The organism is Bacillus sp. MRMR6, from assembly GCF_001940785.1.
GTDB lineage: Bacteria > Bacillota > Bacilli > Bacillales > Cytobacillaceae > Neobacillus.
In genome coordinates this window covers 1-57671 of record NZ_MSLS01000025.1, presented here as the reverse complement: position 1 = coordinate 57671, position 57671 = coordinate 1, and the positions used below count along the sequence as shown (strand labels likewise).

Sequence of the window (57671 nt, the reverse complement as noted above, 5' to 3'; positions counted from 1 at the left end):
GAAAATGCATAAATATGTCCCGGATGATTGAACTACTATGCATTCTCCGTAACAGAAAAATGCTGATGGATGCTATAAGCAGTCTGCTTTCCTTGCTGAGCAGCGGTTACAACCATGGCATCCCCTTTTCCTTTTCCGAACACAATATCCCCGCATGCATAGATTTGTGGATTAGAAGTTTGATAGGTTTCATGATTTATTTTTACAACTCCGCGCTCATGAGCCAGACCAAAGGCTTCAATTAACTTTTGATGTCTGCTCTGACCAATCGCCTTAATAACAGCATCCACTGGAATTACATGTTCTGTACCTTTAATTTCGATCGGTCTCCTTCTCCCATCCCGCTCAGGTTCACCAAGCTTCATTCTCACACACTCTATTCCGGTTACTTCGCCTTCTTCATTTCCGATAATCTTTATTGGCGCTGTTAACCAACGGAATTCTACACCATCTTGTTTCGCAAATTCATACTCAAAATCATAGGCAGTCATTTCTTCTTCCGTTCGTCGGTATAGAATTTTCACATTTTCGGCTCCCAATCTTACCGAACAGGTTGCTCCATCAATAGCCGTATTTCCCGCACCTATAACGACAGCACGTTTTCCAATAAATTCTCCTGATAATAGACCGCTTTTTGTTGCTTTTACAAATTCTATCGCATCGTAGACGCCGTTGAGATTTTCTCCTTCAATTCCTAAATTTGGAACATTTGACATGCCAACTGCAAGCACAATGCGATCAAAACTTTCTAGTAACTCTTCAACCTTAACATCCCTTCCAACCTTGGTATTCGTATTGATGGTTACATTGAGTTTTTCAACCTGCTCAACTTCCCAATAGGAAATTCTTTGTGGCAGACGGAAGGAAACAATGCCAAAGGTATTCAATCCTCCTGCCTTACCTGCAGCTTCAAAGATGGTTACTGCGTATCCTAACCTAGCTAGTTCCCTAGCAGCCGATAACCCTGCTGGGCCTCCTCCAATTATGGCTACTCTTTTTCCATTTGCCGGACCTGGTTGGAAAAGTGTTTGTTGATTTTTTATCGCCCAATCTGTGGAATATCGCTGCAAGTTTCCAATCATTATCGGCTTTGTTGAATTATTTAGGACACATGCACCCTCACATAGCTCTTCTGTTGGACATACTCTAGCACAGCTCGCACCCACTGGGTTAGAGGACATAATCGTTTTTGCCGATCCTAGTAAGTTACCAGACGCTATTTTTTTAATAAAGGCAGGGATATCAATTCCTGTAGGGCATGCCTTAATACAAGGTGCATCATAGCAATAAAGGCAGCGATTTGATTCCTCTATTGCTTCTTGATCTGTGAGAGCACGTTCCACCTCTTGAAAATTCGCTTCGAGATTGGTAGAAGAAATACGCTGAACTTTTCCCAAGTAGAAACCTCCTTGCATTCAATTTGTACATCCTTAAGATTAAAGTTTATTCATCCAAGCAGACTTTCATTCTTTTAGACTAGTAACAAATTGAAAGGAAAAGAGAAGACAAAATTAAAAAGTGCACCAAGCTATGGGTGCACTTTAACTGACTTAAATATTTGAACGGTACCAACTTGCTGCTGCTTCAACTTCCTTAAGGGTCAATTGATGTCCTTGGTTCTCCCAATGGAGTTTGACATTCGCGTTCGAACCTAGCAAAAGTGACGTTAATTCCTCTGATTCAGCAGCAGGACAAATGGGGTCATTCGTTCCAGCCGCGATAAAAATTGGAGTCCCCGTAAGGTCTGGAAGCCCAATTCCTCTTATTGGGACCATTGGATGATGTAAAATAGCCCCCTTTAGTGCGTCTTTATAATGAAATAGTAAACTGGCAGCAATATTAGCCCCATTAGAATAACCGACCGCAACAATGTTCTTTCGATCAAACTGATAATTTTTTGATGCCTCATCTAGAAAATCAGAAAGCTCCTTCGTACGAAGGATGAGATCTTCAGTGTCAAAAATCCCTTCTGCTAACCTTCGAAAAAATCGTGGCATGCCATTTTCAAGAACGTTTCCACGAACACTCAATACAGCAGCATCCTTGTCAATTAATTCTGCAAGAGGCAATAAGTCGTTCTCAGTTCCTCCAGTCCCATGCAGCAATAGCAAGGTTGGTTTTTTGGCATCTTTTCCTTTTTGAAATAAATGTTTCATTATTGTCCCCTTTCTTAATAAAAAACTCACGAAGTTTATACTTATTATCTCTATTTTACTAATACATACTCTTACTTAGATAGAAACTATCTTGAATTCGAGATAATAATAGTATAGATAATCGTAATTGTCAAACTAACGTAATTTTCAGGCTCTAAGTAAACCTATTGCTTGTACAAAATCAAATCAATTGCATATGTATATAGAAGTTAAGCAAGAATAACATTATTAAGCAAAACACATAAAAGGAATTCCCAAAAAGGGGTTGATTTAATTTGAATGTACAAGAGATGCTCTTCGAGTTTATCGGGGGTTTAGGTATTTTTCTATTTGGATTAAAGTATATGGGGGATGGGCTCCAAAATGCTGCAGGAGATCGTTTAAGAGGTATCTTAGATCGTTTTACGACCAATCCCTTCATGGGTGTTCTTGCTGGTATTTTTATTACCGTTTTAATTCAATCAAGTTCAGGTACAACCGCTTTAACGGTAACCTTAGTTAGTGCAGGTTTCATGACACTTAGACAAGCAATTGGTGTCATTATGGGGGCAAACATCGGGACCACCGTAACTGCTTTCATTATCGGTATCGATATCGGTGAATATGCATTGCCTATTATTGCTTTCGGTGCAATCCTTTTATTCTTCTTCAAAAGAAGAGTGGTTAATTCTCTAGGTCAAGTAGTCTTCGGTTTTGGGGCTTTATTTCTAGGTCTAGAGTTAATGAGTGGCGGAATGAAGCCGCTTCGAACATTAGAAGCATTTCAAGATCTAACGGTTTCAATGAGTAATAATCCTATTTTAGGTGTTATTGTAGGAACTGTTTTTACCGTAATCGTCCAGAGTTCTAGTGCGACGATTGGGATTCTTCAGGAATTGTTTTCAACAGGCGCGATTAATCTTAAAGCATCGTTGCCTGTATTATTTGGGGACAATATTGGTACAACCATTACTGCAATTCTGGCTGCTATCGGTGCCTCGATTTCAGCAAGAAGGGCAGCGGCCGTTCATGTTATGTTTAATATTATTGGAACACTAATATTTCTAATCATCCTTATCCCTTACACCAACTTCATTATCTATTTGCAAACCGTTATGAAGTTAAATCCTGAAATGACCATCGCATTTGCTCATGGGATATTTAACGTTTCAAATACCATTATCCAGTTTCCATTTATTGCAGCATTAGCTTGGATTGTGACGAGAATAATTCCAGGAGAAGAAAAATATGTTGATTCAACGGTTAAGCATTTAAATCTCAAGCTGATTGAACATTCTCCTTCGGTTGCGTTAGGACAGGCAAAAGAGGAAATCCTAAGAATGGGGGAATTTTCTAGAGACGGATTAACAGAAGCCATACATTATTTGAATACGCAAAACAAAGAACATGCCGCACTTGCCTTTCAATATGAAGAGGCAATTAACAAACTTGATCATGCGATCACGGAATACCTTGTCCAAGTCTCACATAGTTCTCTCTCGGACCAGCACTCCGAAGAACATATGAACTATATGAATATTATCAGAGATATTGAACGGGTTGGAGATCATACCGAGAACATTATTGAATTATTAGAGCTGCGCATTAGCCGGAAGGCTCCACTATCAGAACAGGCCTTAGGTGAATTAAACGAAATGTTTCAGCTTACTCTTGAAACATTGAAAAGTGCGCTTGAATCACTCTCTCAAAATGACAGTAAATTGGCTACGGATGTACTTGCGAAAGAAGTTAGAATCGATCAAATGGAGAAGGATTTTAGAAGGACTCATATCATGCGTCTAAATGAACGCAGTTGTACAGGTGATGCAGGCATCCTCTTCGTTGACATCATTAGTAACCTAGAACGGATCGGTGATCATGCCGTTAATATTGCTCAAGCAGTACTTGGTGAAGCAAAAGCACCTCCAGAAAATATTTAAAGAAATCTGGCCATTCTTTAAAGAATGGCCGTTTTTTACTTTTCTACTGGTCCCCAAGAGGAAAATCCCACCATTCGGTCAATCTCATTTGAAAGATATACATGATTACCCGTTTTAGTACTTTCTGCTACGACAGCCATAGCAGCTGCAACCTTCTTCGCATGAATCCCCCGATAGGGACGTAAAGGTCCCACCAGCAAAGGGTTTAGAACACCACTAGCTTTTTCAGCTGCCTTTTCAGCAAAACGGAATTCCTCTCTATTACCTAATAATAAAGAGGGACGAAAAATATGGAGCGAGGATAAATCTAAATGTATAAGTGCCTCTTCCACCTCTCCCTTTACTTGGTTATAGAAGAAACGAGATTTAGAATTTGCTCCCATGGCTGTCACAATCAAATACTTTTCAGCTCCCATTTCCTTTGAAAACCCGGCTGCCTCGACAGGGTATAAATAATCCACCTTGCGGAAGGCCATTTTCGTCTTAGCCTTCTTAATAGTGGTACCTAAACAGCAAAATATATGGGAAGCTTTAAATAATTCTTTGTACTGACTCAGCCTCTCAAAGTCAACAACATATTGTTCAACACTATCGTGTTCAAGCGATATCTTATTTCGAATCAACAGGAGGATTTTTTCATAGTTATGTTGTTCGATTAGTAATTTGACTAGTTCACTGCCAACTAAACCTGTAGCACCCAATACGAGAGCTGTTTTATGATGGTTTTTCAAATCCTCGCTCCTCTATCCTTCTTATAGTAATTCATATTATAAAGGTAAAACCCGTTCAAGAAAGAATGAACGGGTAAGACTTCGGTATTAATTGGATTTTCCAGCATCGTGCCCATTATTATCTTTCACTTTTCTTCTAACCAAGAAAAACAAGCCGATTATCACAACCTCTAATAGCATGCCAATTGTGCTCCATGAATAAAAGGAATAATGGATATGGTCCATATTATTTTTAAAAAGCAGTAAGGATATATAGCCCATTATAAAAGCAACAGGAAACATAAACTTGTTTGTTTCCTTCTTTCGCAGGAAACTAATGCAATGATTTAAGGCATAAAGAAGGTAGGTAACTTTAATAAAGATTGTCGGAAGCCAAACTACGACAATGATTGGATCTAGTCTGTCGAGAAAATCAGTCAAATTAATTTGTTGGATCATGATGTATGTTGGATAGGTGGCCTCTCTTACAATCTTTGTCCCAAGGACCGCTACTTCTAATATGATAATAATAAAAAAGAGAATGGAACCTAAACCAGCTCCAATAATCACAGCTTTCTTTGCTTCTTTTACTGGATTAATATTTGCGATAATAATTAAGAACAACAACATCTCACCAACCCATGCAAAGGTAAGGATGATTGCTTTCATTAAATCATTAATCGTGCTCAAGCTTGGTAAAGGCTGAATATTGCCAATTTCAAGCTCATTTAGAAGGAAAAAAGGTAATCCTAGTACAACTAGAACTAGTAAGCCAAATGCAATTGTGTTCACTCTTGATAATACCTCTAACCCTGACATCATCATGTAAGAAATGACCAAAACCGACAGGACCATTAAGACATCAATTGGTGTGGTTGGTAATAAAACCGTTGCCACAAAATCGATTAATCCTCGTAAATCTCTCACTAAAATGAGAAAGGTAAATAGGATAAAGCAGAAAATGAAAATTTTCTCTAAAAGGCTGCTTTTATTTCCGATGATGAAAAGTTTGCTTAACTTATCTGCATTCTTTTTTTTCCCAAAGATTACGATGATGACTAAAAAGGAAATGGGAAACATCAGCAAAGGGACAATCCAACCATTTTGCCCTGCTACCTGAACGATAATTTGAGGTAAGCTAATAACGGCTGCAGAAAAGATGAAATTTGTAACCAATAATATGAGTTGAAGATTGGATATTTTTTGGCTCATACATTAACAACCATTCTGGCTAGTGCACCAAAGGTATCATTTAAAACAGTGATGAAAAAATTCATTGGAATATGAAGCATAAATATAAAGGATAGACTCATCACCATTAACACTAACACATAGACCCATCTTCGTTCTTTTTTCGTCACCTTTTTATCTCGAATGAGAACAATGACATATATTAAAAGAAATACGAAAGTAATAATAATCCCTACATCCATGTTTTCAATCCTTTTCTATTAAACCAGAATTGGTTGTTCTTTGAATATCAGCATCCACTGTTATATCTACCTTTAGTTCAGGCAGATATGATTCCCACCCATTTTTCCAGTTATTTTGCCATGCCTTTTGATTGTGTTTATATAGATACCAGCCGAAACCAAAGATGTCCGCACCTACTGAGTGTGCATGGTCTAAGATTAAATTTACCTGTGATTTTATTTCATTTTCCATTTTATGAATAATATGATGGTATGTATCAGGGTCCTCAATTCTTAGATTCGGTTCATTTTCCAGCAGGATTCCTGTCACCCGTAATCTCAAACTAAATGTTGGTTTACCATTTACTATTTTCATATTCGGATTCAAATGATTATCAATAATTTGTACAGTCATCTCTTGATCCTTTGAAACTGAAAACGTTAATGTTTTCTTTGTCATTTTTTCTAATAACCACATAATACCGATCGCTTCTTGTCTATTAGTAATAAAGTTGAGTTTATCTCCTTTAAAGACCGCGAAATTGGACATTAAAATTTCCTTGCCATTCTTCTCTTTTTCAATCGTTCCGGTTGGTTCAATAACGGGGATAATTGTATCCTTACCAGGTCTATTAGAATCCATCAGGACATCCTTAACGGTTTGTCCGATGCTGGATTTCGCCATTTCTCGAATCGCTTCACCCGAGAATTGTTCCATCCTTGGCTGGGTGTTTAATAGTTTAACCGCATCACCCTTTGCGATTAATACAAATGTTGATACTCTCGATTGCGGCTGGATTAAAATCGCATTCATTGCCGGGATAATCCCTTCTTTGGCTAAATCTTCCCCTACAATCGTTACCCTCCTATGTGCAAAATATAGTTTCCTTGATAAGCGTGTTTGTATATCCTCCATCCCTTGCCTAACATTGCCTCCTGTACCTTGCAGAACTAAAATAGGCCCTTCCCCGCTTGTGCCGCCGCCGCCTCCACTTGAACCTGAACCGCCCATCGAACTTGGCAAAGGGATTTGGACAGAAAATTGATATTTATTTTTTTCAGCTTTATCAATTCCTGTTGCCAATACAAAAGCCAAATCATTTATTTCCGTACGGTCCCAACATCCTGTAAGAACCATCATCTGACAAAAGACTAATACAAAAAGGATTCCTCTCTTCATGACGAGCTCCCTTCGTTGTTGACTTTATGTGGAGATGGTTTTAAATCTCCGGCTTGCCTTTTGATATCCTCTTTTACCAATTGATTAGGTCTTTCGTCCATAGCCCACCAGGGCACTCTAATAAAGACATCTTTAAGTGACTTAAAGGAGAGCGGTGCCACAGGCCAAAAGTAAGGAACGCCAAAGGATCTTAACTTACATAGATGCGTTAATATTAAAAGTAAGCCTAAAACAATTCCGAATAACCCAAACAAACCTGCAAGTAACATTAATGGGAATCTTAGCAGCCGTACAGAAATAGCCATATTAAATCTAGGTATCGTAAAGGAGGCGATACCCGTAATCGAGACGATAATCACCATCGGTGCAGATACAATACCTGCTTCCACTGCCGCTTGACCAATAACAAGTGCACCAAGGATACTTACGGCCTGACCAACAATCTTTGGAAGCCGGATCCCTGCCTCTCTTAACGCTTCAAACGATACTTCCATAATTAAAGCTTCTACAAATGCAGGAAAAGGAATAGCTTCTCTGCTTGCCGCAACACTTAGAAGCAGATTTGTCGGAATCATTTCTTGGTGATAGGTAGTTACAGCAACATATAAGCTTGGTAAAGCAAGTGCTAAAAAAACAAATAATATACGAAGCAATCTTAGAAAAATAGAAATATGGAAGCGATTATAAAAATCTTCACTTGCTTGTAGAAACTGCCAAAAGGTTGCAGGCATGATAAGAGCAAATGGAGTTCCATCGACAATAATAGATACCCTGCCCTCTAAAAGATTAGCCGCAACGGTATCAGGCCTTTCCGTATTTTGAATTTGTGGAAAGAAACTCCATGGGCTGTCCTCGATAAATTCCTCGATATAACCACTTTCTAGGATTGCATCTGTTTTGATCCGATCTAGGCGGGATAGAACCTCTTCTACAAGTTCAGGAGCTGCGATGCCCTCAATATAAGCGATGGCAATACCCGTAGTAGTTTCCTCCCCAATTTCTTTTGAAAGGATTTTCAACCGATTTGACCGAATTTTATGCCGGATTAAGGCTGTATTCACACGTAGACTTTCCGTAAATCCCTCACGCGGTCCACGGACTGCTGATTCTGATTCTGGCTCGGCAACCGATCTTCTTTGACCACCCTTTGCATCGAATACAAAGGCGCTCGATACCCCATCTATTAATAAAATAGTATTTCCTTTTAAAACACCTGTCACAACATCATCTAATTTGGTTGTTTCCTTCACAGAACTAAGCGAAATGACTTTCCCCATAACATGTTCAGCATTAAGGTCATATGTGTCACTTTCATCAAGCATTTGTTTTATGGCATGTAGCTGAATGGAACCTGAGTCCACTAAACCGTCAAGAAATAGTAAATAAGCTTTTTTCTCCCCAGCGAAAATAGACCGATATATAATATCAGAGCAATCTCTAAATAATTCCTTTAGCAGTTCAATGTTACGTTCAACATTTTCGTCGATTATTTTTTCTGTGATATCACTAGTAAGCGCTGTTTTTTTTGATAGACTTGGTTTGATTAATTTCTTCATTTTTAACACCGCATCTTAATAAAATTTTAATAAATCATTATGTCATTTTTCTTAATATAACCCAGAATTGGAAACCTATCCCTTAAAACCCATAAACCATATTACTTCAAAAAAACTTGTCCTTCATTGATGTAATGCTTCATATACATTTTAAGTAAGATATTTTAGGGAGGATGGCTATGTTTGCAATTATTGAAAAAGCAGTATTAGGAATGGTTATTTTACGGTTAATTTCAGGCTGTATTGAAATAAGTGCTGCCTTACTTATGTTGAAATTTAATTCAATTGATAAAGCATTAGTGATAAATAGTTCATTAGCACTCATTGGACCTATTATTTTAATACTCACTACCACTATTGGATTATGGGGAATTGTCGAAAAAATTTCTTTTGCTAAGTTATTTTTTATTACGATGGGAATTGGTTTCATATTCATCGGGATAAAATCCTCATGAAGAATTGATTAACACATAAAAAACATCCAAATCAGGTTTGATTTTACCCATGTTCGTTTCGCGTATTCCTGGTAGGCATTTGGCTGTGGCGGAAGATTCTCTGTCACAGTTCTTATATCGATTGTAAAGAGTACACCTACCCAGTCCTCCGCTTTTTCCGCCAAGTCCGGACGACCAAACAAATCAATAAATAAGATATCACCTGTTAAAAAATACTGATCATCAATTAAAAACGAGGTACTTCCAATTGTATGACCAGGTGAGTAGATTGCTTTATATAGTAGTTTCACCAACATTATACTCATCAGCATCATTAATTGGAGTAAAATGAAAGGTTACCTCTTCAGCATCTTTAGGTGGAAGGTAGTAAGTTGCACCATGTTTTCCGCAAACAATCTCCCTCCAAAAATATGGTCGACATGTAGGTGGGTATCCAATATATATGTATTCAACTTTCAACAACAAAATATTTTTTCCTTCTTGCTCCTCGTTAGTGAAACAAGAAAAAGACCGCCGTAGCGATCACCGTCTTATACTCTTGCACCCGATCGTCAATAAGGGAAGGGCGACAACTAGTACTTTAGATGTCGCCCTTTTTATCAGCAATTACATGTTCGACTTTAACTTTTAATTTCATCTGCAATCGTGGGTTCTACAAGATCTTTTCTTCGATAAACATTTAAAATGAGTCCTAAAACAGCAGCGTAAAAGAGTATCGCACTGCCTCCATAACTAATAAAAGGCAGAGAAACACCCATTATAGGCACGACTCCAAAGCACATCAAGATGTTCCAGGTAGTAGGAACCGCAAACAATGTAGCACCACCTATTACGATTAATCTCCCATAGAGGTCCTTTGTTTTAAACGCATTTTTTGAGATCCTTGAAATAAATATCAGTAGGATCAAACATAGAACAAATCCGAAAGCCCAACCAAGAGAATAGACGAGGAAGGGAAAAGCAAAATCTGTATGTGCTTCTGGTAACAATTGAAAATTCAACTCGTTGGAAAGTCCGTTACCGAACCATCCCGCTTCTGACAGGACATTCCTAACCGCCTTATACATATATCCTGCTCCATTTGAATCGGCAGTAGGGTTTATAAAAGCAGATAATCTAGTTAACAAATAACTTTGACCTGAGGTCATGAACATAATAATGAAAATAATACCAGCCAATAGATTTGTTAAGGTCAGATTTACAGCTAATTTCTTATGGATTCGAGCGAAAGCAAACATCCCAAGTATGCAGAAGAAGTAAATAATACTAACCATAAAGTCTGGCACCATCATGTAGAGCGATATGGGAATCCAAAATAAAACAAAAAGTAAACCTTGTTTTTCCCAACTACGAAACTCATTTATTTTGTTTAAAATACCAGCCCAAGCAAGAAAAAAGAAAAATAAGCTCATCATGGTTCCATCGACCGTCAGGCCTGCGAGGGAAACCCACTTCTTTGCTCCGTTGGTCATAATTCCAAAAAGATGAAGATATATATGGATCAATAGGCCTATCGCATAAAAGTATATCCATCCGTTCTTTAATTTTTGGTAATCAAAGAAAAGGAATCCAATGATTAAAAGAATAGCCAGGGTGTACCAAATAGCCTGTCTCCCCATAAAATAGGTACCTGATAGCGAAAATTCTGGAATTCCATCAACTAACGGGAGAAAACTAATACCAGCAAAAAGAACAAATAAAACTATTAGAACCCAATCCATTTTCGGCTTATGAAGGGGATTTAATCTCTCCCCAATGGTAAATGGATTTCCCATTTCTTGAATCGCCTTTTCCTCTGCATCCTCTTTAGAAAACCCTCTCTTTTTGTAAGATTGACTTAACTCTTGCAGATGATGAATAAGCTCTTCTTTTATCATATTGTGGGCTTCCTTAGATTTCACTTTGGACGTTACTTTACTTAAAAATTCTTCAAATTTGGGAGAACTCATAAGGACACCTCCTCTAGTAAGTGTTTAAGGGATAACTCTTGTTTTGATTTATCTTGTTTATAGGTAGCTAAGTATCTTTTTCCTTTGGAATTTAAGGAGTAATATTTCTTTTTGTTTATCCATTTTGAAGTAAGAATTTCTTTATTTTCTAGTAGATGTAGAAGTGAATAAAGCTGCCCTTCATTTTTTTGGAAAGTACGTTCATTTTTTTGAAAAAGTTGGGTAGAAATATTGTAGCCATCCTTTGATTCATGCTGAACCGATTCTAATATAGCTATGATGGTTTCTATCTTCCAAGAATGAAATTGTGTTTGAGATTGTCTCGTACGAATGGATTCTTTCACCGCATTTTTTCTTTCATTGGAAAAAGAAAAATCCTTGAAAATTGATTTTTTCATTGAACTCTTCAGGTTAGTAAATGGATCATTCATCTCCTAAACCTCCTCGATCATCTTGTCTTTTAATAATTCTTTCGCACGCTTTAATCTAGTTTTTATTGTATTTATATTTACTGTCGTAATCTTACTTATTTCGGCTAAAGATAGTTCTTCATAATAATGCAGAAATACTACTTCTCYGTACTTTAGAGGTAAATTCATGACAGCATTTGTTAAGATGTTTTCTTCACTATTCGCGATAATCTCTTCTTCAACCTGTTTTGATTTCGAAGGTATATAATCCAAAATTTTATCGCTAAGCGTTATTTTGCGATAATGCCAGCTTCTTAAGTAGTCCTTACAATGATTACTAGCAATACGATATACCCATGTTTTTAGTGTTGCCTGCTGATTAAACTGATTTAACTTTTCATAACATTTTAAAAATATCTCCTGCGTTAAATCTTCTGCTGTCGTTCGATTTTTAACATATGTATATACGAGATGCAGGATATCATCGCTATATTCTTGCATTAATTGATCAATTATTTCCTCTCTCTCAAGAAACATACTTTCATCTGTCACCGCCAGTTGTTTTAGTCCATTCACCTTATTATCACCCTCTCATCTGTTTTAGACGTAGCTAACCTTCATCCGGTTTGAAAAAAATAATGATTTTTTATCAGAGAAAAAAATGGAAAAGGAACAACCTCTTATCGGATTGTTCCTGAATGATGTAATTAGGTTAGAAGGCTTATAATACTACTTATTMGATTAATAATACCTTACTCCTCAGAAGGAACTGCAAGTACAACAGCTCCTAAATTCAGAATTACTTATTGGCGTAAATCTGCGTTTACCTGACGCTACCCCTTTTTTAACTTTCCTGCTCCGTTAATTGATATGGTGCAGCCTATATGAACGCAATTTAACTGAAATTATTTATATAAAAATGAAACCAGTCTAATCCAACAATAGATGTTCTTGAACCATAACCCGAAGATTCCACTTGTTCATTTTCATATAATAGGGGACCGATAATTTCTATATCGTGTCCTATTTGATTAACCATAACAAGAACTTCGAATACTGCTTTTTCAGGTTCACACACCTGAAACGAAGAATCACAATAAACTTCAAAAAGCGAATTGTCTTTCCAATATTGTTCTTTTGATCTAACTTTTAATTTGCCCGTGTATTTTTCAATACTTTTTATGACATTTTAAGCTTTTTCTTTTGTTTTTGCAGTTATGTAAAACCGCCAACCAATAGTCTCAAACATAATTGTTATCCCCCAGCTTTGTTCAATAAATTAAAGAATTCGCTGTTTTTCCTTACTTCCCTTCTTGCACTCCTGCTCCGTTAAAGAACGACTACTATTGTTAAGCATCACACCCATAAACTCCTACGTTTTTTCTCCTCCCGTCCTAAGGAAATCTTTTATTGAACGATTTTTCACTAAAAGAAGAAGTTGGCAAAAATTCACTCTTGGCGTACACTAAACAACAAAGTAGGTACTTTGAGGTGATAATGTGAAAAAGGTAGTTAAGTTTGTTATGCTTTTCTTTATCTTGTTACTTGGTGTCTTCATGCTTCTCAAAACTATAGCCTCGTTTCAAATGACTCGATATTTAGAGGATAAATATCATCAGGAATTTGTTGTTGATAAGAAAAGATATGATTTTATTAATGGTAAGTTCTACATAAAGGTTCATCCCAAAAATGACCCAGCCTTATCATTTATAACAGAGGAAGGGTATGGAGATTTCAAATTTGTAGACTACTATCTAGAGGAGCTTTGGGTTAAACAATTAGAGAGAGATTACAGTCCGTTAATAGCAAAGTATTTTCCTGATTTTGATAGTTTTCATGCTAGTCCTGTTTATGGGACGGGGATGGAGCAGGTTTCTAGCGGAGATATTCCAAATTATAAGGACGCACGCCCCCCACTTAGCTTGGTGAACCGCTTTAATAAAAAGGTGGAAGAAGAAATGAACGAAGAATTTTTTCAAAAGGTATTTCTGCTTGTCCAAAAGATCCAAAAAGACCAGACTCMAATTGAATTATCATTTCTTTTCAAAAGTGAAGAAGAAAAGGATGGCAAAAAGCCAGACCTCCCATTCTTTTCGATTTCTTTGGAACAAATGAGGAGCATTACAAGTATGGAGGACTTAATGCCCCTCTTTAACTCAATTAGGTAATTCATCTATCCCCATTTTTTTCAAACAATGATTAATGACGTCTTTATTAATGTTATTAACAACTAAATATTTTTCTCTATAAATGGCTTGTATTGCATTTTGTATCTCTTGTTTCATTAACTCATCCTTTTGTAAGTTCTTAATAAAAAGGTTTAAAGGAACTTCATCCATTCCATTATGTAACGGTGGTTGTAGATAGGTAATCTCATCATATTTTTCATAAGAATTCTTATCAAAAAATCGATTCCTTCTTTCACAGTCTGCTTTTTCTTGTTCTGAATGTACCAAATCTTGTGTCTCTGTTTCTAGGAAAATCGCTCTTAGCGATGAATGACCTGCTGAATGTGCATCCTTGTTTAATAATTCCTCTATTTTCACTAATGTCTTGGAACCTAAACCACTGTTCCTTGCTAATGGATTGGCTACGATATAAACAATAAAACCAGCATTCACATCAGCTAAATAATGTCCAGTTGCAAAAGAAACAAGTTGGTCATCTTCTTTTCCAATCAAAAAGCGAAAATTATTTGGATATCTTTCTCGAGAGTACTTTATACTTCGATGAAAGATTTCATGTGGTTCTCTCACTTCTATAGGAAATGACTGATCATACAACTTCATAACCGTACTGAGCTCAGCTGAACTTTCTTCTTCCTTGATTTCTGACCATATTATTGTCATCATTACCTCCATAAATTTAAATGAACTAACCCCGCCCAATAATTCACCAAAAAAAGGCCCCGGCATCGTTCAATACCTTCATTTTCGACTAGCATGACTTTAGTACAATTTCTCCAAATAAGAGCGTTAATCCTTCTTGGATCCACGCCCTATACTTAAAGTACATGGTTAAAAACAGTTGAATATGTAAACTGTATCTTATGCTATTTCAAGTATTGGGGTTATTGCTTCTTCATTTCCTATATCGCTAAGTGCAAGTGCAATAGCATTTCTTAACCTATGATTATCTGTGCTTTTTAGATATTCAATGAGAAGAGCTTCTGACATATTGAAACAAAAAGCGATTGCATTGTTCAGCAATCGCTCTGTAAGTTAAAACAAGAATAACCCTTCAATTTTTCCATTTACGTGTTATCAGCCATTCCAGTATATACTCAATCCTGTTGTAAGACAGACTGTGACTAAAAGTAGCACATAAGGAATTTGCGGAAACAAAGTAATAATTGTTAAAAAAACAACAACGACGATTATCGTTACTATTAATGAATACAATAAACCTTTCCATAAAGAATCTGTTTCAATGTACGAAGAAAGGTATGCCAATAGAAATATAATTAAGACATATGCAATATCTGTCAAGACATATGGTTGAGGAAGGAAGTATACTAAACCAACTAAAAAAATAATGATTATGTTTCGTAAACCTTTTCGTATTCTGAGTTCATCAAGCCATTTTATCATGTAATTTTTCTTTCAACCTAGTGGTTCTTCACCAAATCTTTCCCATAGAATAGGAAATATATCTTCCAAATCATCTTCTTCCCAATCAAATTCAATTTCAGGAACTGACTTTAAGCCCTTTTTGTCAAGAGCCACTAACAGCTCATCATATGCTTTGTCATCCCATTCAGTATCGCCTGTCTTTATCAGGGTATAGGCATCTGAACCAACCGAAAGCAATTCTTCATTCTGAGGGAACCCTTCGTCATCAAGGTTATCCTCATTTATATATTCTGCTAAAAACTCGGGGTCTTTCATTACCTTGTTAAATATTTCTTGTCCCTGCCCAATCAGCCAGCCTCGGAAATAATCAAAAGCATCGTCAGAACAACCACCCATCAGAACATATGCAGCACCCCATAATCGAGATGTAAAGCTATCGCTCATTAAAGTTTGAAAAATAAATTCAAAATCTAAAACTTCCTCTACTCCTTTTTCAGCTAGTGCCGCTGTTAACCATTCCGCTTGGTTATCAAATTCGCTGGACTTCTCAATTAAATTCCAAAATTCTTTCTGTTCCACCACATAACCCCCCCATATTATTTAACTTTATTTATCATACTAAATTCGACAATATATAAGCCGGTTCCTTCTTAAGGAAACCTTCCCCAAAAATACAGTATGGTTTTTGATTGTATTTCTTGTAAATTACAAAAACAGCCTCTTCTTTTCTAACTTTGTATACTATCTAATAAGTAATTATAGTCTTTAACGTATACAAAATATTTAAAAGTGGGTGCTATAATGGATAACTTCAGGTTGTTTTCAAATTGGTTAAATCAAGTCTTAGAGGAAGACATCCCAAAAGGAATAAAAGCATTCAATTTTAACTTATACGAGGGAGAGGAAGACACCTACGACGACCCTTACAACTGGAGAATCGCAACCGTTGAATTACACTAACATATAAGCCCCCAACTAAAAACACTATGATATAACATCTACGATAACAAAAATCATTATCAAATTAGTTTTGGGAATAATACTACTGATTATAATCTTATGTTTATATAGGAGGATACTATGAAATTTATCTTAAGCAGCATTTGTTTATGTTTTTTACTCTTTATTGGTAATTCAGTTGAGGCTGAGGTAGTAAATAATGATAAGGAAGAAGTAATTCATTTCCCTGCTAACAATGATAAAGAAATTAAGCAAAGTGCAGACCAATTTTATAAAGAGTTAGAAAAAGAATGGCACTACAGAGAGTATGCTGATGCAAAAATGAGTATTAGAAAAAAAGTCTTATTTAAAGACATAGATAAGTTTGATTACAAGTATAAAGATGGTCAGGTAGAGCATTCTTATCCTAATTCCAAGACAAACATAAAAGATTTTACCCCTGCTCCAAATGCTAATAGACAGGTTTACTATTTAATGTCAGTAAAAGAAACAGAAAAGGATTTTAAAGGTCAATATGCTGTTTATGATGTAGAAACGCACAATTTTATTTCTGGAGGGAGTCATTATCATTTAAAAAAGGAATATGAACTAAAGCATAAGAAAGATAAGAATTAACCATTGGGGTACTGACTTGGTTGATTTAGCAATTTTAAAAAGTAATTAGTAAAAGGAAGGGAAGCCTTTAATTTATTTCGGGCTCCCTTCTCCTTGATGCACTAATCTGCAACGTTAGTGGTACATGAAAAAAGCCGCCGAAGCAGCTGCACACCCTTTACTTTAGGAAGATTGACGCAATTATAACTCCAATTATGAGTACAAGAATAAGTATCCCCGTACCTTTCCAACCTAAGCTGCCTACTAAATCCACAAGACCGCCACTTTGAGCTCTATTAAAAGCATCGTTCAGAGTACCTGTCGGATTTCTTTTTAATTCTTCTTGTCTTAATCTCTCTCTTTTTCGTTCAGGAGTTTCTTTGTTTTCTTGCACTTAGACACCCCCTATAAATTAAACAAACATCTTTTATATATTTTACCACAAATAACCATTACCCTGTTTGAACAATCCTCTCCCGTTACTTCAATAAGAAAAGCCGCCGAAAATGACAGCTTGATCTTGAGCTCTTTACCTTTCCTTTAAGTGAAAACCATCACAATATTTTGGTTGAATTATAAAAAGTGATACCAGTTAACGGCATCACTATCGAATTCGAGAAAGAACTTCCTTTTTATTTAATACCATAGGAAATCTAGAATAAAGATGAGGATGATTTAATAGATACAGTCACATCTTTTAACCACAGAAGCAAACTGCACCAACAATGATTAATAAGATGAACAACACTATTATGAGTATGAAATCACTGCCCCTATGAGTAGGAAAACAACCTGCATAAACAGGAGCTGCATAGGAGTAAGACAATGGAGGTTGGGGAAGAACATTTGCGGGTAAGGCATTAGAAATCGGTAAGGCATTATCCATTTTTTACACTTCCTTTCGAATGTATGGAGAGCTAATGTGACATTTCACTATATATTACACACAGAGAGGAAATTGGAGCCCGTCTATATTATATATGGGCATGACTTAGTGACGAATCACTTTTAATAATGAAAAAACCATAGAGTGGCAGGCTATTGATTYAAAAGACAAAACGAAATAATTAGATGCAGGCATCCTTTGTATATAGGGTGATTTTTTCTTCGGAATTCTTCAACTACATTCCCCTTTACTTCAATTGCAATGGCCACTAATCCTGCTTGGTCAATGGCCGCCTTTAGTATTTAGACTTGACCCCGTTAGTTGAATTTACTTTACTATGTATCAATGTCAGTAGTATCATGTATTATTTATCCACCAAGAGACCATCGCTTTTGTTTGAGAAATTCTTTAAATTCATCTAAAAAATATCAATATGAATTGACTTCTTAAACCGACTATCATTAATGTTGCCTTCTATTAGAATTTGTACAAGTTTATTTACATTTGGCTTTTTCTCATTTTCCCCTACCGGTTTCCATAAAGAGTCTTTTTCATATTCACCTTGAACGACACTATCTGCATGTATTTTTTCACTAGCACCAAATTTAACAAAGTTTCTCTGTGCTTGTCTTAAACAGACAGCCTTAGCACCACCCCAATAATCAGATCATGTTAAAAATATAATGTCTTTTTTACTTTTAATTTTGGCAACGAAATTAATTTTGCTTTAGCAGTCCCTTTTTTGAATTTCACATTATTTAGCCAATCTATAATGGCATCTGTATCATAGCTTGGACAATACTTTTCTCCTTCTTCATATAACCAATACTTCTTATTTTTTTTCTCATCAAAGATCCAATTTTCAAAGTCTCTTCTTATCCTATTAATCTTTCTCCCTACTTTAGTTGCACAAGAAATGTATTGAATATGCTCTTCACCAAAATCAAATCTAATGATCAATCAGTTCACCCCCAGTCATTAACCCATTTTCCATTGCACGTTGAATCTCATAAATTGTTAATTCTTCTCTAAAAAACTCATTAAATTTAATCGTCATCATCCTACTCCTTGGCAAAATCTGAATATACGTATATTCATTGGCGATATTTAGGTGTTGGGTGCTAAAAGGCGATTCTTTTAATAGAATCTCCGTATTTAAATTTTCTAAAAAAACAATTCTATCAAGATATATCTTTCATTCTTCTCATCATCTATATAAAGTCCATTTTATTTAGATTCTTTTAGGGAACTAAAATATCCTTTTTTAGCAGCTGATTTTACAGGAATGCCCGCTATAATCTTTAAAATTTTGTGTTATTTTGTTATTGAATGATTCATAGCATTGTGTATAATGTAAATGAATTGCATATGAGAAATGTTTTCTAGGGTTCCGCAACGTTAACGTTGGTCTGGTCCGAGAGAAAACTCACAGCTTTGCTGTGTCACGGAAGGATAAAAGCCTGGGAGATTACTGTTTAAAACAGTTTCTTCCAGGCTTTTTTGTGTCTATGTATAAATAAAATTGGAGGTGGAATTTAGATGAACGCAGTTTGGATTCAAGTATTTGTTGCGGCTCTATTTGAAGTATTTTGGGTGATTGGATTAAAACATGCAGATGACTTTTGGACCTGGGCTGGAACCATTGTATCCATCATCATCAGCTTCTATGTGATAATCATTGCGAGCCGAAAACTTCCCGTAGGAACTGTATATGCAGTTTTTGTGGGATTGGGTACAGCAGGCACTGTTATTTCCGAAATACTACTCTTTGGAGAACCATTCAAAATGAGTAAAATACTTTTGATTTTACTGTTATTAGCGGGTGTAATGGGCTTGAAATTAGTGACAAAGGAAAAGGTACAGGAAGGGGCTGATTTCTAATGGCTTGGATTTCTTTAATCTTAGCAGGGATATTTGAAATGTTTGGTGTTGTGATGATCAATAAACTTCATAAGGACCGTAATTGGAAGTCCCTAGTTCTATTATTTCTTGGATTTGGAGCAAGCTTCCTCTGTCTATCCTTTGCCATGAAAACACTCCCCATGGGGACAGCCTATGCAATATGGACAGGAATCGGAGCATCTGGTGGAGCAATACTAGGAATGCTCCTATATGGAGAATCAAATGACTGGAAAAGGCTCATCTTCATCGCAATGGTATTAAGTGCTGCGGTAGGACTAAAACTTGTTTCATAGTGAAGTAAGCATGGGGACGGTTCTTGCGCTTCCTTCGATTACCGAAGGAAGCGCAAGAACCGTCCCCATGCACTATTTGCTCCTCAATGTGTTTATATAATTTTGTAGTTTTGTTATATATGGTGCGGATAGGAAATCTTTTGCTCCGCGTAGGATTTCTTGTTCATAGTGTGGTGGAGGTGTAGTTTCTTTGTCTTTTTTTGTAACCACAAAGGTTAATGCTAGGATGTTTTCTCCGTTTAGTTCGAGTTCCACAAAGGTTGGGCGGTATGCTTTTGGAGCACCTTCGCGATGATACAGATATTCCGTTAACGCTTTTACAGGAATGTTATAAACTTTTCCTTCTACTCTGCCGCCCTCTTCAACGATATCTGCACGCCCCCAACCATCCTGTGTTGATTTACGCGTGAACCGAAGAGTATAGTTTGGCAACACACCCACTCCCACCATCTCTTGAAAATAGTGAGCAAAGCCATCCGATTCAAACCGAACGGTATCCATACAGCTGCCATAAGCGAAATAAAGAACAGAACCAGAGGGGTCAGCTAGAAGTCTGTATTCCTTCCAATCTCCGTTAGGGATTTTCTTTTTTAATAAGTCTTCTTTATTTGTCACGTACAGGTATGCCTGAAGAGGCCCATGATCCGTGTATACAGTTTGTTGTATTCGTTCATACAGATTGTCTTTTCCGCCTTCGGTATAATCTTCTAAAATATCTAATCTTGCTAATTCCTTTTCAGCAACCTCATATAACTCCCCATAGACGTTGGAGTTTGCTTCCCCCTTCATCGCCGGATAACCATAACCTGTATCATACAATGTTCCTAGGGCCCAGGCCTGTTCTGCCATGCATGCTGCCTGTCTTAGTAGATGATGGTTTACTTCGCCTTTCCGTAACGTTCCGTAAACAAATACTTTTATCAACTTGACCACCTCTGGTATGCAAACTTTTTGCGGCTCATAATTACGATGTTTTCTTCTTGCTTAATTTGTCGTAACAACCTTTTTAAGTCTCTTCCTTTTGTAAAAACAGCTTTTAATAGTTTTGCAGTGTTGTAACATGCTTCCACGTCAAGAATCTCCTGGCTTGTATGTTCGTTATTGTATCCCGCCGATAAATTCACGCTCTGAATTCCATGACTCGCCCAAATTCTGGTGTCACTGCTTCCGCCTTTTGTCACAGCCCATCCTTTTAGATCCGCTGAAGCTGCCACTTCCTCGAAAAACAAACCATATCGTGAATCGCAGAATGGGATATGTCCCCCACATGAGGTAACAATATCGCCATCACCTCGACGGTCTACTACAATGGCAGCATCCGTACCCCAAAGGAAATGTTTATCCACCTGACTGGCTCCAATCAATCCCTGTTCTTCCTCAACAGTGAAGATAAACTTCACCTTTCCGCTAAACGCTCGATTGTGAGAAAGATGTTCTGCTAGATGTAGTAAAACCGTAACGCCAGCTCGGTCATCCGCTCCTAAAATTCCTGTGCTGCTGTACCAAAGGTTCTCTTCTTTGATGATTTCTCGATCAGCTTCGATTTCATAAACCGTATCAAGATGGGCATTCAAAAGAATAGTCGGACCGTTTCCATGGTTATATGTTTTTTCAGCTAGGATATTACCTGCATGGTCCACTGTTATGTGATCTACAAAAGGTGTTAGTTTTTCGATCACACAATCTCTTACTAACTCCTCCTCTCCGCTGACACCAGGAATCATCAGCAGTTCATACAGTGTTTCGCGAAAGTTTTGCTCATTAATAAAATCTGAGCCTTTCTTAACCCATGCTTCATCTATTAAACTTAGCCTTTCTGCTAGGTCTAAAAGTTGAAGGCGTTCTAACCGGAATGAAAGGTGAGCATGGTTCCGTCGCTCCTGCCACTGGACATTGCGGCCTACAAGAGAATGCAACAGCTCTTTCAAACTTTGTTGGTCGCAATCCATTGTTACCATCACATGGGCCAATCTTTTATCATGTCCGTCACAGGAACCCATTGTATAAAACCCTAGTCGATTCAGCTGACGGACAATTCCGCTAATATACGTATCTAGTTCCGCGACCTTTGGTTGTTCCGCACCGGGACGGAACCATAATCCCTCTCCTCTTCCTCGGTACTCAAAGTCTAGTACTTTGATCCAGTCTTCCTCTACCATTGGCTTAGTGCACAGGCTGAGTTTGCCCAAATCGTATTTGTAATGGATATTTGCCTTTTCAAGAGATTGAAATAGAAATTCTACATTTTCGCTTGTTTCCTTAGTACAGTCAAATACACCATTTGCTTTTTGTACAAGCAGCCAGCCATGACGAATAAATAATTGATTCCAATTTCTCATCGTATCATCTCCCTTTTGTTTATATACCTGTTATATCAAAAGGGCGATGACACACCTGTCATCGGCTTAAATTATATCGCTTCATCTATTCGAAGCATAATCAAGTAAGGAAGTTTATGGTTGTAGTAATAAGCCGTCTCACGATATCCCATTTTATTTTCAATAATGTTATCATTAATACCAGATTGAACAAGCTTTGCCTTAAGTCTGGTTACTTTTTGCGTATATGTATTTCTCGGGATCTCTGCATTTTCATTCTCTCTCGCAAACAAATCAAAAACATCATGGATGGTGGCCGGATGTTCCTCATCGGTATTGGTCAGCAGGTATTGCAGCAGTTCACTTTGATTTTTTGTTATACGAGTCTCTCTGCCATTAAAAATGAGCAAATCTTGCCGACCCGTAAAATCAAGAATGACGGTGTTCTCTACCTCAAGCTGACGATCACACTCTTCTATGCTAGCATAACGACTACCACTGATTGAAAGGATTTGATATGCATGTCTATCTAAGTATCCTTCATTTTCTTTTATTAATTGAAGATAAGGAGACATTTGATAATTTGAAACAGCGTTCATGTCTACTTGAAGATCTAACTTTTCTAAGTCTTCCTGAGCCTGTTGGGCAATAAAAAGCCCACAATTAGCTAGGAACAAATGACAATTGTACAGTTGCTGATCATTCATTCGATATTCAGTGCTTGTCGCTTTCTTCTGGTAGTTTATAGCATTTTTAAAGTTTAAAAGTGCTGAATAATAGTTTTCCTTTTTATAATCAAGAAATCCTAACCGGTAGTGGACGATGGGAAGATCGCGTTCGTATTGAATTGCTTTCTTTAAACAATGGCCGGCAGCCATATCGTCTTTCTGGTATACGTTTTTTAAATAGGTGCCATACTGAACCAAATACGAAATCAAGTGACTTTTAATCTTCTCTAAACTAAAACGATATTCATTAATCTCATCTCTTGAAATTCTTTTGTAAAGCGTTTCATACAAGTCGATTAACATATGAACCGCCCCATCCCTCTCTTCCACATGTGCCATACGATACTCTTCCTCTAAATCGAGTAACTCTTCTATTGATTTATGTCTCAGTGACATGTGGGACACCACCTTTTCTAATTCATATTACATCCATTATAAAAAGAACAGGCGTACAAATATACACCTATCTAAATATATTCCTATTGGGGGGAGCACAGGGACGGTTCTCCTGATTCCTTCGTATATTGAAATGAAAATGCAATGTTTGAATTCCATCCTTTTCCTTTCCTATTTATGAATACATCCTGCTTTTTTCTTCCTGCTTGATTTCTCGTAACCCTTTATGAAATCGTTTTGTTTTGTAAAAAAGGGATTTTAATAGTTTTGCAGTGCCCACTATTTCCCTAAGGGTTTATCTGTGATATCTTAATTTTCTGTTCTATTACGATAAACAATTAGAGTAAGTACATTTAGTAGGATGGTAACGAAGAGAAGTAATGCTGCAATGTTTACCAGAGCACCTGTTGTGTCCTTAAGGGCAGACCAATCTTCCATCTTTACTAAATAATTGTTATAGAAAATCTGGAAACATAGTGAAATCGCACAACTACTAGTGCTTATTACCGCAAGAAGAACCCAATTCCTATCCTCATACTTATTATTTCTCGTAAGATTAACAACAGGAAGGATCCAAGCTATTAGACCAAACACAAGGCTTCCAAGATTAATCAAACCCATCATATCTTATCACTCCTTTTTCTCATGTTTCTTTATTCTTATTCAACAATCATCCAGGTAATTTCCAGTACATTCTTTTACAATTTTGTTTTAATTTTAACATATGAAAAACAAAGGAGAGGTTTTTCTTCAATTAGCTAATCAAGCATGAGAACCATCCCTATGTTGCACACATTTTCCGCCCAATCATATAGTAAATAAAAATGTCAGGTGGTCGTTTTATGGAGAAGGAACAAACATCGGTTTCAAAATCCTCAAGATCTAAATGGCAGCCTTTTGAAGTGATTGGCATATTGTTAGTTTTCGGTTCATTGATTTTGCTTTTATTCGCTCCAAACTCACTTTCTACCTTGTTTGATACAATCATTAAAGAAGTAAAACCGATTGTTGTCGATATTTTTCTGACAAGTGAAGTTGGAATCGCCATTATAGTAAGCGTTATCGTTGGGCGTCTCTTGGAGCGTTTAGGTTTTACGGATGGGTTAATTCGACTCTTTGTTCCCATCATGAAGTGGTTCAAGATCAATCCAGCGGTCATCATTCCAAGTGTCTATAATATCCTTGGCGACATTAATGCTGCGGGGAAGATTTCTGGACCGATTCTTGTTAAAGCAAATGCTACCAAAGCAGAACAAAAAATTGCTGTAGCAACTATGATCCAATCCCCACAATCATTTGCAACATTTGTGTTAGGAATCATTGCACTATCCGCATTCAGCATTCATGCCTTTCCACTAGTAATCCTTTCGATTTTTGTGCCCATCATTGTTGTACCGTTTATTTTATCAAGAACAATTTACCGGGATACAAAGAAAGTGGAACTAGATGAATTGCCACGTTTTACTCCGACTACTAAATTTTTGCAAACCATTTTCTCATCCGCTAAAGAAGGCGTGGAACTGCTGTTTTTAATTATTATTCCAGCCGTAGCCGCCGTATTTTTCTTTATAGGAGCACTTAAATTCATCGGCATTTGGGGTTTCATTGAATCTAGCTTAGCGACTATCCTTACCTTCTTGAGCATTGAACCAGCTACCGGAATTGTGTCCATCTTAGCGGCTCCCACACTTGCAGTTGCACAGCTTGCAGATCTCGCGAGCACAATCGATCCACGTTTAATTGTCGGCTCATTTGTATTAGCCAACTCTGGTTTGCCATTGTCGGTCATCTTTGGTCAGGTGCCTGTCACCTGGGCCGAGACATCTAATCTAAATGAACGGGAAACATTAGAAGCTGCGATTATTGGAATGATTCTTCGACTTATTACGGCATGTGTATTGGGGTACTTTTTAACTCCATTTTTGGTGTGATGAAGAATGAATTATTTGATTCGAGGAAAGAGAATCGTGACAGTTAGTCACTTAGGAACTTTGCAAAATGGTGCAATAGTTGTTGAGAATGGGAAAATTGCCGAGCTCGGAAACTGGGAGAAATTGAAAAAGAAATTCCCTAATCTCGATGTGATTGATTGTTCACGTTATGTTATTACACCTTCATTAGTCGATTGTCATACTCATTTGCTAGAATTTGCTCCTACCTCTCTCTATCCCGTTACACCTGAAACCCACTTTGCGGCAGGAAAAGCGATTCTCTTTCAGGCATTATCATCAGGGATTACGGCACTTGGAGAACAAATCTGCGGTCATCCTCTTTGTAACTTTTCTAAAGAGGATTATCAAAAAGCGGTTCAGGACCTCCCGCTTGATGTTTCTTTTGCCACAACTAGTATTTCTATCGGCTTCGAAAAATTGGCTCACTTTACGGCCATCACACAATCACGCGGAGTGACTCAATACGATTTAACGGACCCTATGCTAGTGGAAATGATTGCTGTGGAAAGCGATTATCCGGGTGAGAATGTTTTTATCAATGCTACACCAGCAAACTTCACTGAAAAAGAAGTACCGCGGGCAGGAGAAATTGTATACACGGTAGAAGAGCTGCATCAGATTATCAAAATCTATCATCGATTAGGGAAGAAAATGGGTGCCCACGTAGCAGGAGAAGAAGGAATCAAAATGGCCTTAGAGGCAGGAGTCGATGTCCTTCACCATGCACATGGTATGACTGATGAACTAATAGAAAAGGCTAGAAAACAGGAAGTTAAAATCGTAGCCACACCAATGGGAGGAACACATCTAAAGCCGAACTCTCCAGAAGAAATTCTTAAATTGGTGGAAAAGGATATTCCTGTATCAATCTCAACGGACTCCTATCTTCCTCCCTATCAAGGAACTGCGTGGCTGCCATTTAATGACCAAACATTAAAGGGCCCAGATGTCTTAATGCTTATCGCACAGCCAGCCATGCAGCTATTAAAGAAACATCATTACAACGAAAACCAGATTCTATCCTTACTAACAAACAATCCTGCAAAGCTACTAGGAAAAGATCACCGCTTCGGACGGCTAGAAGCCGGCCTAGAAGCAAACTTCCTAGTAACCGAAGGAATACCCGGCCTAGAAATCACAGACACCACCAAAATAAAAAACGTCTACTACAAAGGAAAAAAAGTAATTGAACGAAGATAAGCATGGGGACGGTTCTTCTGTTTCCTTCGGTTACCGAAGGAATCAGGAGAACCGTCCCTATGCTTACTATTGTAGTTTTATTTCTGGTTCTAGTTCTGCTTCGAAAATTCGGGGCCATGGTAGTTTGACTTGAACCGCTTCTAATGATGAAATCGTTTTGTAGAAGTTCCGTTTCCCTCTAGAGCCAATGTATACTTCCTTGCCTTCAAAATATTGATACCATTTTTCTGTTTCAGCAGTTAATTTATCCTCTACAAAGCGATTAACTAGCTCGTATTTGTCACCTAGGTTCCACTCACTTGCACCAATCTGTTGGATATAGGTTCTTGCTGCCGGGTGAACGACATTTTTATACCCTTGGTCTTTGGCAAAGCGATGCAGTAAAAACTCATAATGAGATTCTGCAGCTTGTTCGTATAAAGGTACACCAAAACCTGATTCCTGATCTAAGAATGTGTATCGGGCTGCTGCATGACCGACCGTAATACCCAGTGCATTCCCAGCTGTATTCCAACCGCTATAGGCTAAAATTTTGGTTAAATCAACTGTATTAGCTAGTTGCGTCACAAATACTTCATCTGCCTTGTTTACAATTAAAACGTCCCCAATGGCGACATGTTTTCCACTTGTAATTAGTTCATTCGTTCTTGTAACGAGCTCAGTAATATCTTCAGACCTTGGTGTTCCACTTTCAGAAGGAGTATTTAATAGAAGATGGATGTCAGCCTCTGCTTCGTTCTCTACAACCGAACCACCTGCAGCTACTATATGCTTTTTCACATTGTAATCAAAGGTGGTGTCTTCAAACGGAGCAATCCAGTCGTTCCCGTGAATTCCTCCATATTCTATGAAAAACTTTGGTGATGTGTTGAATAGGTGATTAACAAACCTAGATACCAATACAACATCCACTTCATCGGCACCAGGGAAGACTGCGACTTGCTCTTCCACTCCAAGACCGTTTACCTTTTCTAGTAAGAGCTCTCTCTCTGCACGATGAAGTCCATATGGAGCAGCATCATCTTGTGCCAAAATCAAGTAATCAATGTAGCCTTGGTCCACCCAGTCAATCATCAGGTTATTTACCGTGTGATTCCTTGCTCTCGCATTCTTATAATCTTGCAAAACAGCTGAAGGAATGATCGACTCAAGTTCAGCTAGTCTCTCTTGTCCTGGCATACCAAGGTTGACGACCTTATCATATAAAATTGCCCACTCACTAATTTGTGAATAGTACTTTAAGTATTCATCACTAATAGCTGTTACAGCTAATCGTTGGATCGTATCGTAAACATATACCGGCTTATCAGGATACCGATCTTTTAACTGTTTGATCACTTGAATATCTGCCGTTGCATCCTCTAGTGACTTTACACCTGTACGGGATGCGACTAATCCTCCGTACGCAAGCATACTTGTAGAAATCACAAATCCGTCGACTCGATCGCCATTTTCTAGGAGCCACTTACTAATTTCTTTGCCATTTCCTGGTTCTGTGAATTTTCCAATCATCTCTGCTGGCGGTGAAATGACCTCTACCCCCGCAGATGCACCTACCTGCTTCGGAAAGTATAGATTAGCAGGTCGATCATCGAGTGGAACCATTAAGAACGTTGCCAATGGCTGCTTTTCCTCTTTTGCCTGAATCATGCCTGCTGAACTAAATAATAGTAATACAGCCAGACTTAAAGAAAAGATCCTTTTCAAATGTTTCATACGCTTCCTCCTTATGTAGGTGACAGGCACCCATTAAATGACAACACCATTTTCTACTAAAATTGCCTGAAGCTTCTTGACATCAAGGTCTTTTGGTGCGACTTGATTTGCAATGGAAAGGGCTGCTGCTGTACCGGCCGCTTGCCCTGTCGCCATCGCACTAGGGGTTAATCTTGTAGTCGCTAATGCTTCGTGGGTGGTGGAAATACACCTCCCTGCTACTAGTAGATTTTCTATTTGTTTAGGTATGAGACATCTGTATGGAATTCCATAGCTTCCGTCTCCCTCGATGTCATTTGCTTGAACACCTTTTCCCGTCGGATCATGGATATCAACTGGATAGCCGCTGAGTGCAATGGTGTCGTCGAACTTCCTGCCAGCTACCACATCTTGAATCGTAAGGGCATAGTGACCATCGATTCTTCTGGTTTCACGAATTCCAATTTGTGTTCCTACGACTGAGATCGAAGCTTTTTCAAAGCCTGGGACCTTCTTCTGGAGGAATTCTGCCATCATCATTACTTGCTTTCTGCCTTCTCTTTCCCCTTTTGTTAAGTCGTAGACATCGGTCCCATCTAGGCCTTGAACCCGGGTACAATTGACTAAAACCTCATCTTCTTCAGGGCCTGCAAAAAAGAGAACTTGGTCCCGGTTGATTGGAACACCTGATTCGCTCCATTCCTTATAAAATCCCTGAACGCCTGTTAATGGAATCTGGTCCAACTCGCCAATTGGAGTCTTTTTATAAAAATTACTAGGGTTTGCCTTCATCTCTTCCTTTACCTTCGAGAGGTCCACCCCCCTCATTCTGAACTTCATTGTCATCGGCTGTGTTTTCTGATCCTGATCCCTCCCCTGTAAACACGGAGCACCCGATAGGTAAGCAAGATCAGCATCCCCTGTCGTATCAACAAACCGCTTCGCAGCGACTCGAATCGGACCAGATTTCGTGGTTAAATTGATTGACATAATATGATTACCCTCTACTTCAACCTGGTCGACAAAACTATGAACAAGTACTTCCACGCCTGCCTCTTCTAGCATATCTAAAGCTAAAAGCTTATATTTTTCTGGATGATACGGTGTTAGCGTGTTAGTAAAACCGACTGTATCTCGTAAATGACCAGGTGAACCGCCTTGTGCCATTAACCGCTCGACAATTTCTTGTGCAATGCCTTTTATGACTTGTTTTCCTGAGTCAGTGTGAAAGGTCATCCACGGATAAACTAGGGCTACTGTGGACATCCCCCCTAAAAAACCATATCTTTCAATAAGAAGTGTTTTTGCCCCTGATCTACCTGAAGCAATCGCTGCATTGATTCCGGCAGGGCCTCCCCCTGCTACGACGACATCAAAATCTAGTTCTTTTTTCAAAATAGACACATCCTTTTTTGTATTTAAACCAAACTACTTTCCTCCGGTCATAGCCACCCCTTCAATAAATTGCTTCTGTGCAAAGAAGAAGACAATTAATAACGGAACGGTTGCCATAACTGACGCACTCATAAGAAGCTCCCATTTCGTCCCCACTTCGTCTGTGAACAGCGCCAAGGCCAATGGTAACGTCATTAATTCTTTCGAGTTGATATAAATAAGTGGTTCATAGAATTCATTCCAGCTTGTTAAAAAGGTAAAGATCGTAAGAGTAGCAATGGCTGGTTTTGCTAATGGCAGCATGATGTTCCAATAAATTCGGAAATACGAGCAGCCATCTAATTTGGCCGCTTCCTCCAACTCCTTCGGTACCAATAGGAAAAACTGCCTCATAACAAATACGCCAAAAACACCGGCCGGCCCTAATAGAGGGATGGCTATTAATGGAACATGTGTGTTGATTAAATGTAAATCCCTCATAAACAAAAAAAGCGGAATGGTGATGACTTCAACAGGAATCATCATTGTGCTTAATAAACAAAGAAATAGGATCGAACTTCCCTTAAATTTTAGCTTCGCAAATGCGTAACCTGCCAATGACCCCAAAAAGATCGTTCCGGCAGTTACTAGCACCGCAATATAGAAGCTATTAAAATAAAAAAGGTGAAACGGTGTGGATTCTAATACCTTTAAATAGTTCTCCCATTTAAACGGCTGTGGGATAAACTGGAACACAAATATTTTCGTAGAATCCTTAAATGACGTATTGATCATCCAGAGAAACGGGACAATCATGATGAACGAAATAAGTGTCAGTACTCCGTAAAATGTTATTTTCGTAAAGATTCCATTTTTCTTTTTATTCTTCATGAAACACCCACCTTTTTCTAGCARCCCATTGAATGATCGTAAAGATTAAAATAATGACAAATAATACAATTGCAATTGCCGATGCATACCCAAAATCAAATAGCCTAAATGCATTTTCCCAAATATAGTAAACTAATACCTTCGTATGATTACCAGGACCACCGTTTGTCATCACATAGATTTGTCCAAACACCTTCATAGATCCAATAATGGTTAATATTAAGGTCAAAAAGACAGTAGGAGTAATCATCGGCAGGGTCACATGCCAAAATTGCTTTAGCTTGTTTGCCCCATCCAAATGAGAAGCTTCGTAAAGATTTCGGTCAACCTGTTGAAGTGCTGCTAAAAACAAAACCATGTTTAGGCCGACGTTCTTTAAGGCACTGACGACAATGACTGCTCCCATAGCCAAATCAGGATCATATAGCCAGGCTGGGCCGTCAATGCCAATCGCAGCTAGCACCTGATTGATAAAGCCCTCTTCCGTCCCAAACATATATTTCCAAATAATCGACCAAACGACAATCGACGTCATAACCGGAATAAAGATGGCTGTTCGAAATAAGCCCATTCCAGGCAGGTTCCTCTGGAGCAACAAAGCTAATAATAAGGCAATAAAAATGTTGATTGGCACTAGTCCTGCTGAAAAGATTAATGTATTTTTCAGGACCACCCAAAAGTCCGGGTCATTCACTAACCGTTTATAGTTTTCGGTCCCAATAAAATTAGGATCACCTAGCAGCTGCCAATCTGTTAAACTCATATAAATCGAGTAGATTAATGGAAATAACATGATAAGAAGGAATCCGAGGACCATTGGACTTACAAATAAATACCCATAAAATGCTTCGCTTCCAATGAATTTCTTTCTCCGGTGGCCCCTATTCAAGGGTAGTTGTTTCGTTGTCTCGATATTTGATCCCAACTCTTCTACCCCCTTTACAATGAATCGATCTTCTCTCTAAACAATTGGACCTGAGTTTGTATACTAGCTTCGGTATGACCAATGACTACTGCCCCGAGCATGACAGCTTTTACCCCAGCTCTTACTAATATGGGAATGTCACTAGGTACAAGTTTTCGTTGCGAAGGGACTAGAACAGGAATATCCACATTTTGAACAAGTCGATTATAGGCAAGTACATCCATAAAGGTTAGAGGTGTTCCATATTCTTCACTTCGTACGATCGAAGCCTCTAATGCTGACACGCCAAGATGTTGAACCTTGCCGATACTGGCAATTTCGTAGTCGCTTGAGATAGCAAACGTTTTTTCGATTTTTTCTAACCCCAGCATCCAGCTTGGTTGATGATGTGCATAAATAGAATAATAAGTGAAGCCAAGATCAATTAGTTGCTGCATTTCCGCTTGGTTTATATCTTCAAATGTCCCGCCTGGAACAATTCCAAGCGGTCCAGAAAATTCATTCCTAATGTTGCGAAAAACATCCTTGTACGCCTCTACTGAACCAAAACTAGTTCTGGATGCTCTATGTTCTACATTGACATGCAGCTTTACTGCATCTACACCAGCACGAATAGCAGCCTTTGCTAAATCCAGCCGATTTTCCGGTAAACTCACAATTAGTGTCATTTTCTTATTTCGAATCATTTCCGTTAATGAAGAAGTCAAAGTTTTCACCCCTGTAAAAGCTATGCGGTTAAGCCTAATACAGGTTAACCGCATCTCTTCTTATTTCAATATTGGATTAATCTTTTCTTCCATTCCTTTTAAAATCTCTTCTGGTTCCTTCAGTTGACCAAACAACTCATCAAAGCCGAATTGGATGGCCGTATCTATTTTTTGCCACGAAATGTGACCAGCCTGCAGGCGTGCATTATCCATTTCATCAAGGACGGCGCGTTTGATGCTTTCCGCTGGTGGATTATTTGGCTGGTTAACGAACTGATCAGAGCTTAATACAGACTCACGAGGTGGTACGAAGAACGTTGATGTTTCCGTGATCCCCACTTGACTTGTAAAAAACTTCAATAGTTCCTTTGCCTCTTCAGGATGTTTTGATCCTTTGAATAATCCATATCCAGCCTGACCCAACATTGGGAATCGACCTTCTGATCCTTCTGGTAGTGGTGCAATATCCCACGCAAAGTCTTTTACATTCCGAGCCGCTGAGACGTAGCTGTATACATCAAAGAACATACCAATTTTCCCAGAATCAAAGCTTACTTGTTCACCTGCTTTTGGATGAGAGGAATCGGTAAACATCATGCGCTGAAGCATCTCTAATGTTTCAACACCTTCTGGGCTATTCCATGTGAACTTGCTTTGGTCTTTATTAAATAAATCTCCGCCGTTACTCCATGTATGTGAGAGTAAGGCAATCCACGTATTCCAATCACGGAAGAAGTTTGCACCATAAACGCCATCGGAAGAAATGGCCTTAGCAGACTTCTCAAACTGCTCCCAATTCCATGTTCCGGCTGCTACATGTTCGTTGGGTGTCTTTTCTCCAGCCTTCACAAATACATCTTTGTTATAGAACATAACCATCGGCGGTGTGGAAAAAGGAATTCCATATAATTTGTTATCCTTCTTAAACAGATCTAAAGTCGATGGGAAAAAGTCATCCATGTTATACTCTTTATCGTCTTGAAAGGAAGAAACATCTTCTAATAGTCCATTCTCCATAAATTGAGGAACCATCCGCTCAGCTACCCAGCCAACATCTGGAAGCTCTCGTCCAGCTGCTAACACCGTTATTTTCTGCTGGTAATCCGGAAAGGGTACACTTTCCATCTTTACCTTAATGTTTGGATGCGTTTCATTAAATTTTACGATTAGTTTGTTGTAGACTTCTTGATGTGCCTCACTTCCCCACATCATAAACGTTAACTCTACCGGTTCATCCTTAGAGCCTTTGTCTTTTGAATCACTGTCCTTAGCATCCGTATTAGCATCATTACTACACGCTGCTGAAAACGTTATCATTAGAATCGTTAAAAAAATGAGTCCAAGCTTTTTTATCATTTCTACTACCTCCCTTTGTTTATCATTTTAGGGGGAATATCCTATTAAAAATATCCCTCAAAAAAGAGATATAGTTCGTTAATCATAGGAAATTTAAATATTATGACTTTTTCTGTATTGTACAGGTGTTTTTCCTACCTCTTGCTTGAAGACGGTCATAAAGTGCTTAGGACTTTTATAACCAGACAGCTGGGCAACCTCATACACTTTTAAACTAGTACTTTTTAATAATTGCTTTGCTCGTTTCAAGCGTTCAGCGGTTATGTATTCAGTATAGGTTTGATTTAACTCCGTTTTAAAAAGTTGTCCAATATACTGAGGATTTAAATAAACATAATCAGCGATATGCTTTAATGTAATTTCATGACTTAAGTGATCATCGATATATTTGAGGATTTTTTGAAATTGAACGGATGTAACAGCTTTTTCTTTTTCTTCCTCCTTAAAAATATTTGAAATGGTTTCCGACAACTCGACTCGATTGATTGGTTTTAACAGATAATCTGTAATACTATACCGCATCGCTGTTCGTGCGTATTCGAAATCACTATGACCACTTAAGATGATGACGGGGATGCTCTCCGAAACCTGTCTTACTTTTGATATAAAAGTAAGACCATTCATTCCACCCATTCGTATATCGGTAATAATTAAATGAGGAATTCGTTGGTGGAATAACGCAATTCCCTCTTCACCGCTTTTTGCTTCGGTCACTTGGTATCCGCCGATTACTTGTTCCAATAAAACCTTTAACCCTTGGCGAATGATCGCTTCATCCTCCACTACTAATATTTCTTTCATTCTACTCTTCTCCCTGTCTTTGAAGTGGTAAAGTCAGCTTAACGAAAAACCCCTGTTGTTCTTCCCCGTCAATGGTAAGCCCAGATTCCTTTCCATATAACAGTTGCAGTCGCTCGTGAACATTTGATAAGGCCATTCCATTGTGTTTTTCTGATGATATTGTTTTTTGTTTTTCTATCAAACTATTAAGCTTTGTTAATTGTTGTGGGGTTATACCTTGCCCATTATCTCTGATAGTGATTATTACTTGCTTGTCCTTTGAACAAGCCTTAATCCAGATATGGCCCCCCTCATTGAGGTTTCCGTGAACAATAGCGTTCTCCACGAGAGGCTGCAGTACCAGTTTAGGAATAAGCACATCCTGTAGTGTCCTTTCGACCTCTTCATGATATCGAAGTTGCTCTCCAATCCGTACCCTTTGTATGGCCACGTATGAACGAATAAATGATAACTCATCCTTAAGGGTGACGATTTTTGCAGAATTGTCGATGGTATACCTGAGCAATTTACCAAGAGATGCCACCATGTCAGATATCTCAAAATTCCCTTTTGTGATCGCTAACATATTGATAGATTCCAAAGTGTTATAGAGGAAGTGCGGGTTCATCTGACTTTGCAGTGCCCTGATCTCCGCTTCCTTTTCCCGTAAACTGGTCTTGTACACCTCTGTGACTAGTCGCTCAATTTCATTGATCATATGGTTAAACCCTTTGCCTAGCTCGCCGAGTTCATCATTGGAATTGATGGTAACCCGCTCTGCAAAGTTCCCTTTTTCTACCTTCACCATGGCTTCTCTAAGCTTATGAATCGATCCTACTAGTGGTTTAGACAATAAGAATCCTAATAAAAATGAGATGAGGATGCCTATGAACACAATCAAAAACATAACCTTCCGCAGATGATTCACCTCACTAAAGACACTTTGACGTGGCGTTAGCATGATCGTTTTCACTCCAGAATAGGATGACTGCTTATACACCATCATATAGTCCGTTCCATTAATTGGAATGCTGGTATAGTTGCGTACTTTAATGTTTTCGATATCTGTTAGAAAGGAAGACTCAATCATTTTTTCCTCCTTATTTGGGTAAATAAATTCGTTATTTTCATCAAGGATAAAAATCTGACTCTTCTCATCAGGGTTACTGACTATATCTTTTATTAACTCTTGTTTTAAATCAATTTTGATGATGCCCAGTGGCTCATATGTAGAAGTGTCGCGAATGAGCCTGGCGACTGAAAATACTGAGGTGTTTTTATCTAAATAATAATTCGGCCGATGAAGTGGCAAAAGAACCCACTCCCCATCCGCTTTCCTTATTTGCTTAATCCATTCATTATCTGTTTCGAAAACCTTTAATAGAACTGTGTTTGAATCTAAATTACTAAAAATCGTTCCGTCATTTGCCATAATATGAATGCCTCTAATCTCGTTTCTCATATGGATTAGACTTGAAATATATCTCCACATTGGAACTCTTTCTGCTGCTGGCGGAAAAGAGGTATCCTCTCGCTGTTCTCGATGAGATATTAAAATATCCAATATTTCCTGGTCATATAACGGCGACAAGGAAATAATCTGCATCTCTTTTAAGTAACGATTTAAATTTTGATTGATTTGATCAGCCAATTGGATTTGGTATTTTTCAGTTCTTTCCTGACTTGATTTTGAAAATTGATAATAGGTAACGGTTCCTAGAATCATAGCTGTGAGCAGGATGAGTAATGAAAAAACTAGGATTAATTTCGCACGATAAGGGAGGGAGAGCAGAAATTTTTTCAAGATTTGATCAAAATTCTTCATATTATTTATTTTCCCCTTAGAATTAATGATAATATAGCTTTCTACGTTTTTATCGGTAATCCTTTTACAGAAAGTAATATTTATAGAAGCAAAGGTAGAAGCAAAGGGACGGTTCTTCTGCTTCCTTCGGTTACCGAAGGAAGCATGAGAACCGTCCCTTTGTTTTACAAGCCGAAAAACCGTTTCCGATTGGAAACGGCTTTTGAGTTAGACCCCCAAAACTCATATTCTATCTATATCGTTTTCACAGCATGAAACGCCTGCTTTAGGGCATTGGCTGCTTGGTTAATCGCGACATGTGCCTGCATTAGTACTCCCGGCATCCAGAAGAATCCGTGAATCATTCCGGAATAGCGCGTCGCTTCAACAGGTACACCTGCGGCTTTCAAGCGTTCTGCATAGGCTTCCCCTTCATCACGCAGCGGGTCAAAACCTGCCGTGATCACCAATGCTGGCGGAAGCCCGCATACATCCTCGGCCAATAATGGCGAAGCATATGGATTTTTCCCGTCCTGCTCATCTCGCAGATAATGGTTCCAGAACCATTCCATCGTATTCTTCGTTAAAAAGTAACCTTCTGCATTCTCCCGATAAGACGCTGTGTCATATGCGTGATTGGTTACTGGATAAATCAGCATTTGATACGCTAGAGAAGGTCCTCCCTGCTCTCTTGCCATCAAACACACAACCGCAGCAAGGTTGCCACCCGCACTGTCACCGCCAACCGCAATACGTTCAGCATCAACCCCAATCAATGAAGCATTTTCAGCCACCCATTTCACTGCAGCATACGAATCCTCAATGGCTGTCGGGAATTTGTGTTCTGGTGCTAACCTGTAGTCAACCGATACCACGACACAGCCCGCTCGATTTGCTAACATCCGGCAAGGTACATCAACGGTATCCAGATTTCCAATGACCCAGCCTCCTCCATGATAGTAAACTAAAGCTGGGAATGGACCTTCACCCTCTGGCGTGTAAATCCGAACAGGGATTTCCCCACCGTCGACTGGAATCATTCTATTTTCTACCTTCGCTACTTGCTCTGGGACTCCTGCAAGCAGCCGGAAATCGGCAGCCATTCTCGCCATCTCAGGTGTAAGTTGCTCCATCGGCGGTGCACCTAAAGATTCTAATTGTTTTAAAATAAACCATGCCTGCGGATCGATATTCTCTTTGAAGAATCCTTCCTTCACTAAACTTTCATCCGTACCGCTTGGTGATAATACGGAAGTAAACCCTTCATAACCCCTTGACACCACGTCATCACAAATTAACCGATAAAGCCCTACTCCCCCTGCAAAGGCAAGGAAACCACGCGGCTTGCCTTCAATATTAGCACCCATATACCAAGAATCAGTCTTGGTCAAGAGCGACATGTCAGCAATTCCCTGGCATTGCTGGCTCCAGAATTCTTCCGCTTCAGCAGTTGCCTCAAACGCCTCGAGCTGATGTTCACGCAGATAATCGATACAATCGGCTACCCATTCAACGTGCTGTTCAATGGATACCATCATGTTACTGAGCACAGAAGGACTTTGAGGTCCGGTTAGCATAAACATGTTTGGAAAACCGGAAGTGGCAAGTCCAAGATACGTCTTTAACTCAGCACCGTCCGCCCACTTTTCCTTGAGCGACACATCATTCTTGCCGCGGATATCAATTTTAAATAAAGGACCTGTCATCGCGTCAAAGCCGGTTGCAAATACGAGGACATCACACTCATGCTCAGCATTTGTCGTCTTGATCCCATTTGGAGTAAGTTCCACAATCGATTCTTCCTTCAAGTCCACAAGTGAGACATTCGCTCTGTTATAGGTCTCAAAGTAGTCGGTATCGATGATTGGTCGTTTGGTCGCGTAGTAATAGGTAGGCATTAGCTTAGCTGCGACTTCGGGGTCTTGGACAATTTGTTTAATCTTGCTGCGGATAAAGGATGCTGCGGTTTCATTTGATTCAGGAAGCAGGCCGATGTCATTATAGTTGTAGGCCATCGCAAATAAACCGCCCTCCTGCCACGCCTTTTCATAAAGATGCTCTCGTTCTTCAGGAGAATCCTCTAGTGCCGACCGCATCCGAGGTGCGGATGGTACCCCGTGCATGCTATAACGCATTAACTGTTTGATTTCATCGTAATTTTCCCTTGTCTGACTAATCATCTCAGATACAATTGGGTGATTTTTTGCTGGACAGCTATACTGTGGTGTCCGCTGAAACACGGTAAGGTGCCCGGCTTCTTTGGCAATCACTGGGATCGCTTGAATGCCGCTTGATCCGGTTCCAATCACCCCTACTCGCTTTCCTGTGAAATCCACTTTTTCATGAGGCCATCTTCCAGTGTGAAACACTTCGCCCTTGAAGCTGTCTAACCCTTTAAAGTTTGGTATGTTAGAAGAAGAAAGACACCCGATTGCGTTGATAAAGTACTCTGCGATCACTGGTGTACCATCTTCCAAGCGAATTTCCCAGTTGCGGTTTTGCTCGTTGTAGTGGGCAGCGGTTACTCGTGTCTGAAACTGGATATTCCTTCGTAAATCTAGTTTATCCGCTACAAAGTTGATGTAGCTTAATATTTCCGGCTGCTCCGCATATCTTGAAGACCAGGTCCATTCGTTCAAGATTTCCTTTGAAAAAGTATAATTATAGTAGATACTTTCAATGTCACAGCGTGCACCCGGATAGCGGTTCCAATACCAGGTACCTCCGACATCCTCCCCTGCTTCAAAAACACGTACGGAATAACCCGCCTCACGTAATTTATGAAGCATGTACAATCCAGAGAAACCAGCCCCCACCACAACCGCATCAAACACCTGAACGTTTTGTTGATTTAATGTCATTCTCAAAAGCCTCCTTTAAATAAAATTAGACAGGGGGACGGTTCTCCTGCTCACCTAACTTCCTCTATGTAGTTTGGTTCAATATAAATGAAATTGTCGTGTCAGTAGAACCGTCCCTTCGTCCTCCTTCGTCCTTACGTTTATCTTGTAAGCGTTTACAATTATATTCTACCAACAGGAATATAATTCCTTTTTATGGTTTGTGTTTTCTATGATTTTTTTAATTCTCTCTTAATAATCCAGTTAAAAAGGCTTTAAGGAGCTTTGCTCTTTAAAGCCTTTCTATCTATTCTCCTATTAAGTCCCTTCTAACAGGTGTAAATGTATCTAAAAGTACAGACTCGACAAGTGCTGTTACACCATGCCTGGCATTACTCGGAATATAAATTGTCTCTCCTTGTGTGATCACCGTTTCTTTCCCATCTATTCGAAATGCAATTTTTCCTTTTAAGCAGTAACTCATTTGTTCATGAACATGACTATGCTCATAACCTTCTGCCCCTTTTTCAAAGTGAACCTCCATCATCATCAGTCCTTCACCTGGAGTAAATATTTTACGCCTAACACCAGGCTCCGCATTTTCCCATTCATTAATTTTCCCCATAACTCCCTCTCCCCTTTTTAGATATCAAAGCTTTTATCTCCTGAAGATTTTCACATCAGGAATATGATTTCGCCTCACCTTTTACGACCAAGCTTTCCGCCTTCGTAAATACCTGGTAAGAAACATACATCACGAAATACGCGAGAAGACTAACACTAAAGAATGGAATAACCCCAGGAAGAATGGATAGAAGTAAGTATAAAATAAACATTCCGATCATCATTCCAAACGTAAAATGTGGATACGATGCACCTAATACCAAAGCATATTTTATATATTTAAGAGTTTTCCAGTCATATTGTACATATACCGGAAAAATGTAAAGCAAAATAATGATAAAGAAGAAACCTACTGCGAGAACACTAAAACGCAGCAATACTAACAACAAACCCTCCGCAGGTATGAAGGCTAAGTCAACATATAGGATATAGCCACATAAAAATAAAAGGAGTCCGAGAATGTTAGATTTTATGAACTCCTTGCGAAAGGTTTTCCAAAAGGTCTGAAAGATGGGAAACTCGGTTTGTCCCAAAACCCATTTGCGGGTAATCGCAAAAAGCGAAACTGTAGCTGGCATAAACCCAAAGACAACTAAACCAGCTAACGAAAAAACAAGCCAAAGGAAATTCACATAGGCAAATCTAGAAATCCATTCACTAATTAGAAAAAATCTACCTGACAAACCTCCTAATTTCATTACTGTGCCCTCCTTAAAACAGAAGGATGAACAAAACTGTCCACCCTCCAGTTGTCTATTAAAATAGCTTTTCTATTTCCATGCATGCTAGAATAAACGCTCCTGCTCCATGTAAATCATTTTCACTGCGCTCCCGGTTGATATAGTAGTCAAATACACCTATGGAAGTACCGATACAAATATCTTTAATGACAACCGATTGGTCGGTTTCTTCTATTTTATTATCGATTAATCCTTGAAATCCTTTTTTAACGACTTCAGCAAATTCAACGTCCACATACTGATTATTTACTGCTTTAGCGATAGTATATAGAAACAAACTGGAAGCAGAAGATTCAAGCCAATTTCCTTCATGTGAGCCTTTGTCTACAACCTGATACCAAAGACCTGATTTCTCGTCTTGAAACTTTGTCAATGATACAACGAGATCTTGAATCACTCCAATCCATTCTAAGCGTTTTGGATGGTCTTCGGGCAGCAAGTCAATCATGTCAATAACCGCAAGTCCATACCAGCCAAGTGCCCGTCCCCAAAATTCAGGTGCAGTGTTAGTAGCCTGCTTTGCCCAAGGTGTTTCACCTTTCTCATCCCAGCCATGATAATAAAGTCCAGTTTTCTCATCCTTCGTATGCTTTCTCATTAATGCTTCCTGTTGAACGACCATATCCACAAGTTCTGACTCGTTACATTCATTTGCGTAATGTAAAGCAAATGGTCCGCCCATATATAAGCCATCTAACCACATTTGATATGGATATTTATCCTTGTGCCAAAATCCGCCTTCACTCGTCTTATTAATCGTGTTATATAAATGTCGAAGCTTTTCAGCCACAATTTTATACTTGGCTTCACCAGTTTCTTGATACAGTGGAAACAATAATAGTCCTGCCTGGATGGAATCCAGTTCATCTCTTCTAAAATAAAAGTTCCCGTGTTCGTCAATTAAATTATCGACATATTGTTTCGCATATTGAAAATACTGATCCTTCTTTGTTTTCTCCCATACACGCATCATTCCACAAAGGAAAACGCCCTGATGATAATGCCATGCACTTGCTGGCGGCAGTTCCTCTGGTGTAAATTTAGTCATGATCGTATCGCACAGTTTCTCTGCCCAATATATTGGCGTTGTTACTTTTACTTTATCCCCCATTACATAATCATCCTTTCAGCCACATTTTTTGTAAGCTGCGCCAACTATTTGGTCAGCCCCGAATGGTCTGTCATTCTAGAACATAGCTCGTTTATCTCAACGTCCTTTATTCTGATCTTAATGATCTTACTGTACCTTACAAATGAAATCACATCTACAATCATCTAGACAGAATAATATATTGATAGGATATCAGGGGCTGTAATCAGCCAAAACCTAATATATTGAATATAATATAAGAAAATGATTATACCCATTTTGTCCATATTTCATTTATAATGAAGATATTACCTTACTTACCTTATAAAACTAATTATGTAAGGAGGATTAAATGAAGAATAAATCAACCAAATTTTATTTAAAGCTAATGACATTCATTATCGTATTGTCGACATTACCTGTTATTGTTTTAGGGATCTTCTCTTACTTAAAATCCTCTGAGGTAATTCAAGATAATGTTGCGAAAGAAAAAGAACAAAGGATCTACCAGATTCAAACAAACGTAGAACAAGTACTTAAAACTGTTGATCACTCCTTAACCCATTTTGTTACTTCCTCACAACTGCGGGAAACTTTGAATGAACCTTTGGCGGCTGAGCAGTTCCAGCTTTACAATCAAATTAGAGAAGAATTAAGCCACCTTCAAACGTTTGATACTGGGTTAAACGATGTATTATTAGTTAGCCTTGCGGAAAATTGGCTAATCAATAACAAGGGACTTCAAAGACTTACGATGGAACAAAACAAAGAGATTAATGACAAATACATGTCACAGCCAAACCGCTCCACCTGGGTCTTAGATAAAAAAGCAGATGATCTTTTTGATTCTGAATCAGAAGGCTCGGGTTCATGTACATATCATATTAATCTAATAAAACAGTTGCCTTTAAATAGTGTAACTAAGACAGGTGTGTCAGTTGCCACCATTCCAATTTGTACATTTTCAGGGATCCTTTCCCAAAACTCTGAACTTGAGACTACCATCATTTTGGACGAAAAGTTTCAAGTAATCGGTCATAGTAATTTCGGCAATATCGGGAAAGATTTTTCAAATGAGGATTTTACTAAAAGTTTATTAGCGATTGATACTAACTCTGGTCAGTATGACATGGAAATAAGTGAAACCGATTACAAGGTTACTTATCGAAAATCCATCTATAACGGTTGGACTTATCTCTCGTTAATTAAAATCAGTGACCTGAACAAACAATCCATCTCAATCGGCTGGTTTACACTTTATATATGTACATTTCTACTTATTTTATCCTTAACGGTTTCATTAGTAGGTTCAAATCGGATCTACAGGCCTGTTCGTCAATTACAAGAAGTCATCATCAATAAGTTTCATCATAAGCCGGAGATTAAGCCAAAGAATGAATTTGAGTTGATTGAAAAGCAAATTGAACATATGTTGGAGCAAAATACACAGCTCGAAGAAAAAGTACAAGGTCAAGTCACTCAATTAAAACAGTTTTTTATGGTCAGACTCCTTCAGGGAAAAGTAAATTTGGACGAACTGTCTACTAGACTTGCCTCGTTTGGATTCAACCAAACCTGGAAAAGGCTATGTGTTTTTACCCTGCAAATTGATACACTTGAAGGAACAAATTACGATAAAAAAGAAGAGGATTTACTGCTATTTACGATTAATACCATGATCGAGGATATTGTACCAAACGAAAATCGGTTTATTCCAATCGTGATGAATCGTACACAAGCTACGCTTCTTTTAAGTACCCATGAGTCGGAAGGGGAATATACGTATTACATTAATCAACTGGCTCAGACCATTCAAACAAAGGTGAAAGAAGAATTATACATTCCAGTAAGTATTGGCATAAGTCTTCCTTTTGCGAATCTTGAGTCAACCGTGCATGCTTTCAAGGAAGGACAAGAAGCATTAAAATACACGTTAAAATTTGGAACGGAATCGATTATCTTCTTTGAAAACTTAGAAAGAGCTACATCATTTTACACCTTTTATCCGAAGCAAATTGAAAATGGGTTATTTGATGCGATTAAGGTATGTGATAAGGAAAAGGTGGATGAAATTCTGGGCCTTTTCCTAAATTCAATCCTTGAGAAAGACTTAAACCATACCCAATATCAAATCTCGATTGTCAGGTTATTAAATGATTTGATTGAATTAATGCAGACATTAGGTATTGATATTATTGAGATGGATAATAAAAAATCATTATTTGACCATCTTTATGAATTAAAGACATTTGATGAAGTGAAGCATTGGTTTAAGAGTGATATTATCCATCCATTAATGACCAAGATTGAGGAACGAACAGAATCGCAATATAAAAATCTTTCAGATAAAATGATTCATATCATTCAACAGGAGTTTGACCAGGAAATTACACTTGAATCCATTGCGACAAGACTTCACTACAACCCTAACTATTTAAGCAGCATTTTCCGCAAGGAGACGAACATTTCGTTCAGTGAATACGTAGCGTTATACCGTCTAAACATGGCAAAGAAATGGCTGCTGGAAACCGATCTGTCTGTCAAAGAAATATCCGAAAAACTCAAGTATAACAATTCACAGAATTTTATCCGATCCTTCAGGAAAATTGAAGGAACGACACCAGGAAAGTACAGAGAATTAAAAAAGGCACAATAAAACATGAAAAGCGGGAGCTGTCTTAGGCATGACAGGACTCCCGCTTTTATTTATTGTGTTGCATTTAATTGAGCATTAAATTCGTAAATAATTTCATTTCCACCATTCATTCTCCATGTTTGAACCTCTTGATAAAACTCTTCTTTATCAATTTTTCCAATTATATAATTGATCGTGGCAGCATCAATAAGGTTTTGGAGCTTACTTCCCTTCTCTGAAAAGGTAGGAGAAAATAAAGGCTCAGCAGGGTTTGAGATGGAGATGCTTTCATTATCCTTTACCAAGGCATCAAATTTAATCCGTAATGGATCGTTCGTATTAGTATAAGTTCGGTTATGGATACTGATCAATGATTGATAAGGTTTGACGTTCGATTCTAAATCATGAAGATTTTCTTCCATTTTCAGATAACTTCCATCCGGGCTCTTTTGATAATGTACTCCCTCGATCCCAATCTCTAATAAAGTAACGATATCCTCTTCTATCATCCTATCCATAAAGAAAAGAATTTTTTTCAGTTCATCCTCTGTTTTTATGGATGACTTTGGAAAAACAAACATGCCGGCATGTCCGCCACTAGCCCAAACGCGTTCTTCACCGTCAGTTCCCTTGATGCGATTCACAACATCGATCTCAAAGGGTTGGTCTAATTTCATGGCAGCGTTTTTCATATTAATGGCATCCACCATATTTCCTACATAGATTCCTGCTTTCCCTCTTATAAATAAATCCTGTTGCTGCGTTTTACTTGTAATTGGAAAATCACGGTTGATTAAGTTCCCGTCATATAGACTTTTCATATATTCCATCGTCTTCATATATTCCTCTGTTTCAAAGTCAGGAACGAGTTTGCCATCTATGATTCCCCATTCATTAGGGGTTCCCATATAGGATGATAGAGTTTTAAATACGCCATATGTTAAATCATACCGGTCAGTAAATCCAATCGTATCATTATTGCCATTTTGGTCAGGATCCATAAATGTAAAAGCGTGTGCGATTTGGTATAAATCATCCACTGTCTTCGGCATGGCCAAACCTACATTTTCAAGCCAATCCGTACGAATGATAACCCCTTGCCTTGAAAGAGGCCGTTCACGATAGATACCGAATAGCTTTCCTTCAAACAATATATTTTTGATTACGGTTTCATTCATTTCTCGAAGATTTGGGTATTCATGTATATAAGGGCCAATCTCCCAGAACATATCTGATTTAAATGAATTTAATACTGAAGAAGACTTTAGGTTCGTTAAGGTAACAATTTTAGGTAATTTCCCCGAGGCTAAAGCTGCATAAACTCGATCATTCTCAATTGCATCTGGGACCCATGTTATCTCTAGCTTTGTATTGGTTAATTTTTCAATTTCCTTAATAATCTTATCGTTTGGAGGTTGTTCCTCATACAGCGTAGTCATCCAATCTATATTTGTTATCGAGATTTCTTCCCCTACTGCTTGTTGTTTCAAACAACCTGAAAGCGACGGGACAATCAGTACCCAAATCAGCAAGACACATAAGTTTTTCTGCATCATGACAAGTCCTCCAAGAAAAAATGATAACGCTTTCGCTGGTTCACAAAAAAGAAACTCTTTTAAAAGAGTTTGAATATTAGCAATTAACTTTAACTATACTATAATTTTTTGTATTCTTTTTCTATTTTATCTTACCTTTCTTTCTTTTAGCAAGAGAAACATCTAAAGATTCAGAGTATTATGATAAAATAAAACTAAACTAACTTAAAAAGAAAGGTGTAAAAAACATGCTAGAGCTTACCGTTTGTAAAGCCGGTACGGGGGATTTTACCAGTATTCAAGAGGCTATTAACCAAGTCCGTGTACACCCTCTCGAACCAGTAACCATCTACATAAAAAATGGAAAATACGAGGAACAGATCATTGTTCCAGATAATAAACCCGATATTCGAATCGTCGGTGAAAGTGTGAATGAAACCGTTATTTCGGGAAGTCTCTATGCCGAAATGATCGATTCTGAAAATAAAAAGCTTGGAACATTTCGAACCCCCGTTGTTTCAATCCATGCCGACAATTTTTATATGGAAAACCTGACTGTAGAAAATACTGCCGGGTACGGAAATGAAATTGTCCAGGCATTGGCCCTGTATATTTCAGGTGATTGCATGGTTTTTAAAAATATAAGATTGCTAGGAAATCAAGATACTTTATATTCAAGCAGGGGCCGTCAATATTTTTTTAATTGTTACATCGAAGGGCACGTAGATTTTATCTTCGGCTCTGGTACGATGGTATTTGATCAATGTGAAATACACAGTTTGCGACAAGGATATATTACAGCTGCGTCAACGCCGAAGGAAATAAAGTATGGTTTCTTGTTCTTCGATTGCAGGCTTACGGGATCCGCAGATAAGAATTCTGTGTTCTTAGGAAGACCGTGGAGACCTTACGCCCATACTGTTTTTGTTCGAACATGGATGGGTCCGCATATTAAACGTGAAGGCTGGGATAACTGGCGGAATGAGGATAACGAAAAGACGGTTCGTTATGCAGAATATAACAGCACTGGTCCAGGTGCCTCTGATAATGAAAGAGAAACCTGGTCTTCTTTATTAGGGGAAAAAGAAGTGGAACAGCTAACAATGGGAGAAATCTTTCGCGGCTGGAACGATTGGAAACCACAATAAAAACAAATAAAAAGGGCAGCTAATCACTAGCTGCCCTTTTATCATCGTCTCAGAATTGTTCAGGGATCAGAATCGGATTTTGATAATGTCCATCTCCCAGGTCCGCGGACCAAATTGGTTTATTCTTTTCACCAATCACATTCATCCCCCCTACTCATGTTTTCCAAGGTATTATACAACCAGTCAAACGATTCCACCCCACTAATCTCGTGCCTGCCTTCAAAAAAATGGGTGTGAAATTGATTGGCTGAATGGAAATCAGCGTATATCTTTTGAATAGACGTAACGGCTGTCTTCACTTCCTTCAGAGGGAATAGAGGATCGTTTATTCCTGCTTCAATGAATAAACACTTAGGTGCAATCGAACCAACCAACTCCGGCATTTCGGCAAGCTCAAGAATTCCGGGAATGTAATTATCGAGACAGTGATGCCGGTCCATAATACTTCCTTTAAAAGTGTTTGTATATCCCGATATAACGGTCGCTCTTATTCGGTCATCCAAGATGGATGTAAAAGCCGCTACCAGACCACCGCCTGAGAAACCAAAACATCCAACTTTTTCAGGATGTACATCATCCAATTTCATGACATAATCTAGTACTCTTTGAGTTTCGAAAACTCGTAAACCCGCTAATGTTTTTCCCATCAGTAACAGCTGACTGGCGATCGAAAAACATGAATTACTAGTGGCGGAGTCTGTATGATCTTCCTTTGATAATTTCCTTTCCCCAAACCCAATGATTTCTGGAGCAACCACAACCATCCCTTTTTGTACAAGTTGAACTGCCAGATTGTTATGAATCCCCGGATTCTTATCGTTATCCGTCCCGTCAGGATGAAGTCCAACCAGTTCTCTGCTGCCATACCCATGCCCGTGTAACGCCAAAACGGCGGGTAACCTGCTATTTTCTTTCCCTTTCGGAATTAATACATAAGTCGGGATCCTTAAGGAATCAATCGAAGGGATCTCTATTCTATATCTGACATAATCCTTTTTTTCTATTTTTTCTAGAAAAATGGGCTTTTGTTCCAACTTTCCTGAAATAGAAAACTCACCTAACCGTTCTTGAAAGCGAGCTTTAAGTTGATTTTTCCAGTGAATATTATAGGCTCCAGTATGCTGATTTACGGTTTGATCGTAAAGCATCTCTAAATATTCCTCTATCCCTAACAAGACAAGATCACTCCTATTTATTAAACTGATATTTGATAAGGATCGCCACAGACGAGTACCTTCTCTTTACTGTCTTCATCCACCTGTATGTAAGAGTCAGACATCGCTCTTGCTTGACGGCCATCGACTGAAACGTCCCTTACTTTAACAAGTTGTATGATTGGCGTATTCTTATGAACTCTTTTCATCGTTACACTCTCAATTTCAACATCAGAGGCATTTTCCAACTTTACGGCTGACCCTTGACGCGTTTCAATTCGAACGCGGTCTAATACCATGCCATCCACATATTTACAGAAGACTCCTTCACCAGCCATAAAAATGGCTTCTTTCACCATATCCGGTTCGCCCCCCTGTTCCTCTGGGTCATTTGTCATTTCGATTGTCAGATGACTTATTGAAATATCTTTAACCGGCATCTCAGGTAAACCGTAAATAAATACAGCTGCAGCCCGGCAATTTTTTGCTGTCACATGACTAATTTGTACATGCTCAATAATTGGAGTTTTTTCACTAATTGGAATAGCCTCCAGGCTGTTTATGGTTTCGTCTGTTTCATCAACACCATGTCGATAAAATGAGTTAATCGTAAGTGGACAAAAAACATCTTCCATATAAATGTTGTTAACTAGGATGTTTTTTATGTATCCCCCCCGTGCACGGTTCGTTTTAAAACGAATTCCTCTGTCTGTCCCGATGAAAACGCAGTTAGATACGGTAACATTCCGAATTCCGCCTGAGTTTTCACTTCCAAATACGACACCGCCATGTCCCCGCTGCATGGTACAGTTTGTCACCGTTACATTTTCGGTGGGCCTTCCGACTCTTCTCCCATCTTCATTGATACCGGATTTCAAGCATAAACAGTCATCACCTACATCAAAATGACAATTTGAAATCCGGACGTTCGAGCATGAGTCGATATCAAAACCATCGCCATTTGGTGTATTGGACGGATTTTTAAATGTAACACCATGAACACTTACATCATTGCAATATACAAGATGGGTATTCCAAAAAGGAGAGTTTTTTAGCGTAATTCCCTCTATTTTTACATGCTCACAATGAATGAATTGCAGGAGCGGAGGCCGTAAAAATTGTGATTCCCACTCAACTAAATTTGTATTTAAAAGACCAATGAGTTCATGATTGAGCCTAGTGATTTCTTTCGTACGCACAGTGGTAAAGGACTCTCCTTTTCTCAACCTGCGGTTCACTTTCCACCACGCTTCCCCCTGTCCATCAAAACAGCCTTCTCCTTTAATCGTTACATTTTGCAGTCCATCACCAAAAATTAACGGTGAAAATCCATAGCATTCATAGCCAGACCATCTTGTTTTAACAGTAGGATAGCTGTCAAAGTCATCTTTAAATAAAACAGTTGCACCAGCATCCACATATAATGTCATGTTACTTCTAAGGTTAATGGGACCCGTTACATACGTTCCTGCAGGAATATAAACGGTTCCCCCGCCGCCTGCTTCACAATTTTCAATGGCTGCCACAATGGCTTCTGTATCATCTGTTACTCCATCACCTTTTGCTCCGTAAATGGTAACATTGTAAAAGATCATTTCTCTTTCCCCCTTCATCATGGGCAAACTCTGTATTCAAACTGTTTAAAATATGCCTTTCCGTTTCCGGTCACATCCAGTCCGATTCGGAGGCTCAAAAAGCCTCCAAATGTATTATGATGGAAGCCTGAAGCATCCAGCACTTTATCATACTTTTTCCATTGCCCATTTTCCTCTTTATAATAAAACGAAACGATATGTTCATCGTTTTTTATTCGCAAACGTATCGACCTTCCTTCATACGGCTCGACACGATAATGTTTAAAGGTTCTAAAATGGCGAACTCCTTCCCTTGATACTGATAGTCCTAAGTAGTTTGACTGATCATAAAACAGCATAAATTTTGCTTCAGCATCTCCTTTAACCATCACATCAATTTCGGCTTCATAGGAACGATGACCTGCCATATACAAGATGGGATAAATGGAGCCATCTTTACCTGTAACTGTCAATGAACCGTCTACTGGAAGAAACCGTTCTTTTTCCGGATGACCTAACCACTGCCAATGAAGACCTAGTTTCCTCGAATCAAAATAATCCTTTTGCGGGAAGCCGTGTGAGCCCTTTTTACCTTCAGGCATTTTGATGGGCCGATCTGGACGGATTCCGTCCACTACCTTGGGCCAGCCATCCTCTGTCCATTCGATAGGCACTAGCATAGAATGTCGGCCTAGCGTATGAAAGCTGTTTTCATATGCATGATAAACCATCCACCACTCGCCGTTTGGAGTATCAATCAATGTTCCATGCCCCTGTGACCACCAGTACTCTTCCTTTGAGGAGGTTTTTAGAATAGGATTATGTGGTGAGTGCTCCCATGGACCCCATGGTGTTTTTGAGCGTGAAGCTGCCACCATGTGACTAGTAGGGGGACCTGCAGTTCCTCCAACGGCAATTAGTAAATAATAATACCCGTTGTAGTACCTAAGTTTAGGACCTTCAGGGCTAAATGCCTCCACCTCCCAGTCTTCTGGATATGTCCACGGTTCATACACTTTCCGGACCTCCCCAGCAACAGATAATCCATCGTCAGAAAGCTCAACCATATGACCATCAGATAAATGCAAATAGCGTTTTTGATCAGGTCCTACTACATGGCCAGGGTCGATGTGTGAGGTATGGAGATTAATCGGTTTACTCCATGGTCCTCTAGGGTCCTTTGCAGTCGTAACCCAGTTTGTTTTATCAGCAGGAAAATAGATATAATACATATCCTTGTAATGGACGAAATCAGGAGCCCATACATTCCCATTGAATTCAGTCAGAGCAGAGCCGATTGGTTCCCAATTTACGAGATTGGTAGAATGCCAAACAAGTAAGCCTGGAACATACTGATAAGACGTATTAACCATATAATAGTCGTTTTCAACACGTATAATCGACGGATCTGCATAGTTTCCTCTTAAAATTGGATTCATAAATGTCCCGTTTTTTAAATCCGCACACCCACTATTTCCATCTAATTCATTGATAGACATTTTTATCTCTCCCATAGCTTTTATATAATTTAGCTGCTAGAATGCAAGTTTACCTTAGAATTGACAAGTCTTCTCCTTGCTAAATACGGAATCAGCAGCTGAATCGTCATAACGGAAATAATAATCCATGGAACAGTCACTGTATTGATCTCTTTCGAAAAAGTCATAAAAAGGACAATTCCTAGGCCTCTTCCCAGATTAATAATAGACTCTCGCAACACAACAGACTCCACTCGAAAATTTTCTTTAAGGGGCAAAACATCCATCCAATTAAAGTAATGAGCCGCATAAGCATTGGCCTGCAGCGGTTTAAATAATGAACTGATTGACATAAACAAAACAACAGTCCAGATTGAAAGTTCAAATAATAAAAAGATGGATGAAAAAATAAAACCAATTGCCGAAATTGTTAAGTATTTCACCGTGGATTCTGAATTAGCCATCCGGGAAATCACATAACTGGAAATAATCGTGAGGCTCAAAAAAACAACATTTAAGTACCCGACAAACTGTTCCTCTGGGAAAATGTTATATAACAAAATAGGAGGGATATACATTAAGATTCCTTGAGGAAAGCCGATGAAAAACCATCCAAGTAAAGAATTAAAGAATTCTGGCTTTCTTTTTAGGATTAGTGGTAAATATTTCATGTAATATTCTTTGTGGTGTACCGTTTCTTTTTTAATTCGCATACTGCCAATAGCAGAAACGATAAACATTAAAAAGGTAAGTGAAAATACGATTATGTATCCTTTCATTTCACTATTTACACTAATAATGAAACCTGCCAGTGCCGGCCCGATCAAATTGGCGCCGCTCATCACGATTTGATTCCAGCCTAAATAGCGATGGCGGTTCTGGTTATTTGATACTTCATGGGCTATTGTAAAATATCCCAGCCAGTATAAGGCTTGTGATACCCCTTTCAAAATAGCAAACAGGGAAAAGTAATGAATAATATTCTCCTGAGTCAAAATGATACCTAAATAAAACAATGCCGTTAAGAAAATCCCGTATCGATATGGAATTAAGCGATCCTTCTTCTTGGCATATTTCCCCATCAAAAAGGTGGCAATAGCCTGAGACAGGATCGCAATTAAGTTGAAAAGCCCATTAATAAACAAATCATTTGTCAAACGCCAAAGATATAAATTAATAAAAATGAGTGATAACGAGTTACCAAATTGATAGATTGTATGAATGACGAGTGTAATAACCGCCTGTTCAGATAACCTTTTTTCCTTTGATAATGTAAATATCCCCATGAATCACGATCACTTCTTTCTTTATAGGAGCTGATAAAATCCAGCAGATTCTCTTAAAGGAGCAATGGGCATACCTGCTAGTTTATACAGCTGTTGGCGAATGAGGGTAGTTTGAGTGCTTGCATTCATATCCCCTTCATAAAGCCCATTACTTAAGTAAACAGGCTTTGGCATATATGGATACCGCTCGCCTTTTTTGACTTGTGCGACATTGGGAGCAGGAGGTGATGACTCCATCTCTCTTGAGAACGCTCCGTCCTTCCTTTTTAGTCGTGCCATATTGTGAATCGTAATCTCCATGATCTCCATTAATTCTTTAGGTTGAATCGGCAAATTAGCATAGGCTAATAGATCAATAGGATTCCGTATATAACACATGTCATTCGCCTCTTCATTACGAAGGCAATGAAGAATACTCTGATAAATACGGTCCGTATTCGGCATTGGAATATTAAATCTGTTGTAAAAGGTATGCAGTTTAAATGTTCCGGATATTCGAACATATAGGCTGCCCTCTCCCCACAGCCCTGTTTCCGGATCCTGAATACATTCTAAAAATTGGATAGCTTCCTTAAGAAATGGAGCTTGTTTTTCCTTATCCATTTGGCCAATATATACACAGGAGGTAGCTAAAAGATCGCATCCTCTCCAGCTATTGCTTAGATCGATACTTTTCCATTTTTCTAAATAAACTCCTGGGGTTTTCACATAATCAGGAGCTGCCTTCGCCTTTAATGGTAAAGGGTATAATGGTTCGCTCCCCAGTTTTTCAAGGGCTCCGGTTGAATAGCCAATTGCTCGGTGCACCATCACCTCATCGTTTTTCATTGCTGCATTTTCATCGAAAAAATAACCAGTTTCAGGGTCCTGCTTACTCCTAAAGAATTGAATCAATTTCTCCTTCATTTTTTGAGGCATACTTTCTAGCAATTGATTCCTCGTTAAAATATTTAAGGCTTGAGCGGTGGATTCGATATCAGGAAGGAACCTGTCATCATAAATAGAGCTCTTCGCATAATAAAACCCTCCAGTATGATGATCAAATTGTCCTGCAAGCCATTGAAAGAACCCATCAAATAATTCTTCTAAGCGATTGAATCGGTCGACATATTCTTGATCTTTTATCATCTTTTCACCTCTTACTATAAAGTGATGGACTATTCCTTGATTGAACCTAGTAGTGCACCCTTTGTAAAATGCTTTTGCAAGAATGGGTATACCAATAGCACTGGTAAAGTAGCTACTACTATTACCGCCATTTTGACTGTCAGTTCAGGTGGAGGAACGTCTGTAAACTCTGAACCATCGTAATTTAACCCGGTTGCCAATACAACAATTTGACGCAATAGTACCTGTACCGGCCATAGAGCAGAATTGTTCAAGTATAAAATAGCATGCATGTAAGTGTTCCAATACGTTACCGCGTAGAAAAGTGAAATGGTTGCAATCGCTGGCATTGAACAAGGGATAATAATTCGAAATAGGATGCCAAAATCATTACAGCCGTCAATTTTTGCGGCATCCTCTAAGGAATCCGGTAGTGCCTGGAAAAAGCTCTTTAAAATAATCATGTTAAACACGTTAATGGAAACCGGAATAATTAAGGCAAGCAGTGAATCCAGTAATCCTGTATGTTTTACAATTAAGAAGGTAGGAATCATTCCACCATTGAATAACATCGTAAATACAACAAAGAACATGATGAATCGTTTCCCAACTAAATCCTTACGGGAAAGACCGTAAGCTGTAAGTATCGACAAAAACATACTCCAGACAGTTCCTCCCGCAGTAACCCCTATCGATATCAAAAGTGAACGGAAGATGGTATCGGTCGAGAAAATGTACTTGTAAGCAGCTAAACTCCATTCCGTTGGGAATAAAACAAACTGTTTTTCAGCCAATTCAGCACTCGTTGTGAATGAGCTGGCAATAACATGGATAAAGGGAAGTACTGTAACTAATGCAATTATTATCAGCAAAAACATATTGGTGTAATTAAATATGCGGCTGCCTAATGATTTGTCTTCAACCATTGTTGTCCCTCCTAATGTAATTAGTAGATTCCTTCTTGACCGTTTCTCTTGGCCAGCCAGTTTGCAAACATAACTAAGATAAGCCCTACAATTCCTTTAAAAAATCCAACTGCTGTACTGTAACTGTACTGACCTTGCTTCAATCCGGCGATATATACATACGTGTCAAAGATCTCAGCTACTTCGCGGTTTGCAGAATTTAATAATAGATACACGTGTTCAAAACCAAGCTCTAGAACATCACCTATTTTTAAGATTAATAGGATGATAATGACACTCTTAATGGAAGGTAAAGTTATATGCCACATCTGTTTGAAACGGTTAGCTCCATCCATTCTTGCCGCTTCATATAATTGAGGATCGATGGATGCCATCGCAGCCAGGTATATGATCGTGCCCCATCCTGCTTCTCTCCAGATGACCTGGGTAATATAGGTTGGACGGAACCAGTCAGGATTAAGAAGGAAGTTGACCTTTTCAAACCCAAGAGCTACCAAGAGTCCATTTATCATCCCGCCATCAAGCGTTAACATAACATAACCGATGGATACAATAATTACCCATGACATAAAATGCGGAATATAAATTAATGTTTGAACCGTTCTTTTGAAAGCCATGAAACGTATTTCATTCAGCATTAACGCTAAAATGATCGGAATTGGAAAGAAAAGAACTATGTTTAATGCAAATAAAATAATGGTATTGCTGAAAATCATCCAGAAATCAGGCTCTGAAAATAATCTTCTGAAATGTTCTAGACCTACCCATTCACTCCCCATAATACCTTTATATGGTTTATAATCCTGAAACGCAATGACGAGACCATACATCGGAATGTACTTATAAATAATGAAGTAAAGAATACCCGGAAGGATCATTAAGTAAATTAATTTATTCTTTTTAATTTTCCTCATTAACTCTGTACGTCGTTCTTGCTTATGTAACACTGGATCTTTTTCAACAACTAAATCAGTGTTCATTTACATCATCCTCTCTGTGTAATGTGCCGGGCTGACCATTCCATTGAAGAGTCAGCCCTTCCATCCTTTAATACCGTTACCTATTATTTGGATTTAGCATAAGAATCATTAAATTCTTTGATAACTTGGTCTCCACCTTGACTTTTCCAATTTTCTACCGCTTTATCAAAGCCGGCTTTGTCAAGTTGCCCAAGCATATACTTATATGTCGCATCAATGATAATTTGACTCAGTCTTTCACCCTTTTCAATAAACGTCGCTGAATCTAATGGAGCAGCAGGGTCGTGAATTAGATATTTTTCATTGTCAACGATGAGCTCCTCAGCTTTTGCTTTTACTTCATACGTATGGAAACCATCATATCTTCCATTTGTGGTTGGTTCACCAATTTCAATTGCCTGATAAGGCTTCACTTCACGGTCAGTCAAGTCAGTATCTTCAATTGGTTTTGCCAGTCCATTTTCGACCGAATAATGTTCTCCTTCAAGTCCCCAGAAAATTAGGTTTGCATTTGCAGGATCCATTAATTCATTAAAGAAGCTTAATGCACTTTTTAATTGTTGTTCGTCTTTAACTGATGATTTAGGGAATAACACGAGAGACCCATAACCAGGAATAGCCCATACTCCAAATTTGCCATCCGGCCCCTTAATATTATTGTGAACATCTAACACGATATTTGGATTGAGTTTCACAGCATCTGCATGCAGGCTTACAACATCCGCCATAGAACCAACATACATTCCAGCAGTCCCATTTTTAAATAATGCTTGCTGGTCAGGCTTACTTGTAACTGGGAAGTCCTGGTTCATATACCCTTTAGCCCGAAGATCCCTAAAGAAATCCATAGTCTCTACATACTCTGGGAACATAAATTCTGGAAGTAATTCCCCACCCTTTTCTCCCCATCCGTTTGGTGTCCCAAACCATGAAGCAACGGTTTTAAATGCACCATAAATTAAATCGCTGCGGTCTGTAAGTCCGAAGGTATCTTTTTTTCCATTCCCATCCGGATCATCCTCTGTAAACGCTCTTGCCATTTCCGCAAATTCTTCCGTTGTTGTTGGAGTGGATATCCCCAGTTTATCTGCCCAGTCTTTACGGAAAATTAATCCTTGACGTGATAATGGTCTTCCCTGATACAAGGCAAAGACTTTTCCGTCAACAGCTGTATTTTTCAATACTTCTTCCTTTAATTTACTTAAATTCTCATATTCACTTAAGTATGGTCCGATTTCCCAGAATTGGTCATCACGGATTGCTTCTTTAAATTGAAGATACGTAGTTTGGTTTTTCATGAATACTGCTTGTGGAAATGATCCTGTTGCAAATGCTGTACTTAATTTTTCTTCATAACTGCTGTCAGGAACCCACTGAATTTCAAGCTCCGTATTTGTCTTTTCTTCTAACTGCTTTTCAATTTTGTCTGAAGGTACCTCTGGAGTGTGTAGGTTTGCCATGATTGATAACTTGAACGGCTCATTACTCTTTTCAACCTCTGACTGGTTACCCTCCGATTTTGTTCCAGATGAATTGTTTGAAGCGCTTTCATTTGAACATGCCGCTAATGATCCAAGTCCTAATGAAAGAGCACAAAACGTGGTAAGAAATTTTCTTGAACGAATCATTTTACATCCCCCTGTTTCATATTTTGTTGTGTCTTGCACATTATCAGCTTAATTGAAACGCTTTCATTTCGTATATAATCACTATCTTACATCCCTTGATAACAGTGCTGTTTTAGCTTGTTTTAACGTAGGACCTAACAAAATGATTATCCGTTTACAGAAGATTTAAAATAATCTTTCTCTACTAGCTACTTAATTGAACACACCCTCTAAATATTTTTTTACATTTCCAATAGTGTTTTATCTCATCTATCATCAAACCCATTTATAAAACCGCTTAAATTGGAGTAAATGTAATAATGATTATTTCATTTTGAAAAGAATGCTTTTACTAGAAGCACTTTTGTGAGAAATTAAAAAACGAGCAATCCTAATGGATTGCTCGTCAGATTGTCGAGAAAGGGTAGTTTTCTCGGCAATTTTTCATTTTGTTTGATTTAAAAATTGATTGTTTTTGATTTAATTGCCTATGCACCAAGGCCTGTTGATTTCCCCTCCAGATGCTTCGCTTTCCGCGGGCGTGCCGGGGAGCCTCCTCGTCGCTAAGCTGAGGGCACTGAAAAAGTCCTTTGTTTTGAGGCAGTTGAAGGTTGATTTTATCAACCCTTCAACTGCTTTTTATTTTATAATTAAGGTAACAAGACTTTAAAGGTGGTACCGAAATGATTTCCTTTCAAGATTCATTCAATCTTAGCCCATATATAGGAATTTATGATCTCATTGTTCCAAAAGATAATATGCTTCGCCAAATTAAAGAACTAGTCGACTTTTCATTCATAATTGAAGAATTAAAAGATAAATATTGTCTGGATAACGGTCGCAATGCCGTGCCACCAATTCGATCGA

Annotated in this window: 52 protein-coding genes, 3 pseudogenes and 1 riboswitch; of the genes and pseudogenes, 12 read left to right on the top strand and 43 right to left on the bottom strand. The window is 38.5% G+C overall.

Annotated elements, in window-relative coordinates:
- Positions 1-35 precede the first annotated feature (35 nt).
- Entirely contained in the window at positions 36-1397 is a 1362-nt protein-coding gene (locus BTR25_RS19470) for an NAD(P)-dependent oxidoreductase (RefSeq protein WP_254842754.1), read from the bottom strand.
- Between the two features lie 153 nt (positions 1398-1550).
- Positions 1551-2159: an alpha/beta hydrolase gene (locus BTR25_RS19465; RefSeq protein ID WP_075689712.1), complete on the bottom strand. Its 609-nt coding sequence runs from the start codon at positions 2157-2159 to the stop codon at positions 1551-1553.
- 287 nt (positions 2160-2446) lie between these two features.
- Here BTR25_RS19465 and BTR25_RS19460 point away from each other — a divergent pair, with 287 nt between their 5' ends.
- Positions 2447-4075, top strand: a complete 1629-nt coding sequence (locus tag BTR25_RS19460; RefSeq protein WP_075689711.1) for a Na/Pi cotransporter family protein — start codon at positions 2447-2449, stop codon at positions 4073-4075.
- 35 nt (positions 4076-4110) lie between these two features.
- Here BTR25_RS19460 and BTR25_RS19455 read toward each other — a convergent pair whose 3' ends face one another.
- The 5 genes from BTR25_RS19455 to BTR25_RS19435 all read right to left on the bottom strand — a co-directional run bounded on the left by BTR25_RS19455 (position 4111) and on the right by BTR25_RS19435 (position 8933).
- Positions 4111-4806 (bottom strand): Rossmann-fold NAD(P)-binding domain-containing protein, encoded by a 696-nt coding sequence (locus BTR25_RS19455; RefSeq protein ID WP_075689686.1) that lies wholly within the window; start codon positions 4804-4806, stop codon positions 4111-4113.
- Positions 4807-4893: 87 nt separating this feature from the next.
- A complete protein-coding gene (locus BTR25_RS19450; protein ID WP_075689685.1) occupies positions 4894-5997 on the bottom strand; it encodes a GerAB/ArcD/ProY family transporter in 1104 nt (367 codons plus the stop codon).
- The gene (locus BTR25_RS19445) at positions 5994-6218 is read right to left on the bottom strand and encodes a hypothetical protein (protein ID WP_075689684.1); all 225 of its coding nucleotides are present in this window, start codon (positions 6216-6218) and stop codon (positions 5994-5996) included. Before BTR25_RS19445 ends, BTR25_RS19450 begins: the two co-directional genes overlap by 4 nt.
- 4 nt (positions 6219-6222) lie before the next feature.
- Positions 6223-7377, bottom strand: a complete 1155-nt coding sequence (locus BTR25_RS19440) for a Ger(x)C family spore germination protein (protein WP_075689683.1) — start codon at positions 7375-7377, stop codon at positions 6223-6225.
- Positions 7374-8933 (bottom strand): spore germination protein, encoded by a 1560-nt coding sequence (locus BTR25_RS19435; protein WP_075689682.1) that lies wholly within the window; start codon positions 8931-8933, stop codon positions 7374-7376. The genes BTR25_RS19440 and BTR25_RS19435 overlap by 4 nt, the downstream gene beginning before the upstream one ends.
- 179 nt (positions 8934-9112) lie before the next feature.
- Here BTR25_RS19435 and BTR25_RS19430 point away from each other — a divergent pair, with 179 nt between their 5' ends.
- Positions 9113-9388 carry a YqhV family protein gene (locus BTR25_RS19430; protein WP_075689681.1) on the top strand — a complete coding sequence of 92 codons (276 nt, stop codon included), beginning with the start codon at positions 9113-9115 and terminating at the stop codon, positions 9386-9388.
- Here BTR25_RS19430 and BTR25_RS28240 read toward each other — a convergent pair.
- From BTR25_RS28240 to BTR25_RS19405, 4 genes and pseudogenes are all read right to left on the bottom strand, one after another.
- Positions 9383-9834 (bottom strand): annotated as a pseudogene (locus tag BTR25_RS28240) (MBL fold metallo-hydrolase); the annotation flags it as partial. The gene BTR25_RS19430 and the pseudogene BTR25_RS28240 overlap by 6 nt on opposite strands.
- A gap of 174 nt (positions 9835-10008) precedes the next feature.
- Positions 10009-11337: an FtsW/RodA/SpoVE family cell cycle protein gene (locus tag BTR25_RS19415; protein WP_075689678.1), complete on the bottom strand. Its 1329-nt coding sequence runs from the start codon at positions 11335-11337 to the stop codon at positions 10009-10011.
- Positions 11334-11768: a PadR family transcriptional regulator gene (locus BTR25_RS19410; RefSeq protein WP_075689677.1), complete on the bottom strand. Its 435-nt coding sequence runs from the start codon at positions 11766-11768 to the stop codon at positions 11334-11336. Before BTR25_RS19410 ends, BTR25_RS19415 begins: the two co-directional genes overlap by 4 nt.
- A 3-nt stretch (positions 11769-11771) precedes the next feature.
- Positions 11772-12284, bottom strand: coding sequence for a sigma-70 family RNA polymerase sigma factor (locus tag BTR25_RS19405; protein WP_075689710.1), 513 nt, complete (start codon positions 12282-12284; stop codon positions 11772-11774).
- Between the two features lie 962 nt (positions 12285-13246).
- On the opposite strand from BTR25_RS19405, the gene BTR25_RS19400 reads away from it, so the two are divergent.
- Positions 13247-13915, top strand: coding sequence for a hypothetical protein (locus BTR25_RS19400; protein ID WP_075689676.1), 669 nt, complete (start codon positions 13247-13249; stop codon positions 13913-13915).
- Here the strand turns inward: BTR25_RS19400 and BTR25_RS19395 are convergent.
- Positions 13904-14599 carry a GNAT family N-acetyltransferase gene (locus BTR25_RS19395; RefSeq protein ID WP_254842753.1) on the bottom strand — a complete coding sequence of 232 codons (696 nt, stop codon included), beginning with the start codon at positions 14597-14599 and terminating at the stop codon, positions 13904-13906. The genes BTR25_RS19400 and BTR25_RS19395 overlap by 12 nt on opposite strands.
- 750 nt (positions 14600-15349) lie before the next feature.
- Complete coding sequence (locus BTR25_RS19385) at positions 15350-15898, bottom strand: DUF4240 domain-containing protein (RefSeq protein ID WP_075689708.1); 549 nt, start codon at positions 15896-15898, stop codon at positions 15350-15352.
- A gap of 222 nt (positions 15899-16120) precedes the next feature.
- Here BTR25_RS19385 and BTR25_RS27765 point away from each other — a divergent pair, with 222 nt between their 5' ends.
- The gene (locus BTR25_RS27765) at positions 16121-16279 is read left to right on the top strand and encodes a hypothetical protein (RefSeq protein ID WP_175596833.1); all 159 of its coding nucleotides are present in this window, start codon (positions 16121-16123) and stop codon (positions 16277-16279) included.
- A 120-nt stretch (positions 16280-16399) separates the two neighbouring features.
- Complete coding sequence (locus BTR25_RS19380; RefSeq protein WP_075689674.1) at positions 16400-16894, top strand: hypothetical protein; 495 nt, start codon at positions 16400-16402, stop codon at positions 16892-16894.
- 157 nt (positions 16895-17051) lie between these two features.
- Here BTR25_RS19380 and BTR25_RS19375 read toward each other — a convergent pair whose 3' ends face one another.
- From BTR25_RS19375 to BTR25_RS19365, 4 genes and pseudogenes are all read right to left on the bottom strand, one after another.
- Positions 17052-17267, bottom strand: coding sequence for a DUF6366 family protein (locus tag BTR25_RS19375; RefSeq protein ID WP_075689673.1), 216 nt, complete (start codon positions 17265-17267; stop codon positions 17052-17054).
- 303 nt (positions 17268-17570) lie between these two features.
- Positions 17571-17759, bottom strand: coding sequence for a YjcZ family sporulation protein (locus BTR25_RS19370; RefSeq protein ID WP_075689672.1), 189 nt, complete (start codon positions 17757-17759; stop codon positions 17571-17573).
- A 418-nt stretch (positions 17760-18177) separates the two neighbouring features.
- Positions 18178-18411: pseudogene (locus BTR25_RS28660) on the bottom strand (hypothetical protein); the annotation flags it as partial.
- A 20-nt stretch (positions 18412-18431) separates the two neighbouring features.
- Positions 18432-18719, bottom strand: coding sequence for a hypothetical protein (locus BTR25_RS19365; protein WP_075689671.1), 288 nt, complete (start codon positions 18717-18719; stop codon positions 18432-18434).
- A 411-nt stretch (positions 18720-19130) separates the two neighbouring features.
- A riboswitch (guanidine-I (ykkC/yxkD leader) is annotated at positions 19131-19228 on the top strand.
- A 70-nt stretch (positions 19229-19298) separates the two neighbouring features.
- Between BTR25_RS19365 and BTR25_RS19360 the strand changes: the two genes are divergently transcribed.
- Together BTR25_RS19360 and BTR25_RS19355 are read left to right on the top strand one after the other, a co-directional pair.
- Entirely contained in the window at positions 19299-19640 is a 342-nt protein-coding gene (locus tag BTR25_RS19360) for a DMT family transporter (protein ID WP_075689670.1), read from the top strand.
- Positions 19640-19954 carry a DMT family transporter gene (locus BTR25_RS19355; RefSeq protein ID WP_075689669.1) on the top strand — a complete coding sequence of 105 codons (315 nt, stop codon included), beginning with the start codon at positions 19640-19642 and terminating at the stop codon, positions 19952-19954. Before BTR25_RS19360 ends, BTR25_RS19355 begins: the two co-directional genes overlap by 1 nt.
- 72 nt (positions 19955-20026) lie before the next feature.
- Here BTR25_RS19355 and BTR25_RS19350 read toward each other — a convergent pair whose 3' ends face one another.
- The 4 genes from BTR25_RS19350 to BTR25_RS19335 form a co-directional block, all read right to left on the bottom strand.
- Positions 20027-20878, bottom strand: coding sequence for a gamma-glutamylcyclotransferase family protein (locus BTR25_RS19350; protein ID WP_254842752.1), 852 nt, complete (start codon positions 20876-20878; stop codon positions 20027-20029).
- On the bottom strand, positions 20875-22293 hold the full coding sequence (locus tag BTR25_RS19345) for a M20/M25/M40 family metallo-hydrolase (RefSeq protein ID WP_075689668.1): 1419 nt from the start codon (positions 22291-22293) through the stop codon (positions 20875-20877). Before BTR25_RS19345 ends, BTR25_RS19350 begins: the two co-directional genes overlap by 4 nt.
- A gap of 71 nt (positions 22294-22364) precedes the next feature.
- Positions 22365-23396, bottom strand: a complete 1032-nt coding sequence (locus tag BTR25_RS19340) for a hypothetical protein (protein ID WP_075689667.1) — start codon at positions 23394-23396, stop codon at positions 22365-22367.
- A 309-nt stretch (positions 23397-23705) separates the two neighbouring features.
- Positions 23706-24020 (bottom strand): hypothetical protein, encoded by a 315-nt coding sequence (locus BTR25_RS19335; protein WP_075689666.1) that lies wholly within the window; start codon positions 24018-24020, stop codon positions 23706-23708.
- Between the two features lie 218 nt (positions 24021-24238).
- On the opposite strand from BTR25_RS19335, the gene BTR25_RS19330 reads away from it, so the two are divergent.
- Both BTR25_RS19330 and BTR25_RS19325 read left to right on the top strand, forming a co-directional pair.
- Positions 24239-25327 (top strand): hypothetical protein, encoded by a 1089-nt coding sequence (locus BTR25_RS19330; protein ID WP_139311289.1) that lies wholly within the window; start codon positions 24239-24241, stop codon positions 25325-25327.
- A 6-nt stretch (positions 25328-25333) separates the two neighbouring features.
- Positions 25334-26548 (top strand): amidohydrolase family protein, encoded by a 1215-nt coding sequence (locus BTR25_RS19325; RefSeq protein WP_075689664.1) that lies wholly within the window; start codon positions 25334-25336, stop codon positions 26546-26548.
- A gap of 66 nt (positions 26549-26614) precedes the next feature.
- Here the strand turns inward: BTR25_RS19325 and BTR25_RS19320 are convergent, their stop codons facing one another.
- The 13 genes and pseudogenes from BTR25_RS19320 to BTR25_RS19260 form a co-directional block, all read right to left on the bottom strand.
- The gene (locus BTR25_RS19320; protein ID WP_075689663.1) at positions 26615-28264 is read right to left on the bottom strand and encodes a DUF4127 family protein; all 1650 of its coding nucleotides are present in this window, start codon (positions 28262-28264) and stop codon (positions 26615-26617) included.
- 33 nt (positions 28265-28297) lie between these two features.
- On the bottom strand, positions 28298-29638 hold the full coding sequence (locus tag BTR25_RS19315) for an FAD-dependent oxidoreductase (RefSeq protein ID WP_075689662.1): 1341 nt from the start codon (positions 29636-29638) through the stop codon (positions 28298-28300).
- Positions 29639-29671: 33 nt separating this feature from the next.
- A complete protein-coding gene (locus tag BTR25_RS19310) occupies positions 29672-30508 on the bottom strand; it encodes a carbohydrate ABC transporter permease (RefSeq protein ID WP_075689661.1) in 837 nt (278 codons plus the stop codon).
- Positions 30498-31433, bottom strand: a complete 936-nt coding sequence (locus BTR25_RS19305) for a carbohydrate ABC transporter permease (protein WP_483295271.1) — start codon at positions 31431-31433, stop codon at positions 30498-30500. Before BTR25_RS19305 ends, BTR25_RS19310 begins: the two co-directional genes overlap by 11 nt.
- A 14-nt stretch (positions 31434-31447) precedes the next feature.
- The gene (locus BTR25_RS19300) at positions 31448-32149 is read right to left on the bottom strand and encodes a hypothetical protein (protein ID WP_083652474.1); all 702 of its coding nucleotides are present in this window, start codon (positions 32147-32149) and stop codon (positions 31448-31450) included.
- A gap of 51 nt (positions 32150-32200) precedes the next feature.
- On the bottom strand, positions 32201-33496 hold the full coding sequence (locus tag BTR25_RS19295) for an ABC transporter substrate-binding protein (RefSeq protein WP_368483004.1): 1296 nt from the start codon (positions 33494-33496) through the stop codon (positions 32201-32203).
- A gap of 93 nt (positions 33497-33589) precedes the next feature.
- Positions 33590-34297, bottom strand: coding sequence for a response regulator transcription factor (locus BTR25_RS19290; RefSeq protein WP_075689660.1), 708 nt, complete (start codon positions 34295-34297; stop codon positions 33590-33592).
- A 1-nt stretch (position 34298) separates the two neighbouring features.
- Complete coding sequence (locus tag BTR25_RS19285) at positions 34299-36101, bottom strand: cache domain-containing sensor histidine kinase (protein ID WP_083652471.1); 1803 nt, start codon at positions 36099-36101, stop codon at positions 34299-34301.
- Between the two features lie 233 nt (positions 36102-36334).
- Complete coding sequence (locus BTR25_RS28780; protein WP_483295272.1) at positions 36335-37213, bottom strand: alpha/beta hydrolase; 879 nt, start codon at positions 37211-37213, stop codon at positions 36335-36337.
- Between the two features lie 1047 nt (positions 37214-38260).
- Positions 38261-38941, bottom strand: a pseudogene (locus BTR25_RS28775) (flavin-containing monooxygenase); the annotation flags it as partial.
- 286 nt (positions 38942-39227) lie between these two features.
- Complete coding sequence (locus BTR25_RS19270; RefSeq protein ID WP_075689657.1) at positions 39228-39545, bottom strand: cupin domain-containing protein; 318 nt, start codon at positions 39543-39545, stop codon at positions 39228-39230.
- A gap of 55 nt (positions 39546-39600) precedes the next feature.
- Positions 39601-40242 (bottom strand): YesL family protein, encoded by a 642-nt coding sequence (locus tag BTR25_RS19265; RefSeq protein WP_075689656.1) that lies wholly within the window; start codon positions 40240-40242, stop codon positions 39601-39603.
- Between the two features lie 58 nt (positions 40243-40300).
- Positions 40301-41395 carry a glycoside hydrolase family 88/105 protein gene (locus tag BTR25_RS19260; RefSeq protein WP_075689655.1) on the bottom strand — a complete coding sequence of 365 codons (1095 nt, stop codon included), beginning with the start codon at positions 41393-41395 and terminating at the stop codon, positions 40301-40303.
- A gap of 331 nt (positions 41396-41726) precedes the next feature.
- Between BTR25_RS19260 and BTR25_RS19255 the strand changes: the two genes are divergently transcribed.
- Complete coding sequence (locus BTR25_RS19255; protein ID WP_075689654.1) at positions 41727-44030, top strand: helix-turn-helix domain-containing protein; 2304 nt, start codon at positions 41727-41729, stop codon at positions 44028-44030.
- A gap of 50 nt (positions 44031-44080) precedes the next feature.
- On the opposite strand, the gene BTR25_RS19250 is transcribed toward BTR25_RS19255, so the two are convergent.
- Positions 44081-45565 (bottom strand): extracellular solute-binding protein, encoded by a 1485-nt coding sequence (locus BTR25_RS19250; protein WP_075689653.1) that lies wholly within the window; start codon positions 45563-45565, stop codon positions 44081-44083.
- 227 nt (positions 45566-45792) lie between these two features.
- Here BTR25_RS19250 and BTR25_RS19245 point away from each other — a divergent pair, with 227 nt between their 5' ends.
- Positions 45793-46692, top strand: a complete 900-nt coding sequence (locus tag BTR25_RS19245) for a pectinesterase family protein (RefSeq protein WP_075689652.1) — start codon at positions 45793-45795, stop codon at positions 46690-46692.
- Between the two features lie 128 nt (positions 46693-46820).
- On the opposite strand, the gene BTR25_RS19240 is transcribed toward BTR25_RS19245, so the two are convergent.
- From BTR25_RS19240 to BTR25_RS19205, 8 genes are all read right to left on the bottom strand, one after another.
- Positions 46821-47867, bottom strand: coding sequence for a dienelactone hydrolase family protein (locus BTR25_RS19240; protein ID WP_139311288.1), 1047 nt, complete (start codon positions 47865-47867; stop codon positions 46821-46823).
- Between the two features lie 20 nt (positions 47868-47887).
- Entirely contained in the window at positions 47888-49441 is a 1554-nt protein-coding gene (locus BTR25_RS19235; RefSeq protein ID WP_075689651.1) for a glycoside hydrolase family 28 protein, read from the bottom strand.
- Positions 49442-49458: 17 nt separating this feature from the next.
- Entirely contained in the window at positions 49459-50919 is a 1461-nt protein-coding gene (locus BTR25_RS19230) for a family 43 glycosylhydrolase (RefSeq protein ID WP_075689650.1), read from the bottom strand.
- Positions 50920-50948: 29 nt separating this feature from the next.
- Positions 50949-52184, bottom strand: coding sequence for an MFS transporter (locus BTR25_RS19225; RefSeq protein ID WP_075689649.1), 1236 nt, complete (start codon positions 52182-52184; stop codon positions 50949-50951).
- A gap of 21 nt (positions 52185-52205) precedes the next feature.
- The gene (locus tag BTR25_RS19220; protein WP_075689648.1) at positions 52206-53312 is read right to left on the bottom strand and encodes a prenyltransferase/squalene oxidase repeat-containing protein; all 1107 of its coding nucleotides are present in this window, start codon (positions 53310-53312) and stop codon (positions 52206-52208) included.
- A 29-nt stretch (positions 53313-53341) separates the two neighbouring features.
- Positions 53342-54217, bottom strand: coding sequence for a carbohydrate ABC transporter permease (locus BTR25_RS19215; protein WP_075689647.1), 876 nt, complete (start codon positions 54215-54217; stop codon positions 53342-53344).
- Between the two features lie 20 nt (positions 54218-54237).
- A complete protein-coding gene (locus BTR25_RS19210; protein WP_075689646.1) occupies positions 54238-55197 on the bottom strand; it encodes an ABC transporter permease in 960 nt (319 codons plus the stop codon).
- 83 nt (positions 55198-55280) lie between these two features.
- A complete protein-coding gene (locus tag BTR25_RS19205) occupies positions 55281-56825 on the bottom strand; it encodes an extracellular solute-binding protein (RefSeq protein WP_075689645.1) in 1545 nt (514 codons plus the stop codon).
- 662 nt (positions 56826-57487) lie between these two features.
- Here BTR25_RS19205 and BTR25_RS19200 point away from each other — a divergent pair.
- The coding region (locus BTR25_RS19200; RefSeq protein ID WP_483295270.1) for a transposase at positions 57488-57671 on the top strand (184 nt) is incomplete at its 3' end.

What these genes read in the sequence shown, in the direction of transcription:
- BTR25_RS19210 (WP_075689646.1), bottom strand. Translation starts at nt 55,197, where the DNA reads ATGAACACTGATTTAGTTGTTGAAAAAGATCCAGTGTTACATAAGCAA.
- BTR25_RS19355 (WP_075689669.1), top strand. Translation starts at nt 19,640, where the DNA reads ATGGCTTGGATTTCTTTAATCTTAGCAGGGATATTTGAAATGTTTGGT.
- BTR25_RS19330 (WP_139311289.1), top strand. Translation starts at nt 24,239, where the DNA reads ATGGAGAAGGAACAAACATCGGTTTCAAAATCCTCAAGATCTAAATGG.
- BTR25_RS19270 (WP_075689657.1), bottom strand. Translation starts at nt 39,545, where the DNA reads ATGGGGAAAATTAATGAATGGGAAAATGCGGAGCCTGGTGTTAGGCGT.
- BTR25_RS19395 (WP_254842753.1), bottom strand. Translation starts at nt 14,599, where the DNA reads ATGATGACAATAATATGGTCAGAAATCAAGGAAGAAGAAAGTTCAGCT.
- BTR25_RS19370 (WP_075689672.1), bottom strand. Translation starts at nt 17,759, where the DNA reads ATGGATAATGCCTTACCGATTTCTAATGCCTTACCCGCAAATGTTCTT.
- BTR25_RS19215 (WP_075689647.1), bottom strand. Translation starts at nt 54,217, where the DNA reads ATGGTTGAAGACAAATCATTAGGCAGCCGCATATTTAATTACACCAAT.
- BTR25_RS27765 (WP_175596833.1), top strand. Translation starts at nt 16,121, where the DNA reads ATGGATAACTTCAGGTTGTTTTCAAATTGGTTAAATCAAGTCTTAGAG.
- BTR25_RS19445 (WP_075689684.1), bottom strand. Translation starts at nt 6,218, where the DNA reads ATGGATGTAGGGATTATTATTACTTTCGTATTTCTTTTAATATATGTC.
- BTR25_RS19325 (WP_075689664.1), top strand. Translation starts at nt 25,334, where the DNA reads ATGAATTATTTGATTCGAGGAAAGAGAATCGTGACAGTTAGTCACTTA.
- BTR25_RS19285 (WP_083652471.1), bottom strand. Translation starts at nt 36,101, where the DNA reads ATGAAGAATTTTGATCAAATCTTGAAAAAATTTCTGCTCTCCCTCCCT.
- BTR25_RS28780 (WP_483295272.1), bottom strand. Translation starts at nt 37,213, where the DNA reads ATGGAGCAACTTACACCTGAGATGGCGAGAATGGCTGCCGATTTCCGG.
- BTR25_RS19310 (WP_075689661.1), bottom strand. Translation starts at nt 30,508, where the DNA reads ATGAAGAATAAAAAGAAAAATGGAATCTTTACGAAAATAACATTTTAC.
- BTR25_RS19460 (WP_075689711.1), top strand. Translation starts at nt 2,447, where the DNA reads ATGCTCTTCGAGTTTATCGGGGGTTTAGGTATTTTTCTATTTGGATTA.
- BTR25_RS19415 (WP_075689678.1), bottom strand. Translation starts at nt 11,337, where the DNA reads ATGAGTTCTCCCAAATTTGAAGAATTTTTAAGTAAAGTAACGTCCAAA.
- BTR25_RS19230 (WP_075689650.1), bottom strand. Translation starts at nt 50,919, where the DNA reads ATGTCTATCAATGAATTAGATGGAAATAGTGGGTGTGCGGATTTAAAA.
- BTR25_RS19220 (WP_075689648.1), bottom strand. Translation starts at nt 53,312, where the DNA reads ATGATAAAAGATCAAGAATATGTCGACCGATTCAATCGCTTAGAAGAA.
- BTR25_RS19205 (WP_075689645.1), bottom strand. Translation starts at nt 56,825, where the DNA reads ATGATTCGTTCAAGAAAATTTCTTACCACGTTTTGTGCTCTTTCATTA.
- BTR25_RS19440 (WP_075689683.1), bottom strand. Translation starts at nt 7,377, where the DNA reads ATGAAGAGAGGAATCCTTTTTGTATTAGTCTTTTGTCAGATGATGGTT.
- BTR25_RS19295 (WP_368483004.1), bottom strand. Translation starts at nt 33,496, where the DNA reads ATGATAAAAAAGCTTGGACTCATTTTTTTAACGATTCTAATGATAACG.
- BTR25_RS19225 (WP_075689649.1), bottom strand. Translation starts at nt 52,184, where the DNA reads ATGGGGATATTTACATTATCAAAGGAAAAAAGGTTATCTGAACAGGCG.
- BTR25_RS19435 (WP_075689682.1), bottom strand. Translation starts at nt 8,933, where the DNA reads ATGAAGAAATTAATCAAACCAAGTCTATCAAAAAAAACAGCGCTTACT.
- BTR25_RS19250 (WP_075689653.1), bottom strand. Translation starts at nt 45,565, where the DNA reads ATGATGCAGAAAAACTTATGTGTCTTGCTGATTTGGGTACTGATTGTC.
- BTR25_RS19320 (WP_075689663.1), bottom strand. Translation starts at nt 28,264, where the DNA reads ATGAAACATTTGAAAAGGATCTTTTCTTTAAGTCTGGCTGTATTACTA.
- BTR25_RS19265 (WP_075689656.1), bottom strand. Translation starts at nt 40,242, where the DNA reads ATGAAATTAGGAGGTTTGTCAGGTAGATTTTTTCTAATTAGTGAATGG.
- BTR25_RS19260 (WP_075689655.1), bottom strand. Translation starts at nt 41,395, where the DNA reads ATGGGGGATAAAGTAAAAGTAACAACGCCAATATATTGGGCAGAGAAA.
- BTR25_RS19450 (WP_075689685.1), bottom strand. Translation starts at nt 5,997, where the DNA reads ATGAGCCAAAAAATATCCAATCTTCAACTCATATTATTGGTTACAAAT.
- BTR25_RS19430 (WP_075689681.1), top strand. Translation starts at nt 9,113, where the DNA reads ATGTTTGCAATTATTGAAAAAGCAGTATTAGGAATGGTTATTTTACGG.
- BTR25_RS19340 (WP_075689667.1), bottom strand. Translation starts at nt 23,396, where the DNA reads ATGTCACTGAGACATAAATCAATAGAAGAGTTACTCGATTTAGAGGAA.
- BTR25_RS19410 (WP_075689677.1), bottom strand. Translation starts at nt 11,768, where the DNA reads ATGAATGATCCATTTACTAACCTGAAGAGTTCAATGAAAAAATCAATT.
- BTR25_RS19245 (WP_075689652.1), top strand. Translation starts at nt 45,793, where the DNA reads ATGCTAGAGCTTACCGTTTGTAAAGCCGGTACGGGGGATTTTACCAGT.
- BTR25_RS19335 (WP_075689666.1), bottom strand. Translation starts at nt 24,020, where the DNA reads ATGATGGGTTTGATTAATCTTGGAAGCCTTGTGTTTGGTCTAATAGCT.
- BTR25_RS19290 (WP_075689660.1), bottom strand. Translation starts at nt 34,297, where the DNA reads ATGAAAGAAATATTAGTAGTGGAGGATGAAGCGATCATTCGCCAAGGG.
- BTR25_RS19360 (WP_075689670.1), top strand. Translation starts at nt 19,299, where the DNA reads ATGAACGCAGTTTGGATTCAAGTATTTGTTGCGGCTCTATTTGAAGTA.
- BTR25_RS19380 (WP_075689674.1), top strand. Translation starts at nt 16,400, where the DNA reads ATGAAATTTATCTTAAGCAGCATTTGTTTATGTTTTTTACTCTTTATT.
- BTR25_RS19255 (WP_075689654.1), top strand. Translation starts at nt 41,727, where the DNA reads ATGAAGAATAAATCAACCAAATTTTATTTAAAGCTAATGACATTCATT.
- BTR25_RS19235 (WP_075689651.1), bottom strand. Translation starts at nt 49,441, where the DNA reads ATGATCTTTTACAATGTTACCATTTACGGAGCAAAAGGTGATGGAGTA.
- BTR25_RS19345 (WP_075689668.1), bottom strand. Translation starts at nt 22,293, where the DNA reads ATGAGAAATTGGAATCAATTATTTATTCGTCATGGCTGGCTGCTTGTA.